Annotated in this window: 45 protein-coding genes, 1 tRNA gene and 1 pseudogene (1 of these 47 cut by a window edge); 23 read left to right on the plus strand and 24 right to left on the minus strand. The window is 70.2% G+C overall.

The genetic code is table 11. The annotated features are described in order from the left end of the window. The 5 genes from IEY79_RS06800 to IEY79_RS06820 form a co-directional block, all read left to right on the plus strand. Positions 1-871, plus strand: the 3' portion of a protein-coding gene (locus IEY79_RS06800; protein ID WP_189106382.1) for an amidohydrolase family protein. It extends 41 nt beyond the left edge of the window; only the last 871 of its 912 coding nucleotides appear in the window; the start codon falls outside the window, past its left edge; the stop codon is at positions 869-871. A gap of 148 nt (positions 872-1,019) precedes the next feature. After that, positions 1,020-1,325 (plus strand): hypothetical protein, encoded by a 306-nt coding sequence (locus tag IEY79_RS06805; protein ID WP_189106383.1) that lies wholly within the window; start codon positions 1,020-1,022, stop codon positions 1,323-1,325. A gap of 109 nt (positions 1,326-1,434) precedes the next feature. Continuing rightward, a complete protein-coding gene (locus IEY79_RS06810) occupies positions 1,435-2,172 on the plus strand; it encodes a response regulator transcription factor (protein ID WP_308426652.1) in 738 nt (245 codons plus the stop codon). A gap of 122 nt (positions 2,173-2,294) precedes the next feature. Beyond that, complete coding sequence (locus IEY79_RS06815) at positions 2,295-3,839, plus strand: MFS transporter (protein ID WP_189106384.1); 1,545 nt, start codon at positions 2,295-2,297, stop codon at positions 3,837-3,839. A 45-nt stretch (positions 3,840-3,884) separates the two neighbouring features. Further along, complete coding sequence (locus IEY79_RS06820) at positions 3,885-4,700, plus strand: TetR/AcrR family transcriptional regulator (RefSeq protein WP_189106385.1); 816 nt, start codon at positions 3,885-3,887, stop codon at positions 4,698-4,700. A 100-nt stretch (positions 4,701-4,800) separates the two neighbouring features. On the opposite strand, the gene IEY79_RS06825 is transcribed toward IEY79_RS06820, so the two are convergent. The 4 genes from IEY79_RS06825 to IEY79_RS06840 form a co-directional block, all read right to left on the minus strand. Further along, on the minus strand, positions 4,801-5,271 hold the full coding sequence (locus IEY79_RS06825; protein ID WP_189106386.1) for a PPOX class F420-dependent oxidoreductase: 471 nt from the start codon (positions 5,269-5,271) through the stop codon (positions 4,801-4,803). A gap of 10 nt (positions 5,272-5,281) precedes the next feature. Beyond that, positions 5,282-6,109 (minus strand): YceI family protein, encoded by an 828-nt coding sequence (locus IEY79_RS06830; protein WP_189106387.1) that lies wholly within the window; start codon positions 6,107-6,109, stop codon positions 5,282-5,284. Between the two features lie 203 nt (positions 6,110-6,312). Then, entirely contained in the window at positions 6,313-8,736 is a 2,424-nt protein-coding gene (locus IEY79_RS06835) for an MFS transporter (protein WP_506359040.1), read from the minus strand. Between the two features lie 106 nt (positions 8,737-8,842). Then, positions 8,843-9,388, minus strand: coding sequence for a MarR family winged helix-turn-helix transcriptional regulator (locus IEY79_RS06840; protein WP_189106389.1), 546 nt, complete (start codon positions 9,386-9,388; stop codon positions 8,843-8,845). A gap of 253 nt (positions 9,389-9,641) precedes the next feature. On the opposite strand from IEY79_RS06840, the gene IEY79_RS06845 reads away from it, so the two are divergent. Next, entirely contained in the window at positions 9,642-9,848 is a 207-nt protein-coding gene (locus tag IEY79_RS06845; protein ID WP_189106390.1) for a hypothetical protein, read from the plus strand. A gap of 16 nt (positions 9,849-9,864) precedes the next feature. On the opposite strand, the gene IEY79_RS06850 is transcribed toward IEY79_RS06845, so the two are convergent. From IEY79_RS06850 to IEY79_RS06870, 5 genes are all read right to left on the minus strand, one after another. Continuing rightward, entirely contained in the window at positions 9,865-10,077 is a 213-nt protein-coding gene (locus IEY79_RS06850) for a hypothetical protein (protein WP_189106391.1), read from the minus strand. 108 nt (positions 10,078-10,185) lie between these two features. After that, positions 10,186-11,064: an RNA polymerase sigma factor SigF gene (locus IEY79_RS06855; RefSeq protein ID WP_189106392.1), complete on the minus strand. Its 879-nt coding sequence runs from the start codon at positions 11,062-11,064 to the stop codon at positions 10,186-10,188. Between the two features lie 221 nt (positions 11,065-11,285). Further along, on the minus strand, positions 11,286-12,296 hold the full coding sequence (locus IEY79_RS06860; RefSeq protein WP_373292479.1) for an RNA polymerase sigma factor SigF: 1,011 nt from the start codon (positions 12,294-12,296) through the stop codon (positions 11,286-11,288). A 223-nt stretch (positions 12,297-12,519) separates the two neighbouring features. After that, positions 12,520-12,813, minus strand: a complete 294-nt coding sequence (locus IEY79_RS06865; RefSeq protein ID WP_189106394.1) for a Dabb family protein — start codon at positions 12,811-12,813, stop codon at positions 12,520-12,522. A 124-nt stretch (positions 12,814-12,937) separates the two neighbouring features. Continuing rightward, the gene (locus IEY79_RS06870; protein ID WP_189106395.1) at positions 12,938-13,102 is read right to left on the minus strand and encodes a hypothetical protein; all 165 of its coding nucleotides are present in this window, start codon (positions 13,100-13,102) and stop codon (positions 12,938-12,940) included. A gap of 416 nt (positions 13,103-13,518) precedes the next feature. Here IEY79_RS06870 and IEY79_RS06875 point away from each other — a divergent pair, with 416 nt between their 5' ends. Next, positions 13,519-15,708, plus strand: a complete 2,190-nt coding sequence (locus IEY79_RS06875; protein ID WP_189106396.1) for a discoidin domain-containing protein — start codon at positions 13,519-13,521, stop codon at positions 15,706-15,708. A 167-nt stretch (positions 15,709-15,875) separates the two neighbouring features. Further along, the gene (locus IEY79_RS06880; protein ID WP_189106397.1) at positions 15,876-16,760 is read left to right on the plus strand and encodes a TIGR03621 family F420-dependent LLM class oxidoreductase; all 885 of its coding nucleotides are present in this window, start codon (positions 15,876-15,878) and stop codon (positions 16,758-16,760) included. A gap of 89 nt (positions 16,761-16,849) precedes the next feature. Here IEY79_RS06880 and IEY79_RS06885 read toward each other — a convergent pair. From IEY79_RS06885 to IEY79_RS06900, 4 genes are all read right to left on the minus strand, one after another. Next, positions 16,850-16,934 (minus strand) — tRNA-Ser (locus IEY79_RS06885). Between the two features lie 31 nt (positions 16,935-16,965). Further along, positions 16,966-17,409 carry a tRNA adenosine(34) deaminase TadA gene (tadA, locus tag IEY79_RS06890; protein WP_189106450.1) on the minus strand — a complete coding sequence of 148 codons (444 nt, stop codon included), beginning with the start codon at positions 17,407-17,409 and terminating at the stop codon, positions 16,966-16,968. A 65-nt stretch (positions 17,410-17,474) separates the two neighbouring features. Beyond that, positions 17,475-18,029 (minus strand): tRNA adenosine deaminase-associated protein, encoded by a 555-nt coding sequence (locus IEY79_RS06895; RefSeq protein ID WP_189106398.1) that lies wholly within the window; start codon positions 18,027-18,029, stop codon positions 17,475-17,477. A 252-nt stretch (positions 18,030-18,281) separates the two neighbouring features. Then, complete coding sequence (locus tag IEY79_RS06900) at positions 18,282-18,497, minus strand: hypothetical protein (protein ID WP_373292480.1); 216 nt, start codon at positions 18,495-18,497, stop codon at positions 18,282-18,284. 288 nt (positions 18,498-18,785) lie between these two features. On the opposite strand from IEY79_RS06900, the gene upp reads away from it, so the two are divergent. Then, a complete protein-coding gene (upp, locus tag IEY79_RS06905; protein ID WP_189106399.1) occupies positions 18,786-19,421 on the plus strand; it encodes a uracil phosphoribosyltransferase in 636 nt (211 codons plus the stop codon). Positions 19,422-19,488: 67 nt separating this feature from the next. Here the strand turns inward: upp and IEY79_RS06910 are convergent, their stop codons facing one another. The 4 genes from IEY79_RS06910 to IEY79_RS06925 all read right to left on the minus strand — a co-directional run bounded on the left by IEY79_RS06910 (position 19,489) and on the right by IEY79_RS06925 (position 23,253). Continuing rightward, entirely contained in the window at positions 19,489-20,124 is a 636-nt protein-coding gene (locus IEY79_RS06910; RefSeq protein WP_189106400.1) for a LytR C-terminal domain-containing protein, read from the minus strand. Between the two features lie 127 nt (positions 20,125-20,251). Continuing rightward, the gene (locus IEY79_RS06915; RefSeq protein ID WP_023540426.1) at positions 20,252-20,554 is read right to left on the minus strand and encodes a type II toxin-antitoxin system VapB family antitoxin; all 303 of its coding nucleotides are present in this window, start codon (positions 20,552-20,554) and stop codon (positions 20,252-20,254) included. A 323-nt stretch (positions 20,555-20,877) separates the two neighbouring features. Then, the gene (locus tag IEY79_RS06920) at positions 20,878-22,455 is read right to left on the minus strand and encodes a M28 family metallopeptidase (RefSeq protein ID WP_229700701.1); all 1,578 of its coding nucleotides are present in this window, start codon (positions 22,453-22,455) and stop codon (positions 20,878-20,880) included. Between the two features lie 195 nt (positions 22,456-22,650). Next, positions 22,651-23,253 carry an HhH-GPD-type base excision DNA repair protein gene (locus IEY79_RS06925; RefSeq protein ID WP_189106401.1) on the minus strand — a complete coding sequence of 201 codons (603 nt, stop codon included), beginning with the start codon at positions 23,251-23,253 and terminating at the stop codon, positions 22,651-22,653. Positions 23,254-23,418: 165 nt separating this feature from the next. Between IEY79_RS06925 and IEY79_RS06930 the strand changes: the two genes are divergently transcribed. Both IEY79_RS06930 and IEY79_RS06935 read left to right on the plus strand, forming a co-directional pair. Beyond that, a complete protein-coding gene (locus IEY79_RS06930) occupies positions 23,419-25,719 on the plus strand; it encodes a terpene synthase family protein (protein ID WP_229700702.1) in 2,301 nt (766 codons plus the stop codon). A 90-nt stretch (positions 25,720-25,809) separates the two neighbouring features. Beyond that, complete coding sequence (locus IEY79_RS06935) at positions 25,810-28,092, plus strand: serine/threonine-protein kinase (protein WP_189106402.1); 2,283 nt, start codon at positions 25,810-25,812, stop codon at positions 28,090-28,092. Between the two features lie 59 nt (positions 28,093-28,151). On the opposite strand, the gene IEY79_RS06940 is transcribed toward IEY79_RS06935, so the two are convergent. Both IEY79_RS06940 and IEY79_RS06945 read right to left on the minus strand, forming a co-directional pair. Then, entirely contained in the window at positions 28,152-29,372 is a 1,221-nt protein-coding gene (locus IEY79_RS06940; RefSeq protein ID WP_189106453.1) for an RNA polymerase sigma factor, read from the minus strand. Positions 29,373-29,586: 214 nt separating this feature from the next. Then, entirely contained in the window at positions 29,587-30,003 is a 417-nt protein-coding gene (locus IEY79_RS06945; RefSeq protein WP_189106403.1) for a YciI family protein, read from the minus strand. A gap of 304 nt (positions 30,004-30,307) precedes the next feature. Here IEY79_RS06945 and IEY79_RS06950 point away from each other — a divergent pair, with 304 nt between their 5' ends. The 3 genes from IEY79_RS06950 (at position 30,308) to IEY79_RS06960 (ending at position 32,867) form a co-directional block, all read left to right on the plus strand. Then, a complete protein-coding gene (locus tag IEY79_RS06950) occupies positions 30,308-31,054 on the plus strand; it encodes an SDR family oxidoreductase (protein WP_189106404.1) in 747 nt (248 codons plus the stop codon). A 113-nt stretch (positions 31,055-31,167) separates the two neighbouring features. Then, a complete protein-coding gene (locus IEY79_RS06955) occupies positions 31,168-32,076 on the plus strand; it encodes an SDR family oxidoreductase (protein WP_189106405.1) in 909 nt (302 codons plus the stop codon). A gap of 38 nt (positions 32,077-32,114) precedes the next feature. Continuing rightward, entirely contained in the window at positions 32,115-32,867 is a 753-nt protein-coding gene (locus IEY79_RS06960) for a TetR/AcrR family transcriptional regulator (RefSeq protein ID WP_189106406.1), read from the plus strand. Between the two features lie 52 nt (positions 32,868-32,919). On the opposite strand, the gene IEY79_RS06965 is transcribed toward IEY79_RS06960, so the two are convergent. Then, the gene (locus tag IEY79_RS06965) at positions 32,920-33,639 is read right to left on the minus strand and encodes a hypothetical protein (protein WP_189106407.1); all 720 of its coding nucleotides are present in this window, start codon (positions 33,637-33,639) and stop codon (positions 32,920-32,922) included. Between the two features lie 71 nt (positions 33,640-33,710). Here IEY79_RS06965 and IEY79_RS06970 point away from each other — a divergent pair, with 71 nt between their 5' ends. The 5 genes from IEY79_RS06970 (at position 33,711) to IEY79_RS06990 (ending at position 40,070) form a co-directional block, all read left to right on the plus strand. Further along, on the plus strand, positions 33,711-34,817 hold the full coding sequence (locus IEY79_RS06970; protein WP_229700703.1) for a hypothetical protein: 1,107 nt from the start codon (positions 33,711-33,713) through the stop codon (positions 34,815-34,817). After that, positions 34,799-35,818, plus strand: a complete 1,020-nt coding sequence (locus tag IEY79_RS06975; RefSeq protein WP_229700704.1) for a hypothetical protein — start codon at positions 34,799-34,801, stop codon at positions 35,816-35,818. Before IEY79_RS06970 ends, IEY79_RS06975 begins: the two co-directional genes overlap by 19 nt. An 11-nt stretch (positions 35,819-35,829) precedes the next feature. Further along, positions 35,830-36,342, plus strand: coding sequence for a hypothetical protein (locus IEY79_RS06980; RefSeq protein ID WP_229700705.1), 513 nt, complete (start codon positions 35,830-35,832; stop codon positions 36,340-36,342). A gap of 40 nt (positions 36,343-36,382) precedes the next feature. Beyond that, entirely contained in the window at positions 36,383-38,131 is a 1,749-nt protein-coding gene (locus IEY79_RS06985) for an asparagine synthetase B family protein (protein WP_189106410.1), read from the plus strand. Positions 38,132-38,240: 109 nt separating this feature from the next. After that, positions 38,241-40,070: a leucine-rich repeat domain-containing protein gene (locus tag IEY79_RS06990; protein WP_189106411.1), complete on the plus strand. Its 1,830-nt coding sequence runs from the start codon at positions 38,241-38,243 to the stop codon at positions 40,068-40,070. A gap of 173 nt (positions 40,071-40,243) precedes the next feature. Here the strand turns inward: IEY79_RS06990 and IEY79_RS06995 are convergent, their stop codons facing one another. The 3 genes from IEY79_RS06995 to IEY79_RS07005 form a co-directional block, all read right to left on the minus strand. Continuing rightward, positions 40,244-41,410: an NAD-dependent formate dehydrogenase gene (locus IEY79_RS06995; protein ID WP_189106412.1), complete on the minus strand. Its 1,167-nt coding sequence runs from the start codon at positions 41,408-41,410 to the stop codon at positions 40,244-40,246. 113 nt (positions 41,411-41,523) lie between these two features. Then, on the minus strand, positions 41,524-42,510 hold the full coding sequence (locus tag IEY79_RS07000) for a LysR family transcriptional regulator (protein WP_189106413.1): 987 nt from the start codon (positions 42,508-42,510) through the stop codon (positions 41,524-41,526). A gap of 120 nt (positions 42,511-42,630) precedes the next feature. Continuing rightward, positions 42,631-43,413, minus strand: a complete 783-nt coding sequence (locus IEY79_RS07005) for a class I SAM-dependent methyltransferase (protein ID WP_189106414.1) — start codon at positions 43,411-43,413, stop codon at positions 42,631-42,633. A 248-nt stretch (positions 43,414-43,661) separates the two neighbouring features. Between IEY79_RS07005 and IEY79_RS07010 the strand changes: the two genes are divergently transcribed. The 4 genes and pseudogenes from IEY79_RS07010 (at position 43,662) to IEY79_RS07025 (ending at position 47,893) form a co-directional block, all read left to right on the plus strand. Beyond that, on the plus strand, positions 43,662-44,870 hold the full coding sequence (locus IEY79_RS07010) for a sensor histidine kinase (protein WP_189106455.1): 1,209 nt from the start codon (positions 43,662-43,664) through the stop codon (positions 44,868-44,870). Next, a pseudogene (locus IEY79_RS07015) lies at positions 44,867-45,541 on the plus strand (response regulator); the annotation flags it as partial. The gene IEY79_RS07010 and the pseudogene IEY79_RS07015, both read left to right, overlap by 4 nt. A 94-nt stretch (positions 45,542-45,635) precedes the next feature. Then, a complete protein-coding gene (locus IEY79_RS07020; RefSeq protein ID WP_189106416.1) occupies positions 45,636-46,055 on the plus strand; it encodes a CoA-binding protein in 420 nt (139 codons plus the stop codon). Between the two features lie 137 nt (positions 46,056-46,192). Next, complete coding sequence (locus tag IEY79_RS07025) at positions 46,193-47,893, plus strand: hypothetical protein (protein WP_189106417.1); 1,701 nt, start codon at positions 46,193-46,195, stop codon at positions 47,891-47,893. Between the two features lie 54 nt (positions 47,894-47,947). On the opposite strand, the gene IEY79_RS07030 is transcribed toward IEY79_RS07025, so the two are convergent. Continuing rightward, the gene (locus IEY79_RS07030; RefSeq protein ID WP_189106418.1) at positions 47,948-49,489 is read right to left on the minus strand and encodes an amidase family protein; all 1,542 of its coding nucleotides are present in this window, start codon (positions 49,487-49,489) and stop codon (positions 47,948-47,950) included. Positions 49,490-49,635: the final 146 nt, after the last annotated feature.

Raw genomic sequence — 49,635 nt, forward strand, 5'->3', positions numbered from 1 at the left:
GTTCCGGGAACGGCTCTCGCTGCCCGGACTCGTCGACATACACACGCACTTCATGCCGGACCGAGTCCTGCGGAAGGTATGGGCGTACTTCGACAGCGTCGGCCCCCTCACCGGTATGGAGTGGCCCATCACCTACCGGCACGAGGAGGACCAACGCGTCGCGCTCCTGCGCGCGTTCGGCGTCCGCGCCTACACCTCGATGCTCTACCCCCACAAGCCCGGCATGGCCGACTGGCTCAACGGCTGGGCCGCCGGATTCGCCGCGCGGATGCCCGACTGCCTCCAGACCGCGACCCTCTTCCCGGAGGAGGGAGTGGAGACGTACGTGCGCGAGGCCGTCGAGTCCGGCGCGCGGGTCTTCAAGTCCCATCTGCAGGTGGGGGATTACGACCCCAACGACGAACGCCTCGACCGGGTCTGGGGGTTGCTCGCCGACGCCGCCGTGCCGGTCGTCATGCACTGCGGATCGGGCCCGCAGCCCGGCAAGTACACCGGACCCGAGCCGGTCGGGCGGCTGCTCGCGCGCCATCCCCGACTGAGGCTCGTCTTCGCGCACATGGGGATGCCGGAGTACACGGACTTCCTGGACCTGGCGGACCGCTACCACGGAGTCCTGCTCGACACGACGATGGCGTTCACCGACTTCAGCGAGGCCTTCGCGCCCTTCCCGGCCGGGGCCGACGCGAAGGCGCGGCTGGCGGATCTGGGTGACCGGATCCTGCTCGGTACGGACTTCCCGAACATCCCGTATCCGTATCTCCACCAGCTGGAGGTCCTCGAAGGGCTCGGGCTGGGCGACGCCTGGACACGCGCGGTCTGTTACGGGAACGGCGTCCGCCTCTTCGGACTCGATCTGAAAGACATGGCCTGAGGAGAGCGATTCCCCTACTCTGAAAGGCTGTTCACTGCCGTGGGCAGCCCGGCACAACACCAGAAGGAGGTGACGCCGTGAAGCGGACGACCTAGCCGCCCGCCCGGAGACTCCGGGAGCACGGGCGGCGGGTTCCGGAAGGAACGAGATGTCCCGCACGGACAAGACCAAACCGCCGTGGGTCCGCCACGCGGAGCACCACCCCCTGCCCGTTCACGACCATCGTCACGGCCCCTGCGATCTGCCGCCGCGCCCGACGCGCGAGGACACGGACACCCGCTGCCGGTGGGTCCGGACGCTCATGACGCTGATCAGCCGCCCCTGCTGTGCCGGATGCAAAGTGCGTTCCCACATCAAGGAACGGCAGGAGTGGGCCAGGAGCGCCAATCGCAAGGAGCGCTACGCGGGCCGGCGTGAGGCCCGCCGCGCTGTCACCGGCGACGACCGCGACTGACGCGCCGCACCTCCTACCCACGTCCCACGTCCCACGTCCGCCCGCGTTCTCAGGGAATTCACAGGAAGCGGCAAGGACGTTCTCAGGCGGATTCCCCACTGTGGGCTCCATGACCGTCACCTCGCCCAGGGGGCGCACCGAGATGATCAAGCCGGACGGCAGCCCCGTCCGGGTCCTCGTCGTGGACGACGAAGCCTCGCTCGCCGAGCTCATGTCCATGACCCTCCGTTACGAGGGGTGGGACGTCCGAAGCGCCGGTGACGGCGCGGGCGCCCTGCGTTCGGCGCGGGAGTTCCGGCCCGACGCGGTGGTGCTGGACGTGAAGCTGCCCGACATGGACGGCATCGCCGTCCTCGGGCGGCTGCGCGCCGAGCTGCCGCAGGTGCCCGTCCTCTTCCTCATGGCCGGGGACGCGGTGGAGGACCGGATCGCCGGGCTCACCGCGGGCGGTGACGACTACGTCACCAAGCCCTTCGGTCTGGAAGAGGTCGTGGCACGGCTGCGCGGGCTGATACGACGCTCCGGCACCGCCGCCGTACGCAGCGAATCGGCCCTGGCCGTCGGCGACTTGACGCTCGACGAGGACAGTCACGAGGTCAGCAGGGGCGGGGAGTCCATCCATCTCACCGCGACCGAGTTCGAGCTGCTGCGCTTCCTGATGCGCAACCCGCGGCGGGTGCTGAGCAAGGCGCAGATCCTCGACCGCGTCTGGTCGTACGACTTCGGCGGCCAGGCGAACGTCGTGGAGCTCTACATCTCCTATCTGCGCCGGAAGATCGACGCGGGCCGGTCGCCCATGATCCACACCCGGCGCGGGGCGGGATATCTGATCAAGCCGGGGGAGTGAACGGGGTGGCGGCGATGGGGGCGGTCCGGAAGGTACCCCCGAAAAGTAGCTATACGTCGTAAGAGAGATTCTTGTACGGTGTACGGGGCCAGTCGGTCCCGTACACCGTAAAGGAGTTCCGCGTGAGGGCCTCGGCCGACGGCAACCGCACCACCGCCCCCTTCGCTCCCTCGATCCCACAGGGCCGCCACCCCCAGCGCTGGCTGATCCTCGGTGTCATCTGTCTCGCCCAGCTCACCGTGCTCATCGACAACACGGTCCTCAGCGTCGCCATCCCCTCCCTCACCACCGAACTGAACGCGTCGACCGCCGACGTCCAGTGGATGATCAACGCCTACTCGCTCGTCCAGTCCGGCCTTCTGCTCACCGCGGGCAACGCCGCCGACCGCTACGGCCGCAAGAGGATGCTCGTCGTCGGCCTCGTCCTGTTCGGCCTCGGCTCGCTGGCCGCCGGACTCGCCGAGTCCTCCGGGCAGTTGATCGCCGCCCGCGCCGGAATGGGCGTCGGCGGCGCCCTGTTGCTCACCACCACGCTCGCGGTCATCGTCCAGATCTTCGACGAGGAGGAGCGCATCAAGGCCATCGCCCTCTGGTCGACGGTCAATTCACTGGGCTTCGCGGCCGGCCCGGTGCTCGGCGGGGCCGTGCTCGACCACTTCTGGTGGGGCGCGATCTTCCTCATCAACATCCCTGTCGTGGTGCTCGGCCTGGCGGCCGTCGTCGCGCTCGTACCGGAATCCAGGAGCAAGGAGGGCGACCGGCCCGATCTGCTGGGCGCGCTTCTCTCCGTCGTCGGTATGACGGCCGTCGTGTACGCGATCATCTCGGGCCCCGACCACGGCTGGACGTCCGGCCGGGTGCTGCTCCCGGCGGCGGTCGGTCTGCTCGCCCTGGGCGCCTTCGTGGCCTGGGAGTCGCGCGTCCCCCACCCGATGCTGGACATGAGCTTCTTCCGGAACCGGCGTTTCGTCGGTGCCGTCGGCGGCGTGGTCCTCGTCGCCTTCGGTATGACCGGCTCGCTGTTCCTGCTCACGCAGCATCTTCAATTCGTGCTGGGATACGGCCCGTTGGACGCCGGTCTGCGCACGGCCCCGCTCGCGGTCACCGTCGTCGCGCTCAACTTCACGGGCCTCGGACCCTGGCTCGTACGGAAGATGGGCATGCCCGTCACCATCGCCGTCGGCATGACCCTGGTGGCAGCCGGTCTCGCGGCGATCGCCGTCCTCGGCGCCGGCGGTTACGGCGGAATGCTGCTCGGACTCGTCGTGATGGGCGTGGGCGTCGCGTTCTCGATGCCCGCCATGGCCAACGCCATCATGAGCGCGATCCCGCCGGAGAAGGCCGGCGTCGGCGCGGGCGTCAACGGCACGCTCGGGGAGTTCGGCAACGGTCTCGGCGTCGCCGTGCTCGGAGCCGTACTGAACTCGCGGTTCGCCGCGCTCGTACCAGTGAGTGTGGGCGCGTCCTCGCTGCCCGCCGCGCTCGCCGCCGTGGAGGCGGGCCCCGGCGGGGACGCGGAGCGCGCCAGTATCTCCGACGCGTTCGCCTCGGGACTGGAGACCAGCCAACTGGTCGGGGCGGTGGCGGTGCTGGCGGGTGGTCTGCTCGCCGCGCTGCTGCTGCGCCGTGCCGAGCGCGCTGACCGTCCTGGGACATCCGCGGCATAGCATCGGATCCGCACGAACGGGCCGAGGAACCGAGGAGGCTCATCCATGGAGTCGGCAGCCGACAAGGCGAAGCAGTCCCTGCGGACCAGCGTATGGCTGGAGGGGAAGCCCGCCGCCCGCGGCCGCAAGAGTGAGCGTTCCGACCACCCGACCGGGCTCGACAGGGACCGGATCACCGCGGTCTCGGTACGGATGCTCGACGCGGAGGGCCCGGCCAAGTTCTCCATGCGGCGGCTGGCCGCCGAGCTGGGCGTCACGGCGATGTCCCTGTACTGGTACGTGGACACCAAGGACGACCTCCTCGAACTCGCCCTGGACTCCGTCTACACGGAGATCGACGTCCGTGAACCGGTCCACGCGGGCGCGGACCCGGACGTGGCAGCCGGCTCCGGCACCGACTCCGACTGGCGCGACGAACTGCGCGCCCTCGCCATCAGCTACCGGGCCCTGCTCGTCCGCCACCCCTGGGTCTCGCCGCTCGTCGGCAGGTTCCTCAACATCGGCCCGCACTCGATGGAGTTCTCCACCGCGGTGCAGCGCGTCATGCGCGGTACGGGCCTGCCGGCGCACGGCCAGATGGGCGCGCTGTCGGCCGTCTTCCAGTTCGTGTACGGCTTCGGCACGATCGAGGGCCACTTCGTCCAGCGGTGCGCCGAGGCGGGGGTGGGCCAGGATCAGTACTACCGGTATGCCATGGGGGCGATCCACGAACAGCCGGAGTACCAGGGGCGCTTCGATCAGGCCGAGGAGCTGATGGAGGCGCGCGGCGGCGAGACGGTCGAGGAGATGCGCGAACGGGACTTCACGTTCGCGCTCGAAGTCCTCATCGCGGGCATCGAGGCGATGCGGGCCCGCGGCTGAGCCGGCCCGGCCGGCCCGGCCACTCCGGCCGCCCCGACGCGGCTGAGCCGGCCCGGCACCCCCGGCCACCCCGGCCACTCCGGCGCCGCCGGCTCCCCGGTTACTCCGGCGGAGCCAGCCGCGCCGGGAAGCCGCCCGTGGCGATCGGGCTCCACCGCTCCGGGGTGATGCGGATGATCGACTTCCCCTGCCGCACCATCGCCTCGCGGTACTCGTCCCAGTCCGGGTGCTCCCCCGAGATGTTGCGGAAGTACTCGACCAGCGGCTCCACCGACTCCGGGACGTCCAGCACCTCCGCCGTACCGTCGATCTGGACCCACGGACCGTCCCAGGTGTCCGACAGGACGATCACGCTCGCGCGCGGGTCACGCTTCGCGTTCCGCGTCTTCGCGCGCTCCGGGTAGGTGGAGACGACGATCCGCTCCGAGTCGTCGACGCCGCAGGTCAGCGGCGAGCCCTGGGGGCGGCCGTCGGAACGGGTGGTCAGCAGGATCGCGTGGTGCCTGGGCCGGACGAACTCCAGCAACTCGTCGAGCCCCACGGTGGTGTTGGTAGCGATGTTGGGTGCCATGCTTCGCAGCCTACGGCGCGGCCGGGCCCCCCGGACCAACCTCCCGTACCGCCTGAATGTCGAGTTCCACCCGCAGCGTCGTGCCGATCGCCGAGATCCCCGCCCGCACCACCTGGTTGTAGTTCATGGCGAAGTCTTCCCGCCGCAGCTCCGTCGTCGCGCGGAACGCCGCCCGCTCGCCGCCCCACGGGTCGGGCCCGGTCCCGAGGTACGACAGGTCCAGCCCCACCTTCCGTACGACGCCGTGCAGCGCCAGTTCGCCCCGTACCGTCCAGCGGTCCGGACCGGACTGGCTGACCCCCGTGCTGTGGTACGTGATCTCCGGGTACCGCTCCACGTCCAGGAAGTCCGGCGACCTCAGGTGTTTGTCCCGTATCCCGTTGCCGGTGTCGATGGTCGCCGCGTCGATGACCGCGTCCACGCGGGAGCGCTCCGGCACCGCGGAGATCTCGATCCGCCCGCCGAACTCGCCGAAGTGCCCGCGCACGGTGGAGAACCCGAGGTGCTGGGCGACCGTGGCCACCGACGAGTGCGCGGGGTCGATGTTCCACACACCCGGCGGCGGCAGCTCGACACCGCCCTGCCGGGTCAGGACGACCGTCCCGGCGTCGGCGACACCGCTGGCGGTGACGAACGCGGTCGCGGCGGCGGGCGCGTAGCCGGTGGCCGTCACGATCACGGTGTACGGCCCCGGCGCCAGCGCCGCGTCGGCGGCCACCACCCCGTCGGCGTCCGCGTCGGCGCGCACCATCTGGGTGCCGGTCCTGTCGGTCAGGGTCACGACGGCGTGCTGGACGGCCCAGCCGTCCGGTGTCCGTACCTGTGCGCGTAGTCCCATCCCGTTTCTCTCTCCTCGTTCGCGGTTCTCCCGGGCCCGCCCTCCTGGCTTCCGGGGGCCAAGAGGTGGGCCCCGGCTCGGTGGTGGCACGCCGTCCCCAGGCTCGCCACCACTTCACCGGGGCCCCTTTCCGCCGGACCGGGCGCGACTCCGCTGGAGGACGCGCCCCGCCCGGGGGCTTCGGTCGGGCTCACCCGCCCCGGCTATTCGCCGGGGTGCGCGAGCTCGATGTCGTGGGCGTCGATCCCGCGCCCGGCCACGGTCAGGGTGCCGGCCACCGGCGGGTAGCCGGTCGCGATGACCGTGTACTCGCCCGCGTCCAGGTCCGCGAAGCCGTACGCCCCGTCGTCCCCGGTCGTCGCGGTGGCGACCACGTTGCCGGCCGCGTCGATCAGCGTGACACGCGCGTCCGGCAGCGGACGCCGGTCGCCGCCCGCCCGGACGGTGCCCTGGACGAGCGCGCCCGACCGCAGCACGGCCTCGACGCGGGTCACGCCCTGGGCGCCGATCTCCACCGGCAGCGCCAGCGGCCGGAAGCCGGTCGCGTTCACGGCGACCGTCACGGACCCGGGCAGCAGCTCCGCGAAGGCGAACTCGCCCTGCTCGGCCGTCTTGCCGGTCGCCAGCACATCGCCGCGTACGTCGGTCACGATGACCATCGCGCCCTCGACGGGCGAATCGCCGTCCTCGCTCCGTACGGAGCCGGTGAGCCCGCTCGTCCCGGCGAGCAGGATGTCGTACGCCAGCGGTTCCGCGCCGACGGCCACCGTGACGGCCTGCGGCTGGTAGCCGTCGGCCGAGGCGATCAGGACGTACGAGCCGGCCTCGGGCGCGTCCAGGGTGTACCCGCCGTCGCCCCCGGCGACCGCACGGCCCAGCTGACGCCCGCCCGGCGTGATGAGGGTGATGGCGGCCCGCGGCACGGCGCCGCCCTCGCCACCGCGTACGACGCCGTGGACGGGGATGCCGCCGGTTCCCGGGGCGCCGCCCGGGGACTCATGGGTGGCCGGCGCGGGGGCCGGGGCCGGAACCGCGGCCTCCATGGCTCCGGGCGCCTCCGCGCCCATGGCCACCGGCACCAGCGGCTCGACCGGCGCCTTCTCCAGGCTGTCCGCCGCGTCACCCCCGGCACGCGTCTTCAGGGCGACCTCCTTGATGAACAGCGTGATGAGGAAGGCGAGCAGCGCGGCCGGTGCCGAGAAGAGGAAGACATCGGCGACGCCGTGCCCGTACGCCGCCTCCACGACGGTCCGCATCGGGCCGGGCAGCGTGTCCAGATTCGGGATGCCCCCGCCGCCCGTACCCGCGTGGCCGGCCGCCGCGGCGTCCGGACCGAGGTCGGCGAGACCGTCCTTGACGTACGAGGCGACCCGGTTGCCCAGCACCGCGCCCAGCGCCGAGACGCCGATGGCACCGCCGAGCGAGCGGAAGAAGGTGACGACGGAACTCGCGGCGCCCAGGTCCTGCGGGGAGACCTGGTTCTGGGTGCACAGGACCAGGTTCTGCATCATCATGCCGACGCCGAGGCCCATGATCGCCATGAAGATCGCGATGTGCCAGTACTCGGTGTCGTACCGGATGGTGCCCAGCAGCCCGAGACCGGCCGTCACCAGCACACCACCGCTGACGAGCCATGCCTTCCAGCGTCCCGTCTTGGTGATGACGAGGCCGGAGACCGTCGAGGAGAGGAAGAGCCCGCCGATCATCGGGATGGTCATCACACCGGACATCGTCGGCGACTTGTCGCGCGCCAGCTGGAAGTACTGGCTGAAGAAGACCGTGCCGGCGAACATCGCGATACCGACGAACAGCGAGGCCAGTGACGCGAGGGTGATGGTGCGGTTGCGGAAGAGGCGCAGCGGGATGATCGGCTCGCTGGCCCGCGACTCGGTGTAGAGGAAGAGCGCGCCGAGTACGACCGTGCCGGCGAGCATCGCGTACGTCTGGCCGGAGACCCAGTCGTACTTGTCACCGGCGAAGGTGACCCAGAGCAGCAGCAGCGAGACGGCCGCGCTGATCAGGAACGCGCCGGTCCAGTCGATCTTGACCTTGCGCTTGACCACGGGGAGCTTGAGGGTCTTCTGCAGCACGATCAGGGCGACGACGGCGAACGGGACGCCGACGTAGAAGCACCAGCGCCAGCCGAGCCACGAGGTGTCGGTGATGACACCGCCGATGAGCGGGCCGCCGACGGTGGCGACGGCGAAGGTCGCGCCGAGGTAGCCGCTGTAGCGTCCGCGTTCACGCGGGGCGATCATCGCGGCCATGATGATCTGCGCGAGGGCGGTGAGACCGCCGACGCCGATGCCCTGGACGACGCGGAAGACGATCAGCGTCCCCGCGCTCTGGGACAGTCCGGCCGCCGCCGAGGCGACCACGTAGAGGGTCAGTGCTATCTGGACCAGCAGCTTCTTGCTGAACAGGTCCGCGAGCTTGCCCCACAGGGGAGTGGTGGCCGTCATCGCCAGGAGCGAGGCGGTCACCACCCAGGTGTACGCGCTCTGTCCGCCGCCGAGGTCGGAGATGATCTCGGGCAGGGCGTTGGTGACGACCGTCGAGGAGAGGATCGCCACGAACATGCCGAGCAGCAGCCCGGAGAGCGCCTCCATGATCTGACGGTGAGTCATCGGCGTGCCGGGCGCGGCCGGGGCGGGAGGGCCGCCGCCGTGCTTGGCGTGGCCGCCCCGTACACCCGTTGGTGTGGTGGTCGTAGCCATTGAATTCCTTCGTCTATTACGTCTGTTGCCGCGCGGGCGTTTCACGCTGTGCGGGTGCGGGTGCGGGTGCGGGCCCGGAGGCGGGTGTGGGGGTACGGGCGTACGGGCCGGGGCCGTCGTCGTAACGGCCGGGCCGGCAGTCGCCGAAGTTCTCACGCAGGCGGGCCAGCATGGTGTTGAGCTGTCCGACCTCGTCGTCCGACCAGTCGGACAGCGCGCGGGCGAACATCTCGGTCGTCCGCCGTACGAGCTCGTCGAGCAGGTCGCGGCCCGCCGGTGTGAGCCGCAGGATGCGGGACCGCCGGTCGGCGAGGTCGGGGGCGCGCTCGATCCAGCCGCGCTCGGCCGCGTGGGCCACATGCCTGCTGGTCACGGACATGTCCACGGCCAGCAACTCGGCGAGGCGGCTCATCCGCATCTCGCCGTGCTGCTCCAGCAGGGTCAGTACGGCGGCGGAGCCGCCCGGACAGTCGGGGGGCAGGACACGGGTGAGTCCCCGTTTCACGGCGCCGACGGCGCTGAGCTGGTGGGCCAGTTCCGCGTACTGACTCTTGGCGGCCATGACCCCTCCGTAGACCCCTCGCCCATGTTGTTGCTTGGGGCAACCATAGAAGCGGTTGGTTGCTGAAGGCAAACTAAAAAGCGGCATCAGGAGTAAAGGAACCTAAAAGGCTTCGCATGCCCGAGGTCAATGGGGTGAAGGGAGCCGGGAGTGGCGCGGGAGGCCCGCGTGGAGGCGCCGGGAGCGTGCCGTACGGCCTTGGGAAGGCCCCGGGGGTTGGGCACCCGTGCGAGGTTCGCTAGGGTCCTGGCTCATGGCACACAACCCCCATGCCCCGCAGGGCCCCGAGGGAAATCCCGACCCCGCGGGCAACACCCAGATGTTCCGCGCCTTTGTCGACGAGGGTGAGCCGCAGCGTCGTCAGGCGCCACAGCAGAGCGGATCGAAGACCGGACTGATCGTCGGCGTCGTGGCCGTGGTCGTGATCCTGGCCGCGGTCGCCTGGCTCGCGCTCGGCTGACCTTAGGCCCGAGGGCTCACTCCTGAGCCCAGGTCTCACTCCTGACGGTGGCGCTCCGCTCCATGCGGGGCGCCACCGCGGTGACCGCACTCGGACCGGCCGTCACGGCCGCTGTCGGACCCGAGCCGTCGTCATCGCGATGACGCCCGCCCTCCGGGCCTGTCGTCTGGAACTTGCCGGTCTCGCGGTCCCTGGTGCGCGCGCTCGCGGCGCTGTCGTCGGTCGGCATGGCTCCGCCATGCCTTCCTCCTCCGCCTTGCGATCAGACGCACCATCGAGACATCAGCCGCTGCCGCGGCGGGCGCTCCCTGATCCGGCCTGATCCAGACGACAGGCCCTAGTCCGCGATCAGCCCTTCCCGCAGCTGTGCGAGCGTGCGGGTCAGCAGGCGTGAGACGTGCATCTGCGAGATGCCGACCTCCTCGCCGATCTGGGACTGCGTCATGTTCGCGAAGAAGCGCAGCATGATGATCTGCCGCTCGCGGGGCGGGAGTTTGGCCAGCAGCGGCTTCAGTGACTCGCGGTACTCCACGCCCTCCAGGGCGGTGTCCTCGTACCCCAGACGGTCCGCGAGCGATCCCTCGCCGCCGTCGTCCTCGGGGGACGGCGAGTCCAGCGAGGAGGCCGTGTACGCGTTCCCGACCGCCAGGCCGTCGACCACGTCCTCCTCCGACACGCCCAGCACCAGGGCGAGTTCGGGAACGGTCGGTGAGCGGTCGAGCTTCTGGGCCAGCTCGTCGCTGGCCTTCGTCAGCGCCAGCCGCAGCTCCTGGAGCCGGCGGGGCACGCGTACGGACCACGACGTGTCGCGGAAGAAGCGCTTGATCTCGCCGACGACGGTCGGCATCGCGAAGGTGGGGAATTCCACGCCGCGTTCGCAGTCGAACCTGTCGATCGCCTTGATGAGGCCGATCGTGCCGACCTGGACGATGTCCTCCATCGGCTCGTTACGGCTGCGGAAGCGCGCCGCCGCGTAACGCACCAGCGGCAGATTCAGCTCGATGAGGGTGTCACGTACGTAGGTGCGCTCCGGGCTGTCCTGGGCGAGCACGGCGAGCCGCAGGAACAGGGAGCGGGACAGAGTGCGGGTGTCGATGACTTCCGGCTGGGACGCGCGCGGTTCGGCCACACGGTCGAGAGCATCCGGCGCGTCGTCCGGTGCCTGGTCGCTCTTGTTGAGCGTGAGCACCTTCGAGCTGCCCTGTTCTACGGACATGCCACCCCCTTGAGGTCGCTGACGGTCGCGGTGGCCGCTCCCGTCGAAGGAACGCAGCCTCCACCTGAATACCGGCGGTGGGACTGCGGCAAACGCGGTTCCAGCAGAATGTCACATGTCGTCAACACGCTGTAGCGCCAAGTCGACATATCTGCACCGGAATGAGGGGGTATGCGAATTTGCTGCTGGTGGGGACGCTCCGGGGCTACTACCCGGAAGAGCTATGCCTCGATCCTGTTTGCGGATCGCAAACGCGCGAAGCTTCGCGCCAGGAGCCTTGACACATGCATCTGGGAGACGCCCAGTTCCTGGCTGATCTGTGACTGCGTCAGGTTGTTGTAGTAGCGCAGCATCAGGATCCGCTGCTCCCGCTCGGGCAGCTGCACCAGCAGATGCCGGACCAGATCGCGGTGCTCGACGCCGGCCAGCGCCGGGTCCTCGTAGCCGAGCCGGTCGAGCAGGCCGGGCAGCCCGTCGCCCTCCTGGGCCGCCTCCAGGGACGTCGCGTGGTACGACCGGCCGGCCTCGATGCAGGCGAGGACCTCCTCCTCGGAGATCTTCAGCCGCGCGGCGATCTCGGCGGTGGTGGGGGAGCGGCCGTGAGCCGTGGTCAGATCCTCCGTGGCGCCGGTGACCTGGACCCACAGCTCGTGCAGCCGGCGCGGTACGTGGACGGTCCGCACGTTGTCGCGGAAGTAGCGTTTGATCTCGCCGACGACGGTCGGCATGGCGAAGGTCGGGAACTGTACGCCGCGGTCCGGGTCGAACCGGTCGATCGCGTTGATCAGTCCGATCGTGCCGACCTGGACGACGTCCTCCATCGGCTCGTTACGGCTGCGGAAGCGGGCGGCGGCGTAGCGCACGAGCGGCAGATTCGCCTCGATGAGCGCGCTGCGTACCCGGGTGTGCTCGGGGCTGCCCCGCTCCAGATTCTTGATCTGCGAGAAGAGCAGCTGGGTGAGCGCCCTGGTGTCGGCGCCCCGGGTCCCCGGCGTCGACGGCCGTGGCTCGTTCTCGCTGAGGGTCTCGACGAGCGGGGCGTCGCTCGGGGGCTCGCTCCGGGCCGCGGTCGGATCGTCGGGTCGGTCGTCCGGTCGGTCGTCGGATCGGTCGTCGGATCGGTCGTCGTCGTCCCGGGTGTCGGTCCGCGCATCGGCCCGGCCGTCGTTCGACCGGGCCTCGGTCCGAGCCTCGGTCCGGGCCTCCGTCCGGGGCTCGATCTGGGGCGGCATTTGAGGCGTTGTACTGGCCGGCACGGTCACGCCACCCCTTCGCAGTCAACTACGGTCAACTCATCCGTCAAAAGCGGTCATAGCATCACAAGACTTGCCCACTGTGTGCAAGCACCAGAAAACTCCGTGTTGACGAAGAATTCCCCGTTCAAACTCGAAAAGCCCCACGCCGGTGAGGCGTGGGGCCAGGAGGGTCAAGGGCCGGAAAACCGGTCGGAACCGATCAGAACTCGTAGTCGGCGATCACCCAGGTGGCGAATTCTCGCCACAGAGCGACGCCCGCCTGGTGGTCGGGGTGCTCCACGTACCGGGTCAGCGCGTCGGCGTCGGCGACCGCCGCGTTGATGGCGAAGTCCTGGGCGATCGGGCGGTCGCTGGTGTTCCAGCCGCACTCCCAGAACTCCAGCTCCGGGATCTTGCCGCCGAGCTCTTCGAAGGCGCGCGCGCCGGCGACCACCCGGGGCTCGTCGCGCGAGACGCCCTCGTTGAGCTTGAAGAGGACCAGGTGGCGGATCAAGGGGTATCTCCTAAGAAGGACGCTGCGGAGGGGGCTGGCGAGGGGCGGCGGAACGCGGCGCCCGGGGCCGGGGCCCGCCGGCCGGAGTCCACGGCCGCCGTCAAGGGCCGCCGTCCGGCCGTGGCTACTGTACGAGCTCGGTCATGAACTCGCCGACGCCCTCGGCCGCGTCGGATATGCCCTCGAACCCCACCTGGACGAGATCGGCCGCCCGTTCGGGCGACGTGATGATCGTGTACAGCACGAAGACAACGACCAGATAGAGCGCGAGCTTCTTCGTTTGCACCATCAGCGCTGCCTCCTCTGCTGTCCCCGGTGCGATCGCGTGAGTCTAACCGTACGAATGGGCCGGTTCGGAGGCCGATTTCGATCACCTGCTTAACCGCTTCTGGCCGCACCGGATCGACGCGTGGTCGCCGCGCCGCCCGATCCCGACGCCGTACGTGATGCGCGCCGGGCCCGCGCCGTCAGGATCTGAACGGACACTCCGCAAGACAGGTGGGTGAAGTCGGTCAAATGCCCCGCCAGGTCGGTTAGTTGTTGATCGGAGACCAACCGATGACGGCCGGTGTGTGCACAACTCTTGACGTGTACGAAACACGGGAGAACCATCTGCGATACGAGAGAGCGCTCTCCGGGTATCCGCCCGGATCTCTCCGCACCCCGAACTCCCCCTCGTCGTCCGAGACTTCAGGAGACCTGCCCATGCACGCTCCGCTGTCCGTAGTTCCGGTGTTCAGGAGACCCGCGTCGGTACGCCGCCGCGGGATCGCCGCATCCATCGCCGCCACCCTGGTCGCCTCCCTGCTGATGCTCATCCCCACCGCCACCCCCGCGAGCGCCGCACCGGTCCTGCTCTCCCAGGGCAAGCCGGTCACGGTCTCCAGCACGGAGAACGGCGGCACGCCCGCCGCCGCGGCCGTCGACGGAGACACCGGCACCCGCTGGTCGAGCGCCGCCGCCGATCCGCAGTGGATCCAGATCGACCTCGGCTCCTCCGTCGCGGTCAACCAGGTCGTGCTGCGCTGGGAGGCCGCGTACGCCAGGGCGTACAAGATCGAGCTCTCCACGAACGGCACCAGCTGGACGAGCGCGTACTCCACCACCACGGGCCCCGGCGGCAACGAGACGCTGAACGTCTCCGGCAACGCCCGCTACGTGAAGCTGACCGGCACCACCCGCGCCACCCAGTACGGCTACTCCCTCTGGGAGTTCCAGGTGTACGGCGAGAGCGGCGGCCCCGGCGGACCGATCCAGGGCGGCGGTGACCTCGGCCCCAACGTCAAGGTCTTCGACCCCTCGACGCCCAACATCCAGGGCACGCTCGACACGATCTTCCGGCAGCAGGAGTCGGCCCAGTTCGGCACCGGCCGCTACCAACTGCTCTTCAAGCCGGGCACGTACAACAACCTCAACGCCCAACTCGGCTTCTACACCTCGATCTCCGGTCTCGGGCTCAAGCCCGACGACACGAACATCAACGGCGACGTGACCGTGGACGCCGGCTGGTTCAACGGCAACGCCACCCAGAACTTCTGGCGCTCGGCCGAGAACCTCGCGCTCAACCCGGTCAGCGGCAGCAACCGCTGGGCCGTCGCGCAGGCCGCCCCCTTCCGCCGTATGCACATCAAGGGCGGGCTCAACCTGGCGCCGGCCAGCTTCGGCTGGGCCAGCGGCGGCTACATCGCCGACAGCAAGATCGACGGCCAGATCACGCCGTACTCGCAGCAGCAGTGGTACACCCGCGACAGCGCCATCGGCGGCTGGGGCAACGGGGTCTGGAACATGGCGTTCTCCGGGGTCGAGGGCGCGCCCGCGCAGTCCTTCCCGAACCCGCCGTACACCACCCTGAACAACACCCCGACCTCTCGCGAGAAGCCGTTCCTCTACCTGGACGGCAACACGTACAAGGTCTTCGTACCGGCCAAGCGCACCAACGCGCGCGGCGTCTCCTGGAACGGCACACCGCAGGGCGAGTCCCTGCCGCTCGACCAGTTCTACGTGGTCAAGCCGGGCGCCACGGCGGCCACGATCAACGCGGCGCTCGCCCAGGGCCTGCACCTGCTCTTCACCCCGGGCATCTACCACGTCGACCAGTCCATCAACGTCAACCGGGCGAACACCGTGGTCCTCGGCCTCGGCTACGCCACGATCATCCCGGACAACGGCGTGACGGCGATGAAGGTCGCCGACGTCGACGGGGTGAAGCTCGCCGGCTTCCTGATCGACGCCGGACCGGTGAACTCCCCGACGCTGCTGGAGGTCGGCCCGCAGAACGCCTCTGCCGACCACTCCGCCAACCCGACGACGGTGCAGGACGTCTTCATCCGCATCGGCGGGGCGGGCCCCGGCAAGGCCACCACCAGCATGGTCGTCAACAGCGACGACACGATCATCGACCACACCTGGATCTGGCGGGCGGACCACGGGGACGGCGTGGGCTGGGAGACCAACCGCGCCGACTACGGCCTCCAGGTGAACGGTGACGACGTCCTCGCGACCGGGCTGTTCGTCGAACACTTCAACAAGTACGACGTGCGGTGGAGTGGCGAGCGGGGCCGGACGATCTTCTTCCAGAACGAGAAGGCGTACGACGCCCCGAACCAGGCCGCCATCCAGAACGGCAGTATCCAGGGCTACGCCGGCTACAAGGTGGACGACTCCGTCGTCACCCATGAGGGCTGGGCGATGGGCAGCTACTGCAACTACACATCCGATCCGAACATCCGTCAGGAGCACGGATTCCAGGCGCCGGTGAAGCCAGGGGTGAAGTTCCACAACATCCTGGTCGTCTCACTCGGCGGCATGGGCCAGTACAACCATGTGATCAACAGCATCGGATCACCGACCTCGGGCACGTCGACGATCCCGTCGAACGTGATCAACTTCCCGTAGTCGCGTCGCCCGCCCCCTGGGGGCGTGGGGCGGCTTCGCCGCCATAAGCAGCATGTCAGGGCCCGGTCTCTCCGTGGAGGGACCGGGCCCTGACCGTGTCATGACTATCATGAACAAAAGAGGTAAAACCGCCCCTCTTGGGACATCGATCCCGTCGAGAGGAACCCATGTCCACCCGCCCCTTCCGTTTCGGCGTCAGCATGACGGCCACCGGATCGCACGAGGCCTGGCAGGCCAAGGCCCGGCAGGCCGAGGAGCTCGGCTACGACGTGCTCCACATCCCCGACCATCTGGGCATGGCGGCGCCCTTCCCCGCCCTGGTGTCCGCCGCCGACGCGACGACCACCCTCCGGGTCGGCACCCTCGTCCTCAACTCCGGCTTCTACCGGCCCGCGCTGCTGGCCAGGGACATCGCGGACACCGACCAGCTCACCGACGGCCGGCTGGAGGTCGGGCTCGGCGCGGGCTGTGTGGGGGCGGAGTTCCACGCGGCGGAGCTGGCGTACCCCACCGCCGAGGAACGGGTCGACAACCTGGCGCACACGGTCGCCGAACTGCACCGGATGTTCGCCATGCCGGAGCAGCAGCCCGCGGTCCGCCAGCGCCCGGGACCGCCGCTCCTCCTGGCCGGTCTCGGTGACCGCATCCTGCGGCTGGCCGCCCGTGAGGCGGACATCGTCGGCCTCCCGATCATGGCGCGCCGGACCCCGCCGGGTCTGGACCCGCAGCAGGTACTCGCCGACCGGGTCGACCACGTCCGCTCCGAGGCGGGCGCGCGCTTCGGCCGGCTGGAGCTGAACCTGTTCGTGTCGGCGGTGGTCCTCGACGAGGCGAACTCCGGCTTGGACGCCCTGGACCTGACGGCCGTCCACCGTACGGCCCCCAATCTGACCAGGGACCAGATCCTGCGGCTCCCCAATGTGCTGGCGGGATCGGTCGAGCAGATCGCCGAGACGCTGAACGGCTACCGGGACACGTACCGCGTGACGTACTTCTCCGTACTCGAACCGCACATGGCCGACTTCGCGAAGGTCATCGCCCAACTGCGCTGACCACCGGGCGGCCTTGTCGCCCCCGCGCCGTACGGCCACGCAAAACACCCTCCTGATCCACGTTTCCGCAGATCAGGAGGGTGTGAGAGCGGTAGCGGAGGGATTTGAACCCTCGGTGAGTTTCCCCACACTCGCTTTCGAGGCGAGCTCCTTCGGCCGCTCGGACACGCTACCGAGAGAGAGCTTAGCCCAAGGTGGCCCCTGCTCAGAAATCGATAATCCGGCGGTCCCGGAAGAAGGCTCTGAGCGGCTCCGAGCACTCCTCGGCGAGCACCCCCTGGATCACTTCCGGGCGGTGGTTGAGACGCCGGTCGCGTACGACGTCCCAGAGCGAGCCCGCCGCTCCCGCCTTCTCGTCGAGCGCCCCGTACACGACGCGGGCGACCCGCGACTGCACGAGCGCGCCCGCGCACATCGTGCACGGCTCCAGGGTCACCACGAGCGTGCAGCCGGTCAGCCGCCAGGCGCCGACCTTCGCCGCCGCGCGGCGGATCGCCAGGATCTCCGCGTGCGCGGTGGGGTCGCCGGTCAGCTCGCGTTCGTTGTGGCCGACGGACAGCACGGTGCCGTCCGGGGACAGCACGACGGCACCGACCGGCACATCGCCGGCCGGCGTCGCGCGCGCGGCCTCTTCCAGGGCGAGACGCATGGGCGCCCGCCACGGGTCACGCACCGGATCGGTCTCCGGTCCGTTCGCCGGGTCGCGCTCCGTCACTAGCGGGCGGTCTCCAGGACCTCGGAGGCGCCCAGCGCGTCCGCGATCTCGGCCATGGCGTCGGTGTCCAGCGCCAGCAACTCCGCCTCCGAGAGGCCCAGGTCGGCGAGGATCGTGCGGTCGCCCACCGGTCCCGCGGGTACGGTCCCGGAGCCGGCCGCGTCGGCGGGGCCGGTGCTGCCCTCCGGGTCCTCCGTGTCCTCCTGCTCTTCAATCTCGCCGTCCTCGGTGCCGTCGAGGTCCAGCGTGTCCAAGGCGTCGGCGAGGTCGTCCTCGTCCCCGCCGAGCAATTCGTCCGTCAGGATCTCCCCGTACGAGGAGCGTGCGGCCATGGCCGCGTCGGAGACGTAGATGCGAGGATCCTCCTCGCCCTCCACGCGGAGCACGCCGAACCAGGCGTCCTCCTGCTCGATGAAGACGAGCACCGTGTCCTCGTCCACCGAGGCTTCTCGGGCCAGGTCGGTCAGATCCGACAAGGTCTCCACGTCGTCGAGCTCTGTGTCGCTCGCTTCCCACCCGTCTTCGGTGCGCGCGAGCAGTGCGGCGAAGTACACCGTGACTCTCCCACTGGTCAGAGGTGACGATTCGGCGGTGCGCTGCGCTCTGCCCCGCCCACTACTCGGAATCGTGGCAGAAAGCGGGCGATTGCGAGAGGTCTTCCGTCGTTGCGTCGTGGAGGCATTTTATTGGACGGGGCCGGACGCGGTGCGGGGGGAGGGGGTCCGAAGGCCCCGGGGCGGAGAACGGGCGATGCCCAAGTGGCCGTCCCACGAAGGGCGGAGGGCCGCTGGGTGACTCGTACGTGACTACCAGCGGAACGTCCGCATCCGCATCTGCTGGCGCATCCGGGCCGCGCGGGCCTGCCGAGGTTTCACCCGCTCGCGCAGGGCCTTGGCCTCGTTCAACTCCCGCAGGAACTGGGCGCGCCGTCGCCGGCGGGCCGCGCCGCTGTCGTCCGAGGGGACCTCGGAGGCGAGATCCGGGGAGGGGTCGGGCGTGGCGTCGGACACAGGTTCGGACACGGGTTCGGATGTGCGTCCGGGGGTGAGCCCGGGGCCTGTGGTGGGTCCGGCGGCCTTTTGGGCCGGGAGCCCGAGGGGATCCTCCGCCTCGGCCTCGGCCGCCCGGCCGCCGCCGCCCCGTCCCTGCGAATTCCGCCGCTGCCGGTCCGGCATCGCCGCCTCACCACCCCACGAGTCGGTTGACTGTGTGCCCCGCGTCCCCTTGTACGCGTGCCCAATCACCTTCCCTGCGGGCGGGGGATTGATGCCCGCCGGGGCCGGGGGCCGGGCCACGGTTACTGTTGAGGCATGCGGATTCATGTCGTCGACCACCCGCTGGTCGCGCACAAACTCACCACGCTGCGCGACAAGCGCACCGACTCCCCTACCTTCCGACGCCTCGCCGACGAGCTGGTCACCCTGCTCGCGTACGAGGCCACCAGGGACGTGCGCACCGAGCAGGTCGACATCGAGACTCCGGTGACGCCGACCACGGGTGTGAGGCTGTCCCACCCGCGGCCTCTCGTGGTGCCGATCCTCCGGGCCGGTCTCGGCATGCTCGACGGCATGATGCGGCTGCTCCCGACCGCCGAGGTCGGTTTCCTCGGGATGATCCGCAACGAGGAGACGCTTGAGGCGTCGACGTACGCGACCCGGATGCCCGAGGACCTGTCGGGCCGCCAGGTGTACGTCCTGGACCCGATGCTGGCCACCGGCGGCACGCTGGTCGCCGCGCTCCGTGAGCTCATCGACCGCGGCGCCGACGACGTGACGGCCGTGGTGCTGCTCGCGGCGCCCGAGGGCGTCGAGGTGATGGAGCGCGAGCTGGCGGGCACACCGGTCACGGTCGTCACGGCGGCGGTCGACGAGCGGCTGAACGAGCGCGGGTACATCGTTCCGGGGCTGGGCGACGCGGGTGACCGTATGTACGGGACGGTCGACTAGGTCCTGTCCGGGTACGACGACTCCTGGGCCCTGTCCGCCGGACAGGGCCCTTGGTCTGTGGCGTTGCTCAGCAGGGGCCGCCGGGCGCGGGCCTGGAGAGGGTGGCCAGGGCCTGGGCGGCGTCCTTCTGGACGCTCAGGCTCTTGAAGGCCGTGCCGATCAGCAGGTCGACGTCCTTGGTCGTCCGGGTGTCGTGCTGGGACTTGGCGCCCTTCAACTGGGCGCCCAGCACGGTGAGGGGCCCGTCCGCGGCGGCCGGGGCGCCGAGCAGTATGCCGGTGCCGGGGATCTTCTTGTCGTACGCCGCCGGCGCGTTGCCCACCTTGCCGATGACGAAGCCGCGCTTCTTGAGCTCGTCCGCGGTGGTCTTGGCGAGTCCCGCGCGCGGAGTCGCGTTGTAGACGTTGACCTTGATCTGGGCCGGCTTGGGCAGCGGCTTGGCGACCGCCGCGGACGCGGACGGTGACGGCTTGCAGTCGCGCCCGCTGGCCGTGGCGGTCGTGGTCTTCTTCTTCGTTCCGTCGTCCGCGGTGAACACGTCGATGAGCTGTACGGTCCCCCAGCCGACGAGGCCGAGGGCGACGACTCCGGCGATGGCCGCGAGCACGATCCTGCGGCGGTGACGGGGGCGGCGCATGCGGGGGTACTTGGAACCCGTAATACGATATTTGCCGCCCATGCCAGGGGGGGTGAGCATGCTCATGGCCGCAGCGTAGTGCGCGGCGGTAGTGATTCCTACTAAATGATCAATGGGTTGGGCCCGAAGAGGCCGGAAAGACCCCGAAAGGCTCAGTGGCGACCTTCGGCCTGCCGGTCCGTCGGCCGGTCTGTCAGCCCAGGTCCAGTTCGAGCACGCGCGCGTGCAGCACCTGCCGCTGCTGGAGTGCGGCGCGGACGGCGCGGTGCAGTCCGTCCTCCAGATAGAGGTCGCCCTGCCACTTCACGACATGGGCGAAGAGGTCTCCGTAGAAGGTCGAGTCCTCGGCGAGCAGCGTCTCCAGATCCAGTTGGCCCTTCGTGGTGACGAGCTGATCGAGGCGGACCGGGCGCGGCGCTACATCCGCCCACTGCCGGGTGCTTTCCCGGCCGTGGTCGGGATACGGCCGCCCGTTACCGATGCGCTTGAAGATCACACGGAAAGCCTACCGGGCGAGCGCCTCCGGGCGCAGCCATGGCGCGGGGGTGCAAACAGATCCATACGGGTCAAAGTGGGAGCGACGTATGAGTGGAACCGTCCCGTCCGGTGACGTCGCCGCCCATATCGCCTTCTAGGGAGGTCCGACGGCCGCCGCCTGTGCGACGGGCGGACGCACCGCGGGCGCCGGGGGAATCAGCTCCCCCGGCGCCCGCGGTTCATGTCTTTCCGTCAGCCGGGCTGCCGGTCAGAGAGTCGGACCGTCAGGTCGTCAGACCTTCCGGCTGTCAGGAATCTCCGGCTGTCAGGACTCTCGGGCTGTCAGGCCCGGGACTCGTGCTCGTGGTCGTGGGCGTTCGACGCGCCGACGCCCGTGTCGCCACCCGTGGTGCGCTCAGCCTTGGCCGAGGGCGCCGCGCCCGCCGCGCCCGCCTTCGCGGTGAGCGGGCTCAGGTCGTGGGCGTAGCGGCCGACAGCGTTGGCGATGACGTCGATGTTGACGTCGAAAGCCTTCCTGTCGATGTTGTCGAGGTCGTCGCAGGCCGCGTGGTAGCAGGGGTCGTAGGCGATCCCGGCCTCGCCGCCGAACTTCGTCGCCTGCGCGGCCGTCTTGATGCCCTCGGCGCCGGTGAAGGTGCCCCCGGAGGGGATGCCGACCTCTATGAAGGGCCCGTAGTCGGAGCGGCCGGTGAAGTCGGTGCCCTCGTGCGGGTGGTTTTTGCTGTCGAGGAAGTCGGTGATGCCCTTCTCCAGCTGTGCCGATCCCTCCGGGCCCGCGCCCGCGCCCACGCCGTCCGAGTCGTCCCCGTCGTAGACGAACAGGCCGAAGTTCGGCGAGGCGATCATGTCGAAGTTGAGGTAGAGCTTGATCTGCTCCGCCTGCTCGGGGCTGAGGCCCTTCACGTAGTCGTCGGCGCCGAGCAGTCCGAGCTCCTCGGCCGACCACCAGGCGAAGCGCACTTTGTTGGCGGGCTTCTCGTGCGACTTGGCGAGCTCAAGGGCGACTTCGAGGAGACCGGCGGAGCCCGACGCGTTGTCGTTGATGCCCGGGCCGGCGGTCACGGAGTCCAGGTGGGAGCCGAGCATCACCGTGTTCGCGGCCTTGCCGCCCTTGGTCTCGGCGATCACGTTGCGCGTGACGCGCTTCTCCTGGAGCTGCCGGATGTCCAGCGAGACCGTCACGGGGCCGGCCGCCGCCTCGGCGGCGAGCTTCGTGCCCTCGGCCTGGGTGACACCGCCCGTGGGGATCCTGGCCGCCGCCGGGTCGCCCAGGGTGCCGCTGAGGGCGCCCTCGGTGTTGTTCGAGACGATCGCGGCGACCGCGCCCGCGGCGGCCGCCGTCTGCTGCTTCACGGCGAAGTCGCAGCCGCCGCGCAGGATGAGCGCGATCTTGCCGGTGAAGGCGCCCGCGGCGTAGTCGCCGGCCTCGCAGCCGGTGGTCGCGTCGACCGGTACGACGGCGAGCTCGGCCTCGATCCCGCCCTTGGGCGTGGACTTCGTGTACGACATGGCCGTGACCTCGGAGTCGCGCGGCGTCGGCGCGGTGACCTTCAGCGTCTGGGCCTGCGTCTCGATGTACGTGAACTCGAAGCTGTCGTACGAGACGTTGTAGCCGGCCTTCTTGAGGAGGCTGTACACGTACGCGGCGGAGGCGTCGTGGCCGAGCGAGCCCGCGGCGCGGTGGCCGCCGGCGGAGTCGGCGATGTCCTGGAACTTCTGCAGGTGCTTGTACGCGTCCTTGCCGGACGCCTCCTTGACGAGCTTCCCGGCGAGTTTCGCCGCGTCCCTCGCCGGATCGGGCCTGTTGTGCGCGGAGGCGGAGGATGCGGACAGCAGAAGCGGGGCGGTGAGCGCGGTGGCGGCTGCGACTGCCAGGAGTCTGCGGGACGTTGCGTTCACAGGGGTCCTTCCGATGCGAACGAGCGAAAAGGAGCGAACTGAACGAGAACGGTGGTGAGCTGACCAGGCCGTGTCCACGGCGCTACTTCGAAGACACGACCTAGGGAAAGCTAGCGACCCGGAAGGTCGTAGGGGAACAGATGTGCCACAAGTCATGGCCTCGCCCTGGTCCCCCGGCCACCGTCTGACGCCCGTTCAGCTCCTTGTGCTCTCGGCCGCCTTCGCCGCCTTGGCCGCGCGCTTGGTCTCCTGCTTGTGCTCGCGGACCTTGGCCAGGGTCTCGGGCCCGGTGATGTCCGCCGCCGAGCGGTACGAGCCCTCCTCCCCGTACGCGCCGGCGGCCGCGCGCCAGCCCTCGGGCTGTACGCCGTACTGCTTGCCGAGCAGCGCGAGGAAGATCTGCGACTTCTGCTTGCCGTAGCCGGGGAGTTCGCTCAGCCGTTTGAGCAGCTCCGTGCCGGTGGCGACATCTCGCCACAGTGCGGCCGCGTCCCCGTCGTAGTGCGCGACGAGGAACTGGCAGAGCTGCTGCACACGCTTGGCCATGGACCCCGGGTAGCGGTGCACGGCGGGCTTCTCCGTGAGCAGCGCGGCGAAGGCCTCGGGGTCGTACACGGCGATCGCGTGCGCGTCCAGATCGTCACCCCCCATGCGGACGGCGATGGTGTACGGCCCCGCGAAGGCCCATTCCATGGGCACCTGCTGGTCCAGCAGCATGCCGACCAGCGCGGCCAACGGGCTGCGGGCGAGGAGTTCGTCGGCCTCGGGTTGCTGTGCGATGCGAATCGTCGTGCTCATGGGCAGATGGTGGACCGGGAGGGGGAAAATATCAGGGAGGCCACGCCCTGACGGTGTGTTCATACGACTGTTTTGTGGCGCGGATGGCGGTACGTGACGAGGGGTAGAGCTGGACACGGACAGCTGCCGGAATGCTCCGGAATCCTCGGGAAAGGCCGCGCATCAGTGACACAGCCCTTTGAACTGCCGGATTTCTACATGCCTTATCCGGCGCGCATCAACCCGCGTCTGGAGGAAGCCAGGGAGCACTCCCGGACATGGGCCCGGGACATGGGGATGCTGGAGGGCTCCGGGATCTGGGAGCAGAGCGATCTCGACGCCCACGACTACGCGCTCCTGTGCTCGTACACCCATCCCGACTGCACAGGGCCGCAGTTGTCGCTGGTCACGGACTGGTATGTGTGGGTCTTCTTCTTCGACGACCACTTCCTGGAGATCTTCAAGAGAACGCAGGACCGCAAGGGCGGCAAGGCGTATCTCGACCGGCTCGCCGCGTTCATGCCGATGGATCTCGCCGACGGGTTTCCCGAGCCGACGAATCCGGTCGAGGCGGGTCTCGCGGATCTCTGGAGGCGGACGGTCCCGTCGATGTCCCTGGACTGGCGGGCGAGATTCGCCGAGAGCACGGAGAATCTGCTCAACGAGTCCCTCTGGGAGCTCGCCAACATCAATGCCGAGCGGATCGCGAATCCCGTCGAGTACATCGAGATGCGCCGCAAGGTGGGCGGGGCGCCGTGGTCGGCGGGGCTCATCGAGTACGCGGCGGGCGCGGAGGTGCCGGCCGTGATCGCGGACTCGCGTCCGATGCGGGTCCTGCGGGACAGCTTCTCCGACGGGGTCCATCTGCGGAACGACCTCTTCTCGTACCAGCGGGAGATCGAGGAGGAGGGCGAGCTGAGCAACGGGGTGCTCGTCCTGGAGACGTTCCTGGGCTGCACCACGCAGGAGGCGGCCGACGCGGTCAACGACCTGCTGACCTCCCGGCTCCACCAGTTCGAGAACACGGCGCTGACGGAGCTGGGCCCGCTCTTCGTGGACAAGGGCATCGACCCGGTCGCGGCGGCAGGGACCCTCGCGTACGTGAAGGGCCTCCAGGACTGGCAGTCCGGCGGGCACGAGTGGCACATGCGCTCCAGCCGGTACATGAACGGCGCGGACGCGGATGGCGGGCCCGAGGCGGGGGAGACGGCGGGGCCGCTCTTCTCGCAGACCCCCGTCGGGCGGTGGACGGCCGCGTCGGACCATCTCAAGAGCCTCACCAGCGGCTCCCCCGCCAGAGCACGCGCCCACAGCCATGTGCCGTACCAGCGGGTGGGGCCCTCGATCCTCCCCGAGTTCGAGATGCCGTTCGAGGCGACGCTCAGCCCGCATCTGGAGGCGTCGCGCGAGCACGTCGTGGAGTGGGCCCACCGGATGGGCATCCTGGAGGGGCAGCCGGGCATCCCGGGCTCGAACGTCTGGGACGAGGAGCGCATCCGGCGCATCGACCTCCCGCTCTGCGCCGCCGGCATCCACCCGGACGCCACGCCCGAGGGGCTCGACCTGACCTCGGACTGGCTGGCCTGGGGGACGTACGGCGACGACTACTTCCCCGTCGTGTACGGCCACGCCCGCAATCTGACGGCGGCCAAGGCCTGCAACGAACGGCTGTCCCTGTTCATGCCGGTCGACACGCTCGCCACCCCGCCACCCCTCAGCGCCCTGGAGCGCGGCCTGGCCGACCTGTGGATCCGCACGGCGGGCCCGATGGACCGGGACACCCGCCGGGACTTCCGCGCGGCTGTCGAGGAGATGACCGCCAGCTGGGTCTGGGAGCTGGCCAACCAGATCCAGAACCGGATCCCGGACCCCGTCGACTACATCGAGATGCGCCGCCAGACCTTCGGCTCCAACCTGACGATGAGCCTGTCCCGCATCGGCCACGGCCGGACGGTACCGCCGGAGGTCTACCGCAGCGGCCCGATGAAGTCCCTGGAGAACGCCGCCCAGGACTACGCCTGTCTGATGAACGACCTCTTCTCGTACCAGAAGGAGATCGAGTTCGAGGGCGAGGTCCACAACGGCGTCCTGGTCGTGCAGTCCTTCTTCAACTGCGACTACCCGACGGGTGTCGCGATCATCTACGACCTGATGAAGGGCCGCATGCGCGAGTTCCAGCATGTCGCGGCCAACGAACTCCCCGTCCTCTACGACGACTTCGCCCTCGACGACGAGGCGCGCGAGACCCTCGACGGCTACGTGAAGGAGCTGGAGAACTGGCTCTCCGGCATCCTCGTCTGGCACCACGGCTGCCGCCGCTACAAGGAGGAGGACCTGCTCCACGACCGCGCCCACATCACCCGCTGGCTCCCCCCGACCCCCAAGGGCCCGGGCACCTCGGCCACCCGAATCCACCTCCCCTCACCCCCGCCCCGCCCCACCCCGCACCCCCTGCCCCAGACCACGCCCCAGGCCCTGACCCACTGACAGCCTCCCCCTCGAGGTACGACCCGCCCCGGGTTCGAGGCCGGGGCGGGGGATAGCCTCGAAGTCTCGGTTGTGGAGGGGGGAAGCATCGTGCGGGGGCGGTTGCTGAGTGGGCGGTACGAGTTGGTGGAGTTGCTCGGGGCCGGGGGGATGGGGGAGGTCTGGCGGGCGCGGGACCGGGAGTTGGGGCGGGAGGTTGCCGTAAAGCTGCTTGGCGCGCCCGGGGACGAGGGTGAGCGGAAGGAGCAGTTGGCGAGGTTCCGGCGGGAGGCGCGGGCCGTGGCCTCGTTGGACAGCCCGCACATCGTGGCCGTGCACGATCACGGGACGGACGGCGACAGTCCGTATCTGGTGATGGCCCTGGTGGACGGTCGTACGCTGCACGACGTTCTCGCCGAGAGCGGGCGGGTGAGCCTGGCCGACGCGCTGGGCTGGGCCGTGGATGTGTGCCGGGGGCTGGAGGTCGCGCACGCGGCGGGCATCGTGCACCGCGACATCAAGCCGGCCAACATCATGGTCACCGGTGAGGGTGTCGCCAAGGTCGTGGACTTCGGGATCGCCAAGTACACCGAGGAGCGGTCCAGCGATCCGCAGCTGACCCGGACCGGGCAGGCGCCGTTCGGCAGTGTGCTGTACATGGCGCCCGAGCGTTTTCAGCAGCGGAACGGCGACGGGCGTACGGATCTCTACGCGTTGGGCTGCGTGCTGTACGAACTCCTGGCCGGACGGCCTCCGTTCGTCGGTCATGCGGCCGGGATCATGTACAACCACCTGAACGACGAGCCGCTGCGGCCGAGCCGTGCACGCGCTGAACTCGGGCCCGAGGTCGACCGGTTGATCCTCTCCCTGATGGCCAAGGATCCCGACGACCGGCCGTCGGACGCTCATGCGGCGCGCGTGGAACTGGAGCGGCTGCGGGACGGGGGAGACCGGGACGGTGAGGGTAAGGCCGAGGTCGCGCCCGTCGCCGTCGTAGCTGAGCCCCCGTCCCCACCCGTGCCCGTGCCCGCTCCCGCGCCTGTGGTCGTCGGCAGGACCGAGCCCGAGAACGCACGTCCGAGCACCCGTCCTCGTGTCGTCGCCAAGGTCTCCTCCCCGCTCCCCCCGCCGCCTCCCCCGCGTGGTCGCCGGCGCAACGCCCTCGTCGGTGCCGCCGTGGCGCTCGTCGTGCTCGGGATACCGACCGGGATCGTGCTCTCCTCCTCGTCCTCCTCCTCGTCTTCTTCGTCCGGCACCGCGCCGGTCGGCGGTCCCAGCGCGGCGATGGCCGAGGAGTACGTCGTCGGGGTCGCGTACGACTGGTCCATCGACGAGTCGTACGGCGAGGAGCGTGCCGCGATCGTCGAGGCGGCCTTCAGGGACGTCGAGCGCACGACGGACAAGCGGCTGCCGGTGCGCGTCGTCCCGGTGAAGGACGACCAGGAGACCCCGGCGACCGAACTGCTGGACACGTACCCGGGCATGATCGCCCTGATCGGTGACACCAGCAGTGTCGACGGCATGGAAACCGGCTTCGACGAGCGCATGGCCGCGATCGACACGTGCAAGGAAGGCTCGGGTCCGGACTACTCCTTCGGCATGATGCCGTCGGAGTTCGAGGTCGGCGAGCAGGAAGGGCGCTATCTGCGCGGCGCGTACGACACGGACAAGGTGATCGTCGGCTCCGACTACCACTGGGACGACAAACTCGCCGAGGAGGACCCGAACCACCTCAAGCTCGGGCACGGGCTGCGCGAGGCGGGCGTCGAGGCCGGCGAGTCGGCGGCGTACCCGGAGGAGATGGACGAGGCCGACGTCACCCGGGACGTCCAGGACAACCGGCCGGACGCCGTCACGCTGCCCAATAGCCGGCAGCGCGAGGGATGGGTCGACGCGCTGAAGAAGTCCGGGCAGTTGATGCTCGTGCAGGACAACTACGAGGCGTCGTGCGACTCCGAGGACGACCACGAATACTCCGACGCCCACGACAAGTTGGTTCCCGACGGCACGCTCCGCTTCCGTTCCTTCCACGACGAGCGGCAGCCGAAGGCGGATTGCGAGCTGTTCCCGCGGGTCTGCGCCGCTCCGGCCTCGCTGAAGAAGAAGTTCGAGGCACGGGGCGCGGTCGAGCTGTACGACGGGACGCTCGTACTGGCCGCCGGGATCCAGCGGGTCATGGCCGACGGGACCCTGCCGGAACCGGGCGGGAAGGACGAGGACCCCGAGGGCGCGCGGGTCGCACTGCGGAAGATGATGGACGCCGTCGACGTCAAGGGGTTGCTGGGCCGGTACCGCTTCAAGGACCACCAGGCGCTGGACCGGCCGGTGTGGATCGACGTGCGCGAGAAGGGCAAGTGGAAGCAGCTGGGGACGGTCGGCAGCCTCACCGGCTGACGGCCTGATGTGTCCTGTGCGGGCGCGGGGAGGGCCGTGCCGGTGCCGGTGCCGGGCCGTCAGCCGCGCAGGCGTGCCGCGCGCATCATCAGATAGCGCGTCTCCGGGACGCTGAGCGTGCGCCCGGCCGCCAACTGGTACGCGGCCAGGGCGCCTTCCTTGTCGCCCGCCCTCTCCAGCAGATGCGCTCGTACCGCGTCGAGCCGGTGGTGGCCAGCCAACTCCTCCCCGACATCTTTCAGTTCGGCGAGTCCCGCCTCCGGCCCGTGCGCCATGGCGATGGCAACAGCCCTGCTCAGCGCTGCCATCGGCTCGGGCCCGGGAGCGCGGCGCAGCAACTCGTCGTACAGGGCGACGATCTGGGGCCAGTCGGTCTCCTCCGCGCTCGGCGCCTCGTCGTGCAGCGCGGCGATGGCGGCCTGCAACTGGTAGGCCCCGGCGGGCCCTTGGGACAGCGCCTCCTCGACCAGCGCCGTACCTTCGTCGATCGCGGCACGGTCCCAGCGGGTGCGGTCCTGCTCGTCCAGGGGGATGAGCTCGCCGTGCGGTCCCGTGCGTGCCGCGCTCCGCGCCTCGGTGAGCAGCATCAGCGCGAGCAGGCCCGTCACCGCGCCCTCTGCCGGCAGCAGCCGCCGTATGGCTCGCATGAGCCGGATCGCCTCGTACGCGAGGTCCGCGCGGTGCAACGTGCTGCCCGAGGTGGCCGTATGGCCCTCGTTGAAGATCAGGTAGAGCACCTGGAGCACGGTGGCGAGCTGGCGGTCGCGGTCCTCCGGCCCCGGCTGCCGGAAGGGCACGCCCTTGATCTTCTGCTTCGCCCTGCTGATGCGCTGCGCCATCGTCGCCTCGGGCACCAGATGGGCGCGGGCGATCTCGGCGGTGGTGAGACCGCCGACGGCGCGCAGGGTGAGCGCGGTCCGCCCGGCGGCGGGCAGCTCGGGATGGCAGCAGAGGAAGAGCAGGGTCAGGGTGTCGTCCTCCGAGGGGGCGCGGCTCTCTCCGGGCGGCGGTGCGGTGAAGGCGTCCCTGGGAGTGAGCGCGGCGGCGCTCTCCTCGCGCCTGCGCCGCGCCTCCTCGCTGCGGAGCTGGTCCACGAGGCGGCGGGAGGCGGTCTTGATCAGCCAGCCGCGGGGATTGTCGGGGCGGCCGGCGGCCGGCCACTGCTGGGCGGCGGCGATGAGCGCTTCCTGTACGGCGTCCTCGGCGAGATCGAAGTGGCCGTAGCGGCGCACGAGCGCGCCGAGGACCTGCGGCGCGTTCTGGCGCAGCAGGTCCTCGATCGCGGTCGGGCCCGTCGGCGGGGCCGCGCTGTTTGTGCGGCGTGGGGCCGCGCTGTCCGTGCGGCCTGTACCGTCCGTGCGGCTCGCACCGCCGTTGCCGCCGTCGCTCGTGCGGTCGTTCGTTCCGTCGTCCGCGCGGTCGTCCGGGCTGTCCTCCGTGCCGTGGTTCACACCGCGTATTACACCCCGGGCGTACCGAGGTGCGCGCGGTGTCTCAGGCATCCACCCCCGGACCGTCCGGGATGGGCCGGATGACGACGGGGTAGACCGGGGTGCCCTCGGGCTGGGGGCACGCCGCCACGCGCGCGGCGATCTCGGTGACCCGCTCCAGGCTCGGGCAGTCGAGCACCCAGTAGCCGGCGAGGAGTTCCTTCGTCTCGCCGTAGGGCCCGTCCGTGATCACGGGCTTGCCGTCCTTGTCCGCGCCGACGAAGCGAGTCTGCGAGGGCGCGGACAGGCCGTTCGCGTCGACCAGTTCCCCGGACTCGGCGAGGTCGTTGTTGATCTCCCCCATGAAGGCGAACATCGCCTGCATGTCCTTCTCGCTCCAGGCCGGGCTGTGCTCGGACCCCTTGCCGTTCATGGCGTCGTAGTCGGCCTGGGAGCCCTGGACCATCACCAGATACTTCATGACTTCACTCCTTGTTCCTGTGGTGTCGCCTCTTCCGGGCAACTCTCACAGGGGACGTCGGAGCCGATCACGGGTTCTCGACAGCTCGGGAAAATTTTCTTCGAATCACTCTGTCGGACCCCGTAGCCGCAGGTCGGCGGCGAGGGGCGTAGCGGACTCTCCGGAGACGGCGTAGCGATGTTACGAGAGAGGGTAGCGACGCTACGTCAGTTCTGTTAGCGTCGTTGCTGTCGCGAGGCGGAGACCGCTGTCCCGGTCGATGCCTCGCTTCTCACGCCCGTACGCCGACACAGGGAGCAACGTCATGAGCGAGCAGCCGACCGCCGCACGTCGAACAGTGATCGTCACCGGAGGGTCGCGCGGCATCGGCCGGGAGAGCGCGCGGCGCCTGGCGGCCGACGGACACGCCGTCGTCGTCAACTACGCGGGGAATCGGGCGGCGGCGGAGGCGACGGTGGCCGCCATCACGGAGGCGGGCGGGACGGCCGTCGCCTTCCGGGCCGATGTGGCGGACGAGGTCGCGGTGTCGGCGCTGTTCGACGCGGCGGAGGAAGCCTTCGGCGGTGTCGACGTCCTCGTGCACGCGGCGGGTGTCATGTCCGTCACGCCGATGGTCGACACCGAGCTGGACGCGCTGGACCGGATGCACCGCACCAACATCCGCGGCACGTTCGTGGTCGACCAGCAGGCCGCGCGCCGACTGCGGAACGGCGGGGCGATCGTCAACATCTCCAGCTCGGTGCTGGGCCTGGCCTTCCCGGGATACACGGCGTACGCGGCCGGCAAGGGCGCGGTCGAGGCGATGACGCTGATCCTGGCCAGGGAGCTGCGCGGACGGGACATCACCGTCAACGCGGTGGCGCCGGGGCCGACCGTCACGGACCTGTTCCTGGAGGGCAAGGACGAGGAGACCCTCGCGCGGATGGCCACCCAGGCGCCGCTGGAGCGGCTCGGCCGGCCGGAGGACATCGCCGAGGTCGTCTCCTTCCTCGCCGGACCGGCCCGCTGGGTCAACGGCCAGGTCCTCCGTGCCAACGGCGGCATCATCTGACGCCGCCCGTGTCGGGCACCGCACCGATTCGTCCGACACCGATCCGCCCGACACCGATCTGCCCGAAACCGTTCGTCCGAACCAAATCTTCCGACCGATCGAGGAGTTCCCTGATGAATGACACCGCGAAGACCATTGTGATCACGGGCGCCGGTTCCGGCTTCGGAGCGCTCGCCGCGCGCTCTCTCGCCCGCGCCGGGCACACCGTCTACGCCGCGATGCGCGACACCACGGGCCGTAACGCGGACCGGGTCGCCGATGCGCGCGCGTACGCCTCCGCGTACGGGGTGGACCTCCGTACCGTCGAGCTGGACGTGCTCTCCCAGGAGTCCGTCGACGCCGCCACGGCCACCGTGCTGGCCGAGGCCGGCGGGCTCGACGTGATCGTGCACAACGCGGGGCACATGGTCACCGGGCCCACCGAGGCGTTCACGCCGGAGGAGCTGATGGCCGTCTACGACACGAACGTGCTCGGCACCCAGCGCGTCAACAGGGCCGTACTGCCTCATCTGCGCGCCCAGCGGCACGGGTTGGTCCTGTGGATCGGTTCCACGTCGAGCCGTGGCGGCACGCCGCCCTATCTCGCTCCGTACTTCGCCGCGAAGGCCGCCATGGACTCCCTCGCCGTCTCGTACGCCGCCGAGCTGGCCCGCTTCGGCATCGAGACCAGCATCGTGGTGCCCGGCTCCTTCACCACCGGCACCAATCACTTCGTCACCGGCGGGCACCCGTCGGAGCGGACCGTCGTCCCCGCCTACGAGGAGCGGTACGCGGGTCTCATGGACCAGGTCGCGCTGCGCCTGGCCGAGCTCGCGCCGGCCGACGCGGACGTGTCGCAGGTCGCCGACGCCATCGTCGCGGTCGTGAACGCCCCGTACGGCACGCGGCCGTTCAGGGTCCATGTGGACCCGGTGAACGACGGCTCCGAAGAGGTCAGCCGGGTGGCGGACCGGATAAGGGCCGAGTTCCTCACCCGTATCGGGCTGGCCGACCTCCTCGCTCCGGGTGTCGCTCCGTCGTGAGTAACAGCGCTACGGAGCCCTTGATACGGTCGTCCGCCATGAGCACACGAGCACGGATCCTCGAAGTCGCGGCACGACTGGTCGCCGAGTCGCCCGACGGGGACGTCTCCACCCGGGCCGTGTGCGACGCCGCGCAGGTGGGTGCCCCGGCGCTCTACCGGCACTTCGGCGACAAGGAAGGGCTGCTGTCCGCGGTCGTGGACTACGGCTTCGACAAGTATCTGGAGACCAAGCGGGAGCGGACGCCGCAGGACGATCCCATCGAGGATCTGCGCAACGGCTGGGACAGCCATGTCGAGTTCGCGCTGGGCAACCCGAATCTGTACCGGCTGATGTACTCCCCCGCGATGCGTACGCCCCCGGCGGCGGCCCTGGAGTCGCACGAGATCCTCACCAGGGATCTTCGGCGGGCCGCGGCGGACGGCAAGTTGAGTCTGGCGCCCGAGGCCGCTGCCCAGGTCGTCATGTCGGCCAACGTCGGGGTGGCGCTGATGCTGGTCGCCCGCCCCTCGACCTTCACCGACAGGGACACCTCCCGGCGGGTCCGTGACGCCGTGCACGCCACCGTCTTCACCCCGGAAGTGATGGCGGAGCGCGCCGACCGGCCCGCGAAGAGGACTCAGCTGCCCGCGGCGGCCGCCCAGTTGAACGTCCTGCTGGGGCAGTCGGGTGAGTCGGGGCTCAGCACCGCCGAGAAGGCCCTGATGACGGAGTGGCTGCGCCGGCTCTCCACCACTTCGGCGGGCTCGACGGCCTCGACGGCGTCGACGCTCGCCGCGGACGACGGGTAGCGGTTCAGGCACCCCGTCGGGACCCCGTCGGCGCGTGTCCCGCAGCCGCGGGTCAGGTGGGCAGATCCGCGCAGGTGTCCGAGGCGGGGAGCTCGTCCGCCAGAAATACCGTCTGCGCCATCATCCTGTAGCCGGTCATCTTCTCGCGGAACGTCTCGACGGACTCCTCGGGGTGCACGGAATCGATCACCGCGTGCTCGCCGACGGCGTTGAACTGGTGGCTCACACCGCGCGGGATCTGCATGTCCACGAAGGAGCAGGGCGGCACCACCAGGTTGAAGCGGGTCCGCACCACACCCGGCGGAGTGTCGGGCAGCGTGTCCTCGAAGCAGCGCAGGGTGAAGGGAGTCACCCCGGTGACACCGGTGGTCTCGAACGGGGAGAGGCTGCTCACCCGGATCCGCGTATCCGGGCCCGTCATCATCCGCACGAATCGCAGACCGGTATGCATATGCATACGGGAGCAGACCCCGCGCTCCTCCACATTGTAGAAATCCATCAGATAACGGTCCGCGAAGAAGTCGTCGAAGGGCGCTTCGAGCATATAGACGTCGCCCTCCTCGAAAGTCTGGAAACGGGTTATCCCGTCCTTGTCCGTCGTGGTCGCCGATTCGCTTCTCTTCGCGTCTCTCACGACCTTTGTAAAGGCTGTCACCACGGCGAGGGCGATGTCCGGCGGGAGTTGAAGGACCGGCGTGACCACGTTCCTCGCGGCGTCCCTGAATTCGGCGACGTCGTGGACCTCGTTCTCCGCGTTCGCCTCACGTTTCATTCGCGTACCGGAATTGGACATCTGAATCAAGCTCCGTCGTCTAGGATCTGTCCGTTCGACACAACGAAACCATGTGCTTCTCATGGCAGTTGGAGGGGGCCGCCGTGATCTGCCCGCACTGTGGCAAGGACGCTCGCTACCGGGACCGAGGGAACGGGATGTGCCCGGTCTGCAAGCGCGCGTTCGCCCTCGAACCGAGAGAGAACAGGCTCCGCCTGCACGACGTCCGGATGCGGAAGCTCATCGGTAAGCTCGGCAACGGTGAAGGGCTGCGCTACACGCCCACCCAGCTCTACTACGCGGCCGCTCGCAACCGGACTCCCGCCAAAAAAAGCACGTACGGATTCACCGCCGTCGTCCTGCTGGTGCTCGGGGCGATGGCCTCGTGGGTGATCATCGGCTCCTCGGGGTTCAACCCGTATGTGATCGCGGTCACGCTCACCGCCACGGGTGCCTACGTCGTACTGGTTCTCGTGCTGACGATCCGCGGCGCCCGCCGCGCCAAGAGGGAGGGCCGGGTCGATGTGCCGATGTCCTTCGGCGACTTCAAGACCTCGGTGATAGACCGCTGGACCGCCGTCTACGACAAGCCCCCGACAGGGCTGGCGCCCGAGGGGAACAGGATGTACCCCATGGTCCCGGGCGGCCGGGCGCCGAAGCTGGTGCTCCTCTGTCCCGACTCCACCGTGCTGGCCTGCCTCATGCTGAACGGCGCGCACGAGAAGCACTCCCTCGCCCTGGCGCAGTCCGTGCACCAGCTCGCGAGGATACCCGGCGACCCGGATCCGTCCGGGGGCGCCGGCCCGGTGGGGATAGTCCTGCACGACGCCAGCCCGGCGGGGCTCGCGTTCGCGTCGGCGGCCAGGGCCGCGCTCGGCGACCGGGTGGTGGTCGCCGGGATGCTGCCGCGCACCGTGAAGGACAACCCCCACGCCGTACGGCTGAGAAGTCCGCTGGCTCCCGCGGATCGGGACGCCATCCGGGCCGCGGCGTCGCGGTTGACCGAGGCGGAGGCCGACTGGCTGTCCCGCGGCTGGTGGTCGCCGATCGCCTCCGTGACGCCCGCGAAGCTGCTGGCCGTGGTCGCGCGGGCGGTGGACCGGGCGGAGGGGATAGCCGACCCCGACCTGGGGCGTGCTCAGCAGGTCGGGTTCCTCACGTGGCCGACGGCGTCATGAGCGACGCGGGCCACCTCACGGACGCGGACACGGGCCGCGCGGGGGAGAGCGGGCACGGGGACATGGACCACGCGACGGCCCCCGGGCACACAGGACAGGCCGGACAGGCCGGACAGGCGGGGCAGATACGGCAGGCCATCCTCGACCGCGTACTGCGTACGGCGGCCGAGAAGGCCGCCGCACCCGGTCAACTGCGCTTCACCGAGAGGCAGTTGTACTACGAGGTGTGCCGGGTGCTGCTGCCGTGGCACCGGGCGCCCCGGCGTACGCACTTCACGTCGGCACCCGCGCTGACCTACACGGCCTTCCGGGGCGCGCTGCACCGCCTCGGCCCGGACACGGTGGACGGCCTCCTGCCGCCCGTTGTCCCCGGCCCCCCTCGGCCGGCCGGCCGGCACACCCCGGAACCCGACCTGTTCGACTACGGCCTGCCGAGGCTGCTGGTGTGCGAGTCCGACGACATCGCCGCCATGCTGCGGGCCAACGGGGTGCCGATGGAGTCGGCATGCCCCGTCTACGGCGCCTCCGAACTGCCCCTTGATACACGGGTGTTGAGGATGCTCTCGCTGGCCGAGCGGGCGACGGTCTACCTTCTGCACGACGCGAGCGCGCACGGGCTCACCTTCCCCGCGCGGTTCGCCCGCTCCGTCGACGTACCGGACGGGGTGCGGGTCGTCCCGCTGGGGCTGCGGCCCCGGCAGGCGGGGGCGCTCCATCTGGTCCACGGCCGCGGTCCGGCGTACGCGGCGATACCCGGCCATTGGCCGGCCCCGGCTGCCGCCTCCGGTGCCGGAGCCGCTCCGGGGCTCGCGTCCGCCCTCAGCCGCTGGGAGCGCGACTGGCTGCGGCGCGGCAGATACGTGGAGCTGGCCGCCGTGAACCCGGCGTCACTGATCCGTACGGTGCACCGTCTCGTACGGGAAGTGCGCGCGCCCCGCTCGCAGTTGACCGAACTTCGTCAGGTACGCCGGGCGGGTTTCCTGAGCTGGCCCACCGCATGAGAGGAACCGCAGTGCCGCAGCCGCAGAGGCGGGAGATCACCTACAGCGACGAGCTGCTCGCCGACCGCACGGTCCACCGGCGCTACTCGGACGGCCGCCAGGAGTGGCGCAGCGCCGACAGCGCGAGCCGTCGCATCGTGCGGTGGCGCAACGAACGCGGTCATACGGGCAGCGACGAGCTGCTGGGCCGGCGGATCGTCAAGCGGGTGTACGGGGACGGGCGCCCGGCGATCTACGGCAGGGAGGCCGGGTACGGCCGCACGCTGTGGAGCGACGGGGTGCTGACGGTGAACCGGACGTCGTTCGGCGGTCGGCTGGGCACCGTCCTGGGCGCGGTGACCGCTGGCGCCGTTTTTGGCACGCTGGCCGTGCCCCCGACCTCTCTCACCCCGGAAGAGGAGGAGGAGATGCGCCGCCAGGCCGAGGCGAGCGCGTCGGGCGGCGACGGTGGAGGGGGCGCCGGGGACTCCGCTTACGGGGACTGGGACGACGGTTCCGCCGACAGCGACGACGACTTCGGCTGAGCCGGGGACGGCGCGGGATCACGAGAGGAAAGAGGACGCGATGTCCCGCTGGTGTGCGTGTCTGACCGCCGACGACCCGGCCGGGCAGGTGGCGGCCATGGGTGGCCGGCCCCTGCCGACGCGGCCGGGGCACCACGCGCTGGGCCTGCTCGACGGACCCGGCGCCGCCGAAGGACCGTACCGGGCGGGCGACGTGTACGCGATCGGCGAGGTCACGCTCCACAACGCGCCCGAACTCCGCGCCCGGCTCGGTTCGGCCGGTGCCGAGGACATCCCCGGCGACTGCCCGGACGGCGAGCTGCTCCTGCGCGCCTATGTCACGTTCGGCGCCGCCGGACTGGCCGCCGCCGACGGCATGTTCGCCCTCGCCATCGTCGAACGGGACGAACTCGTCCTCGTACGCGACCACATGGGCGCCCGCACCCTCTTCCACGCCCGCGCCGGCACCGGCGAACGGGCCGCGTGGGCGGCCTCCACCTCCCTGCGGGCGCTCCAGCGCTGGCCCGCGCTCGACACCGGGCTGCATCTGCCGGCGGTCAGGTCGTTCCTCACGTTCGCGTATCTCCCCGGCAGGGAGACCCTGTTGCGCGGGATCCACGAGGTGCTGCCGGGCCGGTGCGTACGGCTGAAGGCGGACGGTTCCACGGTGGAGGAGACGTACTGGGAGCCGGCCGAGGCGGTCGACGAGCGCCCGGCGCCCGAACACGCCCGGGAACTGCGCGAGTTGCTGGAATCGGCCACCGCGCGGCGGCTGCCGGTCGCCGAACCGGTCGGCGTGCTGCTCTCCGGCGGTGTCGACAGCAGCCTGGTCACCGCGCTCGCCGCCAAACTGCACGACCAGGCCGTCCGGTCGTACTCGATCAGCTTCGGCGGCGACGCCCCGAACGAACTCGCCTACTCCGGACTGGTCGCCGCCCACTGCCACACCGAGCACCAGATCCTGACCGTGCCGGGCGAGGCGGTCGCGGCGCGGCTGCCGGAGACCGTAGCGCTGCTGGACAGTCCGGTCGGCGACCCGCTCACCGTGCCCAACCTGATGCTCGCCGAGGCGGTCGCGGCGGACGGTATGAGCGTGGTGCTCAACGGGGAGGGCGGCGACCCGGTCTTCGGGGGCCCCAAGAACCTGCCGATGCTCATCCACGAGCTGCTGCGCGAGGAGGCGGGCGTGGACTCCCGGGCACGGGCCTACGTGGACTCGTACCGCAAGTGCCACGCCGACCTGCCCGTCCTGCTCACGCCGGGCGTACTGGCCGAGCTGGCGGACGCGCCGCCGGTGACGGATCTGCTGGCGCCGTATCTGGAGCAGGGCCGGATGAGCGGCCTGCTCAACCAGTTGCTGCACACCAACCTGCGGACCAAGGGCGCCCACCACATCCTCACCAAGGTGGAGCGCATCACCGCCTCGCAGGGGCTGGAGGGCCGCGCCCCGCTGTTCGACCGCGCGGTCGTCGACCACGCGTTCCGCGTGCCGCCCCGGCTGAAGCTCGCCGGGACGAGCGAGAAGTGGATCCTCAAGGAGGCGGTACGGGACCTGCTGCCGCCGACGATCGTGGACCGGCCCAAGAGCGGGATGCGGGTACCGGTCCAGCAGTGGCTGGACGGGCCTCTGCGCGAGCTGGGCCACGACCTGCTGCTCGGCAGATCGGCGCGGGCCCGTGGGCTGTTCCGTGAAGACACGATCCGGTCCTGGCTCCGGAGGGAGGGGACGCTGCTGCCGCGCCAGGGAGGCAAGTTGTGGCTGGTCCTCACGCTGGAGCTGTGGCTGCGCTCCTTCGAGGTCGGGACGTAACGGAGCGGCGCCCGGCGCATCGGGGCGTGACAAGGCGGGGAGAGCGCGAGGTCGGAGGAGTCGCCCCGCCCCCCGGCGCCCATGGAGACGGTGCATATCCTGCCGTGCCATGAGCACCTCTCGGATCGATGACCCCTCCGACGGGACGGGCGAACTCGAAGCCCTGCGCGACCTGTTGCCCACCGTCAAGGCCGCGCGGGCCCGTAAGGCCGTACGCGAACTCCTCGTCCGGGACGCCGACGCACCACCCCTCGACCCCGCCGAGGCAGTGGCGCTCGCCGCCCGGTTCGCCGCCGTCGGGGAGCCGACCACCGACACGCTCCTGAAGCTGTGGCCCAAGGTCGCCGACCCCGACGGCTTCGCCGAACTGCTCCTTCTCCCCGCCTACGTACGGGAGAACCGCACCGATCTCAAGGTGAGCAGGACCGTCCCCGAGGGCCTGCGCCACCTCGCCCCCGTCCTGCGCGCGCTCCAGCTGGACCGCTGCGCCGGACTCGGCGACCTCGCGCCGCTCGCCGAGTTCACCCGGCTCAACCACCTTGATCTGGGCGGCTGTTCGGGTGTCGACGACCTGGCGCCACTCACCGCTCTCACCGCCCTGGAAAGCCTGCGCCTGCACCGGTGCCGCAAGGTCAAGGACATCACCCCGCTGCTGCGACTGCGCGCGCTGCGGACGCTCGACCTCAGCATGACGGGCGTCGCGTCGGTCTCCGGACTCGGCGCCGCGCTGCCCGAACTCGAATCCCTCAGCCTCCAGGGATGCCGGGGCCTGCGTGACATCGGCCCCCTCAGCGGTCTGCGCCGGCTCACCACGCTCGATCTGGGCTGGACCGGCATCAAGGACCTGTCGGCCCTGACGGACGTGGGCGCGGTGACCGAGCTGGACCTCACCAGTTGCGCGCACCTCACCACCCTCAAGGGCATCGGCGCCATGTCCGGCCTGCGCGTCCTGCGTATGGACAAGCTCCGGCGCCTCCGGTCCCTCGACGGCCTCGGCCACCACCCGGACGTCACCGAACTGGTCCTCACCGAATGCGTGGAACTCCAGGACCTCCGGGCGATCGCGGGCCTGCCCGGTCTGAGAACCGTCGAACTCGCCGACTGCGAACGGCTCACCTCCGTCGCCGGAGTCGAGGCGCTGACCGGCCTCGACCTGCTCAGGGTGCGCGACTGTACGGCGCTGCGCGACTTCTCGCCGCTGGCCGGTGCCCCCGCCCCGCGGCGGCTCTTCCTGACGAACATCGACGGCGGACCGGATCTCGGGTTCCTGCCGGAAATGCCGGGTCTGCAAGTGCTGTTGATCGACCGGTTCCGCACGATTCGTACACTCGACGGCGCGCCGGGCCTGCCCGACCTGCGCATGCTCGACGTACGCCACTGCCCCGCACTGGCCGATCTCGGCCGGGTCGGCGATCTGCCGGAACTGCGGCGCGTTCAGATCCTCGGCTGCGACGTCCTGCATGACGTGGACGGTCTGGCAGGCCGGGCGCCGCTGGCCGAACTGCGCCTGGAGGGCGTGCGCCAACTGGAGTCCCTGGACGCCCTGGCCGACTCGCCCACCCTCCAGAAGATCAAGATCGAGTCGTGCGACCGGCTGAAGCCGCCGCCGATGGGAGGGATGAGAGGACTTCGCGAGCTTGAGTACAGATACCAGCCGTGGCCGGACTTCGACTTCCTGATCGGCAGCACGTCGATCGAGTCGATCAAGGCTTATCCGCTCGGGCTGCGCTCCGTCTCCGCGCTGGCGAAGCTCTCCAGCCTGCGCAGGATGGACTTCCGGGGCACATACACCCTTCAAGTCAACACGCTGGCACCGTTGTTGGAGATCAGCGGGCTGACGCATCTCGTCCTCAGCGGCAACGACGCGCGGCACGTACCCGACGGCCGGGAGGTGGTGGCCGAGTTGAGGGATCGCGGTGTGAGTCCGTACGTGTTCTGAACAGGTTCCGAGCCGAGGACACGCTCACTCCTGCTGAGCCCTCGCCCACGCGAGATGGTCCGCGATCACCTCGGGCGTCGCCTGGATCTCCGGCCTGAGCGGGCGCTGGAAGCGCCTCCAGCGCCCGCTCCTCCCCGGCCCGGCCGGTCGGTCCCCGGTCGGTCCCCGGTGGGTCAGCTCTTCTCCTTCGTGGAGTACGAGTGCGCGCCCGTGCCGGCGAGCGCACCGCCCTCCACGATCAGGTACTCGTCGCGGATGGGGTTCCCCGCGAAGTACGACTCAAGGATTTCCCGCGTACCGGCCGCGTACCGCGCCTGCGCCGAGAGCGACGAGCCCGAGATGTGCGGCGTCATCGCGTGGTGCGGCATGGTGCGCCACGGGTGGTCCGCCGGCGCGGGCTGCGGGTACCAGACGTCGCCGCCGTAACCCGCGAGCTGACCGCTGCGCAGCGCGCGGTCGACGGCGTCGCGGTCGACGATCTTCGCGCGTGCGGTGTTGATGAGGTAGGCGCCGCGCTTCATCGTGCCGATGAGCTTGTCGTCGAACAGGCCCTCGGTCTCCGGGTGCAGCGGCGCGTTGATGGTGACGACGTCGACGTGCGGCACCATGGCGGCGGTCGACTCGTGCCAGGTGAGGTTGAGCTCCTGCTCGACGGCCTCCGGCAGGCGGTGGCGGTCGGTGTAGTGCAGGCCCACGTCGAAGGGGGCCAGGCGGCGCAGGACGGCGAGCCCGATGCGGCCGGCCGCGACCGTGCCGACCTGCATGCCCTCCAGGTCGTACGAGCGCTTGACGGCGTCCGCGATGTTCCAGCCGCCGTCGAGCACGATCTGGTGCGAGGGGATGAAGTTGCGCACGAGACCGAGGATGGTCATCACCACGTGCTCGGCGACGCTGATGCTGTTGCAGTACGTCACCTCGGCGACGGTGACGCCGTGCGTGATGGCGGCGTCGAGGTCGACGTGGTCGGAGCCGATACCGGCGGTGACCGCGAGCTTCAGGTTCTTGGCGGTGGCGATGCGCTCGGCCGTCAGATACGCCGGCCAGAACGGCTGCGAGATCACGATGTCCGCGTCGACCAGCTCGCGGTCGAAGACCGAGCCCGCGCCTTCCTTGTCGGACGTGACGACGAGGGTGTGGCCGCGGCTCTCCAGGAAGGAGCGGAGGCCGAGTTCACCGGAGACGCTGCCCAGCAGATGGCCGGGGGTGAAGTCGGAGCCCTCGGGGGTGGGGGTGGTCTGGCCACCGGGGTAGTGGTCGATGACCGGGAGGTCGTCGCGGGCGTAGGTGGTGGGCTGGCCGTCGGTCGGGTCGTCGTACAGCACACACAGGATCTTGGCCATGACGTTGCGGCTCCTCGTCCGTTGCTGCGAAGTGCTTCGGAAGGTGCCTCCCACGGTGGGTCCTGGCATCGGCCCTGGCAAAGCGACTGTTTCTATGCCCGGATAGGCGCCGGCTATCGCTCGGGCCGCGGGTCCGGGGCGCGCGGGTCGGAGGCGCGCGGGTCGGAGGCGCCGGCGGGCGCGAGATACGTACCGAGCAGGCCGTCCAGCACCTCGCGCAGGCTCACCTGCCGCGCGACCTCCAACAGCGCCTTCGCGAGCACCGGTTCGGGGCTGCGGTCGGCGATGACCAGACCCACGCGCGGGCCGTGCGCGGGGTGCACCAGCGGGACCACGCGCATCGTCTCGGGGACGCCGAACATATGCAGCCAGGCGTGGGAGATCACGCTCGACCACCGGCCCGCCGCCATGTGCGTGTAGAGGCCCGCGACGGTGTCGGTCTCGATGGCCGGGGTGACACTCGCGCCTTCGGCGGCGAAGTACTCGTCCATGATGCGGCGGTTGCGCATCTGCTGCGACAGCAGGCACAGCGGCAGCCCGGCGACCTCGGCCCAGCGCACCGACCGGTGCTCGGCGAGCGCGCTGTCGTGGGGTGTGAGCAGCAGATACCGCTCCTCGTACAGCGGTGTCCTGCGCACCTGGCGGAGGCTCTCGTCGTCGAGATACGTGAGCGCGATGTCCAGCTCGAAGGAGGTCAGCCGCCGCGTGATGTCGCGCGACGACAGCGACTCCAACGAGACCCGCACGAGCGGGTGTTGCTCACAGAAGGGGGTGGTGAGGAGGGACGCGGCCGTCAACGCCGTGGGGATGGCGCCCAGCCGCAGCGTGCCGGTGAGGCCGCCGCGCATGACCGACAACTCGTGGTGCAGCGCGTCGCGTTCGGCGAGGATCCGGTGCGCCCAGAGCAGCACGCGCTCGCCCTCGGGGGTGAGCCCTTCGAAGCGCCGGCCGCGGCGCACGATGGGCACACCAAGTTCGTGCTCCAGCTTGCGTATCGCGGCGGAGAGCGAGGGCTGTGAGACGAAGCAGGCGTCGGCGGCGCGCGCGAAGTGGCGCTCGCGGGCGAGCGCGACGAGGTACTCCAGTTGCCGCAGCAGCACGACGGGTCGCTCCCTTCCGCCCTCGACAGGGCGGTCCCGGCCATCCTCACGTACGGGGAGCGGCTGCGGTACGGGTCGGTGACGACCGGCGATACGGGTCCTGGGCTGGTGAGCGGGAGGTCACGCCTGCGGGCCGTGGGTGACGCGGATCTTCGACTGGCCGTGGGGCAGTTCCTCCCAGTCGGTCATGAAGCGGGCTGTCAGGCCGTGCCGCTCGGCCAGGGCGGTCAGTGTTTCGGTGCGGTAGTAGAAATCCTCCCGCAGCACCTGGTGCTCCTTGCCCTCGGTGCGGTCGAAGGTGAAGTCGAACCAGCCGCCAGGCGCCAGCACCCGGCCCACGTGCGCCAGGCACTCGTCGATCACCGGGAGCGGTGAGTGCGAGAAGACGCTGTGCGCGTGGACCACGTCGAAGTGCGCGTCGGGGAGGAAGCTCAGTTTCAGGTCGCGGACCGGGGTGAGGGCCGGAAGGCGGTCCTGGAGGCCGTGGCGCACCAGGGTGTCCTGGGCGGCGGCGAGTATGTCGGGGGAGATGTCGATGCCGTAGTAGTGCCCCGGCTCCAGGTGGCCGATGAACCGCCAGCCGGCGCGGAGGTTGCCGCAGCCGATCTCCAGCATGCGGTGCTCGGGGCGCAGCCCGTGGCCGAGGAGGTAGTCGAACTGCATGGATCCGAGGGCCAGCCACCGCTCGTGGCTACGGCTGCCGACGGCCGCGTCCGGGTCGGCGCGGGTGTCGGAGCGCATCACGGCGCGGTAGTACGAGATGTGGTCCGGCCAGCGGTGGCGCAGCCAGGTGTCGCGGGCGGCGCGGGCCAGGTAGCGCGGCGCCCGGTCGGGGTGGCGCAGCGCGTAGGCGACGCGGTGGGTGAGGGCGGCGCGGTTGACGGTGAGGTTCTTCGCGGGCATCTGTCAGGTCCCTTGCGTGGGTGGGGCGTTGTCATCAGCCTCGTGCCGGTCGGTGAGCGGCGGGTACGGCGAACCGGCCCCGGTTCGCGAGTCGTACGGGCGACAGCCGTGTCAACCGATCGGCTGATGCGGGACCGTGGCGGGGACGTTAGGACTGGGGGTGAGCGGGGCGCGCTCACCGGTGCGAAGGAGGGACGCGAGTGACGACGACGAGGGCCGATCCCGACCGGCGGTGGCTCACCGCCGTCATGGACGTCGCGTTCGTCCTGCTCCTGGGCGCCTCGCTCGCGCGCTATCTGATCCGGCACGAGGGCGGGAGGCACACCCACTGGGTCGTGGGGCTGTTCGTGGTGTTCGGGCTGCTCCATCTGCTCGGACGGCTCCTGGCGCCCGCACCGCGCTCCGGGAGGCGTCCCGATGCCCGCTATCTCGCCTGGGTGGGCGCCGTGCTGGCGGTGTGGGTCGTGCTGCTCGCGCTCGCGCCGAGCGCCGCGTGGTGCGCGATGCCGCTCTTCTTCACCGGGCTGCACACCCTGTCGACGCGGACGGCGGTGTCGCTCGCCGCCGTACTGACCGTGCTGGTCGTGGCGTCCAAACTGCGCTTCACGCACGGCCAGTTCGACCCGAACGCGCTGATCGCCCCGCCCGCCGTCGCCGCCGTCGGGACCGCCGTACTGATCCATCTCAAACGCCAGGCCGCCCGGCAGCGCGCCCTGATCGACGACCTCCTCCGTACGCGCCGGGACCTCGCCGCCACCGAACGCCGGGCGGGGATCCTCGCGGAGCGGCAGCGGCTGTCCACGGAGATCCACGACACCCTCGCACAGGGCCTGTCCAGCCAGCAGATGCTCCTCCAGGCCGCCGAACGCGTCTGGCACACGGACCCGGGGGCGGCGCGGGACCATATGAGGGACGCGGCCGAGATCGCGTCCCGGAGCCTCGCCGAGGCGCGCAGATTCGTGCACGACCTGGCCCCGGCCGACCTCGCCGAGCGCACGCTCGCCCCGGCGCTCGCCGCGCTCGCCGACCGCGAGAGCGGCGACGACCTGACGGTGGTCTTCCACCTGGACGGCACCCCGGGCCCGATGCCGGAACGGGTCGAGGCGGCGCTGCTGCGCATCGCACAGGGCGCGCTTGCCAACGTACGCGAGCACGCCGGGGCGACCCGGGCGGCGCTGACGCTGACCTGTCTGGACGACCAGATCTCCCTGGACGTGGCGGACGACGGCCGCGGATTCGCCGTCGGCGCGCCGCCGGGCCGCGCGGGGCGGGGGCACGGGCTGCCGGCGATGCGTGTGCGGGCGCGGCAGTTGGGGGGCACGCTGACCGTGGAGTCGGAGCCGGGAGAGGGCACGGTGGTGTCGGCCGCGGTGCCGCTGGAGCCCGTGTCCGTGGAGGTACCCGTGGACGTACCCATGGACGTGTCCGTAGCCGTGTCCGAGAAGGCGGTGTCATGAGCTTGACCGCGCGACGGACCGACGAGTCCTCAACTCCCGTACGGCTCCTGATCTGCGACGACCACGCGGTGGTACGCGCCGGCCTGCGCGCGCTGTTGTCCAGCACCGATGGCATCGAGGTGGTCGCGGAGGCGGGCAGCGGCGAGGAGGCGCTGGCGATGGCGGCGCGGGTACGGCCCGACGTCGTACTGATGGACCTCCAGCTCGGCGACGGCATGGACGGCGTCGCGGCCACCGGACACCTGCTCTCGGACGAGGCGTACGGGCCTCCGGCCGGGGGCCGGCCCCGCGTACTGGTGCTCACGATGTTCGACACCGACGCCGACATCACGCGCGCCATCGAGGCGGGCGCCACGGGCTATCTGCTCAAGGCGGAACAGCCTGAGGAACTCTTCGCCGCCATCCGCGACGCGGCCTCCGGCCGCACCACGCTCTCACCCCCGGTCGCCGACCGCGTCCTGGCCCAACTGCGCAGCCCGCGCCCCACCTTGTCCGTACGGGAGCTGGAGATACTCCGGCAGCTGGCACGCGGCCTGGGCAACCGCGACATCGCCCGCGCACTCTTCATCAGCGAGGCGACGGTGAAGACCCATCTGGGCCGTATCTACGCCAAGTTGGGGGTCGACACCCGCGCGGGCGCGGTGGCCCTGGCCCAGGAACAGCGGCTGCTTCCTTCGAGCACCGCCGGCCACCACGAGACCAGGGGGCCGACCGCCGAACAGCCCCCGCCGGGCACTGCCGGGCGGTCACCGACGTTGGACCGGCATGACGGTCTACAGCGATGACGCGACGACAAGCAACATCCTGACCAACACCGGAGACACCTGGGCAGTGGTCGGCCTGTCCAACAACCCCGAACGGGCCGCCTACCGCGTGGCCGACAAACTCCGCCGCATCGGCAAGAAGGTGGTGCCGGTGCACCCCAAGGCCGAAGAGGTGGAAGGCGAACAGGGCTACGCCTCGCTGGCGGACATCCCCTTCCCGGTGGATGTGGTGAACGTGTTCGTCAACTCCGACCTGGCCGGCGCGATAGCCGACCAGGCGGTGGCGCTCGGCGCCAAGGCGGTCTGGTTCCAACTGGACGTCATAGACGAGTCCGCGTACGACCGAACGCGGGCGGCGGGCCTCCAGATGGTGATGGACCGCTCGGCGGGCCGCGAGATCACCCGCCTCGGCCTGCTCTGACACCGCCCGCCTGAGGAACAACCGACAACGCCGAAGGCCCGCCGGCACCGGCGCCGGCGGGCCGATCGCGCAGCGATTTCAGGGGTCGGGCAGCATTTGTGTTGGGGTGTCGGACGCCCTCGCGGGGAGGAGATCACATGCATGATCCAGCGGATTCGGTGGAGGCCGCGGGGCCCGAGGGGGACGGCCGGATCGATACCAACGACTCACGTGCCGCGGACTGTCCCGCACCCCACCCGGGCAGCAACTCGGCGGCGGCATCGACGGTCCTGGTGGAGGTGCGGCCCGGGGTCGCGGTCGCCTTCGAGGAGGTCCCTGAGGAACTCATCGCGCAGCTCAAGCTCGATCCGATCGACCTGGGGCTCGTGTCGGTCGACGACCGAACGCGGATCTCGGCAGCTCTCGCCTCGATCGGCAACACGGCGACCGTGGGCGGAAACCTCGCAAACGCGTTCGCCGGAGTGGAGGGAATCTACCGGCTCAGCGACGCGACGCGGGCGTGTCTGAGCGCCGGCGGGGCGCTCGCGGCCAAGGACGGCGCGAATCTCGGAGCGGTTCTCGCCAACGGCCGGATAGTCCATCAGGCCCGTCTGATCCCGGTGGCTGCGGTGAGCGCGGCGGAGGTCGCCGTAGCGGTCGGGCCGGCGCTGGCCATGATCGCGCTTCAGGTGATGCTGAGCCAGGTCGCGGGCCTCGTAAGGACCAACATCGCGCTGACAAGCCAGGTCCTCACGACCATGCGCCACGGGCAGTGGGCCGACCTGACGTCGCTCGTCGACACTGTCGATCGCGCGGTTGGCCGCGCGCGGGAGCTCGGATCGGTCACGACGACCGAGTGGGAGAAAGTCGCGGCCAAGGATGACGACCTGCGTAAGCAGCGCGAAACATACCGTCTGAACGTCGGCGAACACGTCCGACAGCTCGGTCAGCTCGACACACCCGGCCGACGTCAGTATCTCGAGACGAACGCCAGGGCAATCATCTTCGATGCCCACGCCCTCCTGTCCTCGCTCAAGGCGTGGACGGGATATCAGGCGCTCCACGCTGCGCGTGCGAGAGTCGCGGGACGCGAAGACGCCGACGAGGCACGGCTCGTCGAGATCATTGAGCGCGAGACCGGCGAGGAGTTCAACTCAGCCCTGGCGGAGACGACGAGCCTCGTCGACTCGCTGACGCGTGAGCTACGGATCATCGCCGAGCTCCCCGGACGCGCGACAGCGCCGCTGATAGGGAAGCGGAAGGACGCGAAGAAGGCTCGCCTCACCAGTGCCCAACTTCTGGAGGCAATCCAGCCTCTTGCCGATGCTCTCCATTCACCAGCGCCTCCACTCCAGGTACCCCCCGTCGTCTGCGCCCCCAAGTCGCAGGATGTCGAGCGGTACCTTCGCATCCTGCGATGGTTCCTCGAGGACGGTGAGACCCTCCGTGTTCTTGCTCTCGACGCCCCCGCCCGAATCGGTGCGTTCCTCGACGGAGCAAAGGGAAGGGTGGCGCCGGCGATGGACAAGGCGGCGTCAAGGACTCTGATCGCCGTCACGGATCGCCGCATCATCACGGCCAGGACGAACGCATTCCTCGGGCACGGTGAGATCGGCCATGACATCCCGATAGACCGCGTGCGATACGTCCGAGCACCGTCCGCGAGGGACGGAAACGGGCGCTCGGCGATCGACCTCATCACGCCCGAGGAAAACATCCAGTGGCTCTTCGAATCCGACGTCGAGAGCACCGACGTGACCGCGCTCGCCGCGGTGCTGGCCGAGTCGATGAACATCCCGGACGCCGAGCGGGTCCCCTACGGGCGGCCGACTCCCGTCGAGGGTCCGCCAGTGGCCTGACGGCGGACCCTCTACGAGGCGCGTGCTGGCGATACCTGCCGAATCGGGGCAGTGTCAGGGCGCGCAGGAGTCGCCGAGGCTGGTGAGAGAGGTGCAGCGGTACGGCGCCGGATTGATCACCGTCGGCGGCCGGCGCAGCTTGGTGGCCTGCTCGTAGTCGTGGGCGTAGCCGACGAGGGTGGGCTCACTCCACGCCTGGCCCAGGAAGGAGATGCTGAACGGCCGCCTGTTGGCGGCCTGGTAGCCGGCCGGGACGCTGATCGAGGGGTACCCCGCCTTCGCGCCGATGCCCGCGCTTCCGCTGTTGGCGAAGAGCAGCGCCGTCAGGTTGTCGTCCTTCATGACGGCGTCGATGCGGTCCTTGCTGTCGGCCAGATCCTGGGCCCGGCTCGTCTTGTACGCCGCCGTGTCGGCGCTGTCGGCGCCGAGGTCCTTGGCTTCGGAGTTGAGAGCGTTGACCTGTCCGAACTTCAACGCCGCACCGGCGTGGGCGTTGTTGTACGCGATGATGTCGGCGAGGCTCTTCATGGGGGCTTTCTTCGGCAGCCGGGCCAGATACGCGTTCAGGTCGCGCTTGAACTCGTAGGACAGGACCGTCGAGGGGCGGCCCGAGGTGTCCAGGGTGACGTCGACGAGCGTCGCGCCCTGGGCCTTGAGAGCGGTGACGGCCGCGTCCCAGAGGGCCCGGTTGTCGGTTCCCGCGGCCGGGATCTGGCCGGCGACGACCCCGATGCGGGCCCCTCGCAGCGCGGTGGTCGACAGATCCCTGCTGAAGTCGTGCCCGACGAGCGGATTGGCGGCGGTGGCGGGATCCGCCGGGTCCCTGCCGTCGAGCGCGGTGAGCGTGGCCGCCGCGTCGGCGACCGTGCGCGTGAGCGGGCCGGCCGTGTCCTGGCTCGCGGCGATCGGAACGATGCCCGTGCGGCTGGCCAGTCCCACGGTCGGCTTGATGCCCACGACGGAGCTGGCGTACGCGGGACTGAGGATGGATCCGGAGGTCTCGGTCCCGACCGTGACGGTGGCGAAGCCGATCGAGGCCGCGACACCCGAACCGGCGCTGGATCCGCTCGGAGTCTGGCTCGTGTCGGAGGCGTTGAGCACCTGCCCGCCGAGCGAGCTGTAGCCGCCGGGCATCCCGCTGGTCAGGTAGTTGGCGAACTCGGTGAGGTTGGCCTTGCCGATGATGACCGCGCCGGCCTTGCGGAACTGCGCGACGATCGGTGCGTCCTTCGCGGGATACGAGTCGGCGAGCGCCACCGAACCCGCGGTGGTCGGCATACCCGCGACATCGATGTTGTCCTTGACCATGACCGGTATGCCGAGCAGGGGGCTGTGCGGGCCCTTGCCGCGCCGCGCCTTGTCGGCGGCGGCGGCCTCCTTCATCGCGTCGGGGTTGATGGAACGTACCGCGTTGAGCGCGGGCCCCCGGGAGTTGAGGGCCTGTATGCGTTCCAGGTACGCCTTGGTGAGCTTGGTGCTGGAGATCTTGCCGGAGCTGAGGAGACCGTCCAACTGGGCCACGGTCGCCGTTCCGAGATCGATGGACAGCGGTCTCTCGGAGTGACGACCGGTCGCTCCGGCTCTGGACGTGGTCACCGACGCTGTGCCGGCGACCATCAGCACAGCCATGGCGAGGGCTACGGCGTGACGCCGGTCGAACCGTTCACGAGCTGAGCTTGTTCTTTAACCTCCGGCCGTCCCGTACCGACGCAGGTTGATCTCGGTTCAGACTTGGTGCGAGG

The sequence above is a fragment of the Streptomyces camponoticapitis genome (assembly GCF_014646115.1).
Classification (GTDB): domain Bacteria; phylum Actinomycetota; class Actinomycetes; order Streptomycetales; family Streptomycetaceae; genus Streptomyces; species Streptomyces camponoticapitis.

Excerpts from the sequence above, each read along its gene's own strand:
- IEY79_RS06820 (WP_189106385.1), top strand. The coding sequence starts at position 3,885 with ATGGAGTCGGCAGCCGACAAGGCGAAGCAGTCCCTGCGGACCAGCGTA.
- IEY79_RS06990 (WP_189106411.1), top strand. The coding sequence starts at position 38,241 with ATGAGCACCTCTCGGATCGATGACCCCTCCGACGGGACGGGCGAACTC.
- IEY79_RS06825 (WP_189106386.1), bottom strand. The coding sequence starts at position 5,271 with ATGGCACCCAACATCGCTACCAACACCACCGTGGGGCTCGACGAGTTG.
- IEY79_RS06870 (WP_189106395.1), bottom strand. The coding sequence starts at position 13,102 with ATGGTGCAAACGAAGAAGCTCGCGCTCTATCTGGTCGTTGTCTTCGTG.
- IEY79_RS06810 (WP_308426652.1), top strand. The coding sequence starts at position 1,435 with ATGACCGTCACCTCGCCCAGGGGGCGCACCGAGATGATCAAGCCGGAC.
- IEY79_RS06845 (WP_189106390.1), top strand. The coding sequence starts at position 9,642 with ATGGCACACAACCCCCATGCCCCGCAGGGCCCCGAGGGAAATCCCGAC.
- IEY79_RS06950 (WP_189106404.1), top strand. The coding sequence starts at position 30,308 with ATGAGCGAGCAGCCGACCGCCGCACGTCGAACAGTGATCGTCACCGGA.
- IEY79_RS06925 (WP_189106401.1), bottom strand. The coding sequence starts at position 23,253 with ATGAGCACGACGATTCGCATCGCACAGCAACCCGAGGCCGACGAACTC.
- IEY79_RS07025 (WP_189106417.1), top strand. The coding sequence starts at position 46,193 with ATGCATGATCCAGCGGATTCGGTGGAGGCCGCGGGGCCCGAGGGGGAC.
- IEY79_RS06860 (WP_373292479.1), bottom strand. The coding sequence starts at position 12,296 with ATGCCGCCCCAGATCGAGCCCCGGACGGAGGCCCGGACCGAGGCTCGG.
- IEY79_RS06840 (WP_189106389.1), bottom strand. The coding sequence starts at position 9,388 with ATGGCCGCCAAGAGTCAGTACGCGGAACTGGCCCACCAGCTCAGCGCC.
- IEY79_RS06830 (WP_189106387.1), bottom strand. The coding sequence starts at position 6,109 with ATGGGACTACGCGCACAGGTACGGACACCGGACGGCTGGGCCGTCCAG.
- IEY79_RS07005 (WP_189106414.1), bottom strand. The coding sequence starts at position 43,413 with ATGCCCGCGAAGAACCTCACCGTCAACCGCGCCGCCCTCACCCACCGC.
- IEY79_RS06850 (WP_189106391.1), bottom strand. The coding sequence starts at position 10,077 with ATGCCGACCGACGACAGCGCCGCGAGCGCGCGCACCAGGGACCGCGAG.
- upp (WP_189106399.1), top strand. The coding sequence starts at position 18,786 with ATGCGGATTCATGTCGTCGACCACCCGCTGGTCGCGCACAAACTCACC.
- IEY79_RS06995 (WP_189106412.1), bottom strand. The coding sequence starts at position 41,410 with ATGGCCAAGATCCTGTGTGTGCTGTACGACGACCCGACCGACGGCCAG.
- IEY79_RS06965 (WP_189106407.1), bottom strand. The coding sequence starts at position 33,639 with ATGAAACGTGAGGCGAACGCGGAGAACGAGGTCCACGACGTCGCCGAA.
- IEY79_RS06955 (WP_189106405.1), top strand. The coding sequence starts at position 31,168 with ATGAATGACACCGCGAAGACCATTGTGATCACGGGCGCCGGTTCCGGC.
- IEY79_RS07010 (WP_189106455.1), top strand. The coding sequence starts at position 43,662 with ATGGACGTCGCGTTCGTCCTGCTCCTGGGCGCCTCGCTCGCGCGCTAT.
- IEY79_RS06960 (WP_189106406.1), top strand. The coding sequence starts at position 32,115 with ATGAGCACACGAGCACGGATCCTCGAAGTCGCGGCACGACTGGTCGCC.
- IEY79_RS06945 (WP_189106403.1), bottom strand. The coding sequence starts at position 30,003 with ATGAAGTATCTGGTGATGGTCCAGGGCTCCCAGGCCGACTACGACGCC.
- IEY79_RS06855 (WP_189106392.1), bottom strand. The coding sequence starts at position 11,064 with ATGTCCGTAGAACAGGGCAGCTCGAAGGTGCTCACGCTCAACAAGAGC.
- IEY79_RS06970 (WP_229700703.1), top strand. The coding sequence starts at position 33,711 with ATGTGCTTCTCATGGCAGTTGGAGGGGGCCGCCGTGATCTGCCCGCAC.
- IEY79_RS06910 (WP_189106400.1), bottom strand. The coding sequence starts at position 20,124 with ATGAGCATGCTCACCCCCCCTGGCATGGGCGGCAAATATCGTATTACG.
- IEY79_RS06805 (WP_189106383.1), top strand. The coding sequence starts at position 1,020 with ATGTCCCGCACGGACAAGACCAAACCGCCGTGGGTCCGCCACGCGGAG.
- IEY79_RS06875 (WP_189106396.1), top strand. The coding sequence starts at position 13,519 with ATGCACGCTCCGCTGTCCGTAGTTCCGGTGTTCAGGAGACCCGCGTCG.
- IEY79_RS06985 (WP_189106410.1), top strand. The coding sequence starts at position 36,383 with ATGTCCCGCTGGTGTGCGTGTCTGACCGCCGACGACCCGGCCGGGCAG.
- IEY79_RS07020 (WP_189106416.1), top strand. The coding sequence starts at position 45,636 with ATGACGGTCTACAGCGATGACGCGACGACAAGCAACATCCTGACCAAC.
- IEY79_RS06835 (WP_506359040.1), bottom strand. The coding sequence starts at position 8,736 with ATGACTCACCGTCAGATCATGGAGGCGCTCTCCGGGCTGCTGCTCGGC.
- IEY79_RS06880 (WP_189106397.1), top strand. The coding sequence starts at position 15,876 with ATGTCCACCCGCCCCTTCCGTTTCGGCGTCAGCATGACGGCCACCGGA.
- tadA (WP_189106450.1), bottom strand. The coding sequence starts at position 17,409 with ATGCGTCTCGCCCTGGAAGAGGCCGCGCGCGCGACGCCGGCCGGCGAT.